This is a genomic window from Mucilaginibacter sp. KACC 22063, assembly GCF_028736115.1.
GTDB lineage: Bacteria > Bacteroidota > Bacteroidia > Sphingobacteriales > Sphingobacteriaceae > Mucilaginibacter.
This window is the reverse complement of the sequence record NZ_CP117877.1, coordinates 3,516,306-3,573,976: the sequence shown is the minus strand read 5'-3', so window position 1 is coordinate 3,573,976 and position 57,671 is coordinate 3,516,306. Positions and strand designations below refer to the sequence as shown.

At 41.7% G+C, this 57,671-nt stretch carries 51 protein-coding genes, 1 other RNA gene and 1 riboswitch (2 of these 53 cut by a window edge); of the genes, 15 read left to right on the top strand and 37 right to left on the bottom strand.

Going from position 1 to position 57,671, the window contains the following annotated elements; genetic code table 11:
* From PQ461_RS15450 to PQ461_RS15425, 6 genes are all read right to left on the bottom strand, one after another.
* Positions 1–241: the beginning of a hypothetical protein gene (locus PQ461_RS15450; protein ID WP_274206433.1), read on the bottom strand. 956 nt of this gene lie to the left of the window's left edge; only the first 241 of its 1,197 coding nucleotides appear in the window; its start codon is at positions 239–241; the stop codon falls past the left edge of the window.
* Positions 242–288: 47 nt separating this feature from the next.
* Positions 289–1,041, bottom strand: a complete 753-nt coding sequence (locus PQ461_RS15445) for an ImmA/IrrE family metallo-endopeptidase (protein ID WP_274206432.1) — start codon at positions 1,039–1,041, stop codon at positions 289–291.
* A 4-nt stretch (positions 1,042–1,045) separates the two neighbouring features.
* Positions 1,046–1,393 carry a hypothetical protein gene (locus PQ461_RS15440; protein WP_274206431.1) on the bottom strand — a complete coding sequence of 116 codons (348 nt, stop codon included), beginning with the start codon at positions 1,391–1,393 and terminating at the stop codon, positions 1,046–1,048.
* Entirely contained in the window at positions 1,390–2,028 is a 639-nt protein-coding gene (locus tag PQ461_RS15435) for an RNA polymerase sigma factor (protein ID WP_274206430.1), read from the bottom strand. Before PQ461_RS15435 ends, PQ461_RS15440 begins: the two co-directional genes overlap by 4 nt.
* Positions 2,029–3,213, bottom strand: a complete 1,185-nt coding sequence (locus PQ461_RS15430) for a hypothetical protein (protein ID WP_274206429.1) — start codon at positions 3,211–3,213, stop codon at positions 2,029–2,031. It abuts the gene before it with no gap.
* A 621-nt stretch (positions 3,214–3,834) separates the two neighbouring features.
* Complete coding sequence (locus tag PQ461_RS15425; RefSeq protein ID WP_274206428.1) at positions 3,835–4,485, bottom strand: carbon-nitrogen hydrolase family protein; 651 nt, start codon at positions 4,483–4,485, stop codon at positions 3,835–3,837.
* A 44-nt stretch (positions 4,486–4,529) separates the two neighbouring features.
* On the opposite strand from PQ461_RS15425, the gene PQ461_RS15420 reads away from it, so the two are divergent.
* The gene (locus tag PQ461_RS15420; protein WP_274206427.1) at positions 4,530–4,919 is read left to right on the top strand and encodes a hypothetical protein; all 390 of its coding nucleotides are present in this window, start codon (positions 4,530–4,532) and stop codon (positions 4,917–4,919) included.
* Positions 4,920–5,331: 412 nt separating this feature from the next.
* Here PQ461_RS15420 and PQ461_RS15415 read toward each other — a convergent pair whose 3' ends face one another.
* Complete coding sequence (locus PQ461_RS15415; RefSeq protein WP_274206426.1) at positions 5,332–5,769, bottom strand: helix-turn-helix transcriptional regulator; 438 nt, start codon at positions 5,767–5,769, stop codon at positions 5,332–5,334.
* A gap of 179 nt (positions 5,770–5,948) precedes the next feature.
* Between PQ461_RS15415 and PQ461_RS15410 the strand changes: the two genes are divergently transcribed.
* A complete protein-coding gene (locus PQ461_RS15410; protein ID WP_274206425.1) occupies positions 5,949–7,415 on the top strand; it encodes a HEPN domain-containing protein in 1,467 nt (488 codons plus the stop codon).
* 476 nt (positions 7,416–7,891) lie between these two features.
* On the opposite strand, the gene PQ461_RS15405 is transcribed toward PQ461_RS15410, so the two are convergent.
* The 5 genes from PQ461_RS15405 to PQ461_RS15385 all read right to left on the bottom strand — a co-directional run bounded on the left by PQ461_RS15405 (position 7,892) and on the right by PQ461_RS15385 (position 12,048).
* Positions 7,892–8,413 (bottom strand): ORF6N domain-containing protein, encoded by a 522-nt coding sequence (locus PQ461_RS15405; protein ID WP_274206424.1) that lies wholly within the window; start codon positions 8,411–8,413, stop codon positions 7,892–7,894.
* Between the two features lie 31 nt (positions 8,414–8,444).
* On the bottom strand, positions 8,445–9,662 hold the full coding sequence (locus PQ461_RS15400; protein WP_274206423.1) for a site-specific integrase: 1,218 nt from the start codon (positions 9,660–9,662) through the stop codon (positions 8,445–8,447).
* Positions 9,663–9,908: 246 nt separating this feature from the next.
* Positions 9,909–10,276: a transfer-messenger RNA gene (ssrA, locus tag PQ461_RS15395) on the bottom strand.
* Positions 10,277–10,335: 59 nt separating this feature from the next.
* On the bottom strand, positions 10,336–11,565 hold the full coding sequence (locus PQ461_RS15390; protein ID WP_274206422.1) for a pyridoxal phosphate-dependent aminotransferase: 1,230 nt from the start codon (positions 11,563–11,565) through the stop codon (positions 10,336–10,338).
* A gap of 81 nt (positions 11,566–11,646) precedes the next feature.
* Positions 11,647–12,048, bottom strand: coding sequence for a DUF1573 domain-containing protein (locus PQ461_RS15385; protein ID WP_274206421.1), 402 nt, complete (start codon positions 12,046–12,048; stop codon positions 11,647–11,649).
* Positions 12,049–12,186: 138 nt separating this feature from the next.
* Between PQ461_RS15385 and PQ461_RS15380 the strand changes: the two genes are divergently transcribed.
* From PQ461_RS15380 to PQ461_RS15365, 4 genes are all read left to right on the top strand, one after another.
* Positions 12,187–14,619, top strand: a complete 2,433-nt coding sequence (locus PQ461_RS15380) for a thiamine pyrophosphate-dependent enzyme (RefSeq protein ID WP_274206420.1) — start codon at positions 12,187–12,189, stop codon at positions 14,617–14,619.
* A 300-nt stretch (positions 14,620–14,919) separates the two neighbouring features.
* Positions 14,920–16,089 (top strand): hypothetical protein, encoded by a 1,170-nt coding sequence (locus PQ461_RS15375; protein ID WP_274206419.1) that lies wholly within the window; start codon positions 14,920–14,922, stop codon positions 16,087–16,089.
* Positions 16,090–16,142: 53 nt separating this feature from the next.
* The gene (locus tag PQ461_RS15370; RefSeq protein ID WP_274206418.1) at positions 16,143–16,721 is read left to right on the top strand and encodes a nitroreductase family protein; all 579 of its coding nucleotides are present in this window, start codon (positions 16,143–16,145) and stop codon (positions 16,719–16,721) included.
* Between the two features lie 179 nt (positions 16,722–16,900).
* Positions 16,901–17,713 (top strand): murein L,D-transpeptidase catalytic domain family protein, encoded by an 813-nt coding sequence (locus PQ461_RS15365; RefSeq protein WP_274206417.1) that lies wholly within the window; start codon positions 16,901–16,903, stop codon positions 17,711–17,713.
* Between the two features lie 71 nt (positions 17,714–17,784).
* Here PQ461_RS15365 and PQ461_RS15360 read toward each other — a convergent pair whose 3' ends face one another.
* Positions 17,785–19,314, bottom strand: coding sequence for a L,D-transpeptidase scaffold domain-containing protein (locus tag PQ461_RS15360; protein ID WP_274206416.1), 1,530 nt, complete (start codon positions 19,312–19,314; stop codon positions 17,785–17,787).
* A gap of 95 nt (positions 19,315–19,409) precedes the next feature.
* On the opposite strand from PQ461_RS15360, the gene PQ461_RS15355 reads away from it, so the two are divergent.
* The gene (locus PQ461_RS15355; RefSeq protein ID WP_274206415.1) at positions 19,410–19,937 is read left to right on the top strand and encodes a DinB family protein; all 528 of its coding nucleotides are present in this window, start codon (positions 19,410–19,412) and stop codon (positions 19,935–19,937) included.
* Here the strand turns inward: PQ461_RS15355 and PQ461_RS15350 are convergent.
* From PQ461_RS15350 to PQ461_RS15330, 5 genes are read right to left on the bottom strand one after another with little or no spacing between them, the layout of a single operon-like run.
* Positions 19,924–20,430 (bottom strand): chemotaxis protein CheB, encoded by a 507-nt coding sequence (locus PQ461_RS15350; RefSeq protein WP_274206414.1) that lies wholly within the window; start codon positions 20,428–20,430, stop codon positions 19,924–19,926. The genes PQ461_RS15355 and PQ461_RS15350 overlap by 14 nt on opposite strands.
* Positions 20,431–20,483: 53 nt before the next feature.
* Positions 20,484–21,302 carry a CheR family methyltransferase gene (locus tag PQ461_RS15345; protein ID WP_274206413.1) on the bottom strand — a complete coding sequence of 273 codons (819 nt, stop codon included), beginning with the start codon at positions 21,300–21,302 and terminating at the stop codon, positions 20,484–20,486.
* Between the two features lie 12 nt (positions 21,303–21,314).
* A complete protein-coding gene (locus tag PQ461_RS15340) occupies positions 21,315–21,689 on the bottom strand; it encodes a response regulator (RefSeq protein WP_274206412.1) in 375 nt (124 codons plus the stop codon).
* A gap of 5 nt (positions 21,690–21,694) precedes the next feature.
* Positions 21,695–25,264 carry a response regulator gene (locus tag PQ461_RS15335; RefSeq protein ID WP_274206411.1) on the bottom strand — a complete coding sequence of 1,190 codons (3,570 nt, stop codon included), beginning with the start codon at positions 25,262–25,264 and terminating at the stop codon, positions 21,695–21,697.
* Positions 25,265–25,294: 30 nt separating this feature from the next.
* Complete coding sequence (locus tag PQ461_RS15330) at positions 25,295–26,413, bottom strand: ATP-binding response regulator (RefSeq protein ID WP_274206410.1); 1,119 nt, start codon at positions 26,411–26,413, stop codon at positions 25,295–25,297.
* Between the two features lie 232 nt (positions 26,414–26,645).
* On the opposite strand from PQ461_RS15330, the gene moaC reads away from it, so the two are divergent.
* Entirely contained in the window at positions 26,646–27,128 is a 483-nt protein-coding gene (gene moaC, locus PQ461_RS15325; protein WP_274206409.1) for a cyclic pyranopterin monophosphate synthase MoaC, read from the top strand.
* Entirely contained in the window at positions 27,109–28,221 is a 1,113-nt protein-coding gene (locus PQ461_RS15320; protein ID WP_274206408.1) for an NTP transferase domain-containing protein, read from the top strand. The genes moaC and PQ461_RS15320 overlap by 20 nt, the downstream gene beginning before the upstream one ends.
* Before the next feature lie 108 nt (positions 28,222–28,329).
* Here PQ461_RS15320 and PQ461_RS15315 read toward each other — a convergent pair whose 3' ends face one another.
* The 9 genes from PQ461_RS15315 to PQ461_RS15275 all read right to left on the bottom strand — a co-directional run bounded on the left by PQ461_RS15315 (position 28,330) and on the right by PQ461_RS15275 (position 38,413).
* Positions 28,330–28,962, bottom strand: coding sequence for an HAD family hydrolase (locus PQ461_RS15315; RefSeq protein WP_274206407.1), 633 nt, complete (start codon positions 28,960–28,962; stop codon positions 28,330–28,332).
* A 54-nt stretch (positions 28,963–29,016) separates the two neighbouring features.
* Complete coding sequence (locus PQ461_RS15310) at positions 29,017–30,228, bottom strand: MDR family MFS transporter (protein ID WP_274206406.1); 1,212 nt, start codon at positions 30,226–30,228, stop codon at positions 29,017–29,019.
* A 135-nt stretch (positions 30,229–30,363) separates the two neighbouring features.
* A complete protein-coding gene (gene aroC, locus PQ461_RS15305) occupies positions 30,364–31,458 on the bottom strand; it encodes a chorismate synthase (protein WP_274206405.1) in 1,095 nt (364 codons plus the stop codon).
* A gap of 370 nt (positions 31,459–31,828) precedes the next feature.
* Positions 31,829–33,112, bottom strand: a complete 1,284-nt coding sequence (gene aroA, locus PQ461_RS15300; protein ID WP_274304013.1) for a 3-phosphoshikimate 1-carboxyvinyltransferase — start codon at positions 33,110–33,112, stop codon at positions 31,829–31,831.
* A 6-nt stretch (positions 33,113–33,118) separates the two neighbouring features.
* Positions 33,119–34,246, bottom strand: a complete 1,128-nt coding sequence (locus PQ461_RS15295) for a chorismate mutase (RefSeq protein WP_274206404.1) — start codon at positions 34,244–34,246, stop codon at positions 33,119–33,121.
* A gap of 74 nt (positions 34,247–34,320) precedes the next feature.
* Positions 34,321–35,202, bottom strand: a complete 882-nt coding sequence (locus PQ461_RS15290; RefSeq protein WP_274206403.1) for a prephenate dehydratase — start codon at positions 35,200–35,202, stop codon at positions 34,321–34,323.
* Positions 35,203–35,871: 669 nt separating this feature from the next.
* Entirely contained in the window at positions 35,872–36,780 is a 909-nt protein-coding gene (locus tag PQ461_RS15285) for a sterol desaturase family protein (protein WP_274206402.1), read from the bottom strand.
* A gap of 368 nt (positions 36,781–37,148) precedes the next feature.
* Positions 37,149–38,204 (bottom strand): 3-dehydroquinate synthase, encoded by a 1,056-nt coding sequence (gene aroB / locus PQ461_RS15280; protein WP_274206401.1) that lies wholly within the window; start codon positions 38,202–38,204, stop codon positions 37,149–37,151.
* 2 nt (positions 38,205–38,206) lie between these two features.
* A complete protein-coding gene (locus PQ461_RS15275; protein WP_274206400.1) occupies positions 38,207–38,413 on the bottom strand; it encodes an RNA-binding S4 domain-containing protein in 207 nt (68 codons plus the stop codon).
* Between the two features lie 65 nt (positions 38,414–38,478).
* Here PQ461_RS15275 and PQ461_RS15270 point away from each other — a divergent pair, with 65 nt between their 5' ends.
* On the top strand, positions 38,479–39,681 hold the full coding sequence (locus PQ461_RS15270; protein WP_274206399.1) for a proline dehydrogenase family protein: 1,203 nt from the start codon (positions 38,479–38,481) through the stop codon (positions 39,679–39,681).
* 55 nt (positions 39,682–39,736) lie between these two features.
* On the opposite strand, the gene metE is transcribed toward PQ461_RS15270, so the two are convergent.
* Both metE and PQ461_RS15260 read right to left on the bottom strand, forming a co-directional pair.
* A complete protein-coding gene (gene metE / locus PQ461_RS15265) occupies positions 39,737–42,043 on the bottom strand; it encodes a 5-methyltetrahydropteroyltriglutamate--homocysteine S-methyltransferase (RefSeq protein WP_274206398.1) in 2,307 nt (768 codons plus the stop codon).
* A 147-nt stretch (positions 42,044–42,190) separates the two neighbouring features.
* Positions 42,191–42,384: riboswitch (cobalamin riboswitch) on the bottom strand.
* Positions 42,385–42,826: 442 nt separating this feature from the next.
* Positions 42,827–43,054 (bottom strand): hypothetical protein, encoded by a 228-nt coding sequence (locus PQ461_RS15260; RefSeq protein WP_274206397.1) that lies wholly within the window; start codon positions 43,052–43,054, stop codon positions 42,827–42,829.
* Positions 43,055–43,080: 26 nt separating this feature from the next.
* Between PQ461_RS15260 and PQ461_RS15255 the strand changes: the two genes are divergently transcribed.
* Complete coding sequence (locus tag PQ461_RS15255; protein WP_274206396.1) at positions 43,081–44,424, top strand: MFS transporter; 1,344 nt, start codon at positions 43,081–43,083, stop codon at positions 44,422–44,424.
* A gap of 8 nt (positions 44,425–44,432) precedes the next feature.
* Here the strand turns inward: PQ461_RS15255 and arsB are convergent, their stop codons facing one another.
* From arsB to PQ461_RS15220, 7 genes are all read right to left on the bottom strand, one after another.
* Positions 44,433–45,494: an ACR3 family arsenite efflux transporter gene (gene arsB, locus PQ461_RS15250; protein ID WP_274206395.1), complete on the bottom strand. Its 1,062-nt coding sequence runs from the start codon at positions 45,492–45,494 to the stop codon at positions 44,433–44,435.
* Positions 45,491–45,907 (bottom strand): arsenate reductase ArsC, encoded by a 417-nt coding sequence (locus PQ461_RS15245; RefSeq protein ID WP_274206394.1) that lies wholly within the window; start codon positions 45,905–45,907, stop codon positions 45,491–45,493. The genes arsB and PQ461_RS15245 overlap by 4 nt, the downstream gene beginning before the upstream one ends.
* A 9-nt stretch (positions 45,908–45,916) precedes the next feature.
* Positions 45,917–46,438, bottom strand: coding sequence for a DUF6428 family protein (locus PQ461_RS15240; RefSeq protein WP_274206393.1), 522 nt, complete (start codon positions 46,436–46,438; stop codon positions 45,917–45,919).
* 33 nt (positions 46,439–46,471) lie between these two features.
* Positions 46,472–46,801 carry an ArsR/SmtB family transcription factor gene (locus tag PQ461_RS15235; protein ID WP_274206392.1) on the bottom strand — a complete coding sequence of 110 codons (330 nt, stop codon included), beginning with the start codon at positions 46,799–46,801 and terminating at the stop codon, positions 46,472–46,474.
* Positions 46,802–46,889: 88 nt separating this feature from the next.
* Complete coding sequence (locus PQ461_RS15230) at positions 46,890–48,905, bottom strand: tetratricopeptide repeat-containing sensor histidine kinase (RefSeq protein ID WP_274206391.1); 2,016 nt, start codon at positions 48,903–48,905, stop codon at positions 46,890–46,892.
* Between the two features lie 201 nt (positions 48,906–49,106).
* Positions 49,107–49,469, bottom strand: a complete 363-nt coding sequence (locus PQ461_RS15225; protein WP_274206390.1) for a hypothetical protein — start codon at positions 49,467–49,469, stop codon at positions 49,107–49,109.
* A 271-nt stretch (positions 49,470–49,740) separates the two neighbouring features.
* Positions 49,741–51,078, bottom strand: coding sequence for a sensor histidine kinase (locus PQ461_RS15220; RefSeq protein ID WP_274206389.1), 1,338 nt, complete (start codon positions 51,076–51,078; stop codon positions 49,741–49,743).
* Positions 51,079–51,150: 72 nt separating this feature from the next.
* Between PQ461_RS15220 and PQ461_RS15215 the strand changes: the two genes are divergently transcribed.
* Positions 51,151–52,392, top strand: coding sequence for a Na+/H+ antiporter (locus tag PQ461_RS15215; protein WP_274206388.1), 1,242 nt, complete (start codon positions 51,151–51,153; stop codon positions 52,390–52,392).
* 3 nt (positions 52,393–52,395) lie between these two features.
* Here PQ461_RS15215 and PQ461_RS15210 read toward each other — a convergent pair whose 3' ends face one another.
* The gene (locus tag PQ461_RS15210; protein WP_274206387.1) at positions 52,396–54,450 is read right to left on the bottom strand and encodes an ATP-binding protein; all 2,055 of its coding nucleotides are present in this window, start codon (positions 54,448–54,450) and stop codon (positions 52,396–52,398) included.
* A gap of 366 nt (positions 54,451–54,816) precedes the next feature.
* On the opposite strand from PQ461_RS15210, the gene tkt reads away from it, so the two are divergent.
* The 3 genes in view from tkt to tal are tightly spaced (at most 10 nt apart) and all read left to right on the top strand, a layout consistent with a single transcriptional unit that may run on beyond the window.
* Positions 54,817–56,832 (top strand): transketolase, encoded by a 2,016-nt coding sequence (tkt, locus tag PQ461_RS15205; protein WP_274206386.1) that lies wholly within the window; start codon positions 54,817–54,819, stop codon positions 56,830–56,832.
* Between the two features lie 10 nt (positions 56,833–56,842).
* Positions 56,843–57,298: an RpiB/LacA/LacB family sugar-phosphate isomerase gene (locus tag PQ461_RS15200; RefSeq protein ID WP_274206385.1), complete on the top strand. Its 456-nt coding sequence runs from the start codon at positions 56,843–56,845 to the stop codon at positions 57,296–57,298.
* A protein-coding gene (gene tal, locus PQ461_RS15195; RefSeq protein ID WP_274206384.1) for a transaldolase crosses the window boundary here: on the top strand, positions 57,295–57,671 show its 5' portion. The gene runs 751 nt beyond the window's last position; the window shows 377 of its 1,128 coding nt (coding positions 1–377); its start codon is at positions 57,295–57,297; its stop codon lies off the right edge, out of view. The genes PQ461_RS15200 and tal overlap by 4 nt, the downstream gene beginning before the upstream one ends.

The window sequence follows — 57,671 nt, the reverse complement described above, 5'->3', positions numbered from 1 at the left end:
TCGGGAAAATGGTCTCCCTGAAGGTTTCCTGTGTTTTCAGTTCATCTTGCCGTGCCTGGATGAGTTCCTTTTCGATCAATGGGTAAAGATGGGCGAGGTTTTCTCCTATTCGCCAAGTGTCGATATCAATTGCTTGTGTAAAATCCTCTCCATAGGCGCGTTTAAAGTCGTCCACAGACGCATTTGTAGTGACGCTATGTTCAGCTAACTTATGATCTGATACTTCTTCTTTATCATCCATACGTTTCGGTTTAGGTTCTATTCCGGGCTATTTTTTTAAGTTCGACATCAAAATCCAAGTTTATCCATAATTGACGGCCCTCCCGTTGCTCTATAGGCTAGGACTTTAGCATAATCCGTAGCGATTTGTGTAGGAAGTTTGTAACGGTGCACCAACAGTTCGTTGCAGATTTTGCAGAAGTCAGTATGGGAGAGTTTCTTTTTCTCTTTGAGTGTTTCTGCTTTTATTCGGCTAGCTGGTGCTAGTAGTTCCAGAGCAAGTGTATCAGCATTATTTTCTGCGTAATACACTTGCAAGTTTTCAAAGGAACCGTCACCTTCTTTTTCTAAGAGATGTGTGAATGGTTTTACCGCAACATGCTTAATAATTCCCTCGACCATTTCTTTACTTGAAGGTTCTCTAATACCGTCCAAAACCTCTTCGACTTCGGCCCCCAATTTCTTTATGATCTTGTCACGAGGTATTTTGTAATCCAATAAGAAATGGCTGACCTCGTGGGCTATCGTATAACGACGTTCCTGCTCATCATCCGTTCCATTAATGAACATGAAGCCAACGCCACGACTGAAAACAACAAACCCATGTAAGGGCCTATCCTGTACATGGGTTTGAATATTCACATTTCGAGCAGAAAACCAGTGGTCTATTTTAGCGGTACTAAGTTCTGAAAGTTGAACAATATCAATCGGAAAGAGTAAACTAACGGCTCCTGCGATATCGAATGGGGGCTCGGTACTTAATCCCGTTGCTGACCAAAATTCCTTGGCCACTGAAACCGCGTAATTATTGACCATGCCCATAGATTTATTTTCCTTTATCCCTCGCCGCCAACAACGCAGATTGTGTCGTTGTTCCGCTAAGTTTCACAATCGCAACTGCCCTTTTTAGTATTTGATTTAGGGAAATCGCTGAAATACCGATATATCCGGAGATCTTATTCAACTCACTTAGATAGTTTGACGCACCAACATCTGGAACGGTACAAAGACCCAATCGATAATAAGCTTCCATTTCACATTGAAGTAATGTTGCAACCGCTGCCGCATTTATACTTTCAGCTTCTTGATATTTCGTAATAAAAAAAGCGAGAAAGGCGCTGTCTGTAGCAGCATTCTCAAAAGCCGTTTCCAGTAATCTTAACTTGCCGCTCATTTTAAAAACTGTTTAATTTTATCTTCCACGTCTTTTCTTTCTAAAACCTTTTTGATCCTATCTTTGACACGTTTCACCTCATCCTGCTGCTCTGCTGCCGTTAGTTCGCTTATTTGCAATACCGCTGCGTAGGCTCGTGTTTCACGTTCGCCAGCAATAATCATTGATGCCAATACGCGATCTGTGGTCGAGTCAAAATGATTAGCCAGTTCTAAATCAATCAAATTGATCGTTTCTTTCTTGATCAGTAGATTTTCCGGCTGCTGTTGCTCCTTCACAATACTATTCCAGAATTTTTCTTCAAGTTCGACATCATCTGGAAGGTTTTTCTTTTTACCGTGCCTGGCTTCTTTTTCCAAAATGTTTTTTAAATCACGCTCCGCCGCAATTTCTAGAAAACGCTGAAGCGTGCTTTTCTCCGGATCAAAAGTGCCGGGATTGCGATGATAACCAAAGAAAGCTTGGTTGACAGCATCATAGAGCTGTGCGTCATCCTGTTTTGCAACTCCGGGATACCGAGCACTGAGCAAATTAATGATATGATCGCCACATAGATCATAAAGTTTAGTGAGTGCTAAGCTATCGCCATTGGAAACTAAAATATGTAAGTCGAGCTCAATCTTGCTTGCCTTCATCTACATTATTTTTTTGAAGGTCATTACCGCTTCAGTCCGCATACGGGCATTAAAACTCGAAGTGGTAGTATCTTTTGGTGGAGGTAAATACCGCTTGTTGGGAGGTATTTCCCGCTCCCTACTGTGGATCAGCTTCAGTCCGCAAAGTTCTGCGGCTTGTTCCGTGATCAATGTGTTTTCAATATATACGCCTTGCAAGCTTGAGTTTCCAACGACAAAAGTGGCGTTTCTGTTTTTTTTGAGTACCCGCGCAGATTCTCGCAAAATATTCTCCATATCCAGGGCGTAACGGTAGATCATATTAATTTTACGCTGCGGAAGTGTGTAAAGGCCATTCATATTGCGTGTTATTTGCTTAGCCTGTAAAATATTATCAAAATTGTCAGGCGCTTTTTCCGCTCCTACACTGTTGCCCCTAATTGATTTCAGTTCACCAATCTTATACCCAAGCCAAACCAATGATAATTTATGACCACGCATGTAGTCTAACGCATTCAGATAAGGCGGCGATGTAATGATCGAATCGATCGAATTACTCTTGACCTGCGATAACTGACGAGCATCGCCACGATTCACTTGTACACTGCCGTGTAATTTTTCAGGAGTAATTGACCGGGCCAGTTTATTACAAGAAAGTTTAAACCCATCGAAAACATCAAAATCATTTACTTCACGTACTTTATGAGGTCTGCTGTGAGAAACATCCGCAGCAAGAGAGGCCCCTGACGTCTTAGTAATTATTAACCGACTTAGCGCAATTTTAAAAAGATCAGTAAATTCGTTCAGATTTTGATGAATAATAAATGTAAGTCTCCTTAAATCAGCGATTTGCTCCGCGCCGAACCAAAAAGCAATAAAATCCTGTGTTTCTTGATCGTCATCAATCCATGGTAAGAAAATATGATCAGAATTCAATTGCAATGCTGTATCGGTTAAATTTTTCGCCTGAGCCAAAAAAGATTTCGGGGCAATTTTTGAAGTCCAGGCTTTTGCCATTAATACAGCAAGTGGATCAACATCAAATCCAAGTCCTTTGAAACCCAATTCAGAAATCGTCCTTAATACCGTTCCCGACCCTGACATTGGATCAAGTACCAATGATTTTGGACGAAGCCCATCTAACACCTCAAAGGCAATTTCAGGAGCCATCCGGGCGGCAAAAGGGTGAACAGGCTTTATTTTCATATTTAAGGTTTTAGGTTACCAACACAAGCGCAGATAACAAACAAATATATTATTAAAATTGATTGTTGATGACAAGTCTTAGCTTGTGTAAATATTTGAATATTGGCTGATAATCAAGACCTTTACAAGGTACATATTTGCAAGGAATGTTTATCGAATTTCAATTTAAGAGTTTAGGATAATATCGTTCGTAAGAAACAGACACTCTTTCGAATTTGCCTGGTAATGTTGGTAGCGTTCTAAATAAATGACTGCCTATTCCGCATTTAAACCTTAGCCCTGCTCTTTTATCTCCCGATCGGTAAATATTCACTCAAAGCTCTGTCAAGTAAATTTAGCTGAGGAAATACGCCCTAGTGTCTTGGCTCAACCATTATAGGTTTCCCAAAAGTTGGATGCTTGACATATCCAGGCGGCCATGCTTTGAATAGAATATGCTTATTGTCAGTAATAATGAAATCGAAGTTTTGAGCCTCCTCCAATTTCAATAAGGGAATCTTCACAATCTGTGTATTGAACATCTGCTGTCCAATATACTTATAAATGGTTCTCAGGTTGGCATCTTTATAAGGCGAAACTGCCAGTGATCCGCCGTAAAATCCCGTATTACAAACTATAACATTACAATAGTCTGGTAAGGGACTCAGCCATGGCGAAGTAAGTATTTAAATCTTTATTCAATGCGATGATGAATAAATGATGTATACGGCCTTGATAAAGCATGATTCGTTCAACATCGAATATGTCAGAACAGATGATCACTCCAAAGTTGCCTAGTTCAGCTGACTCAAAAATATACATGTTTTGCTCAGGATCCGGCTCACAAGGCCCTAAGCCGATTATTCCGGCTTTGAACATACTCCGTTCCATATAAGTAAAATAGGTCTTGCCGAACTGCATCGCTGACATCCGTAGCGATTTCGACAACGTTCCCATAGCGCTTGGGAAACATATAATTGCCCGGTTACGAATTTTCGTCTTGACTCTGGCATTAGGTTGAAAATCAATGCCGCTTATGATTACAACATTATTGTCCTTACTCATCCGCTTGATGGTTTTAATGTAAGAAACCGGTAAATGAAGTTCCGGAATTACAATGATGTCTGGTTTCTGCTCTACCCGAAACATCTCAATCAAGCCAACCCGAATTTCCTCCCAAATCCGCTCCGCTGATAGGGGATCGACGTTAAGGCTGTATTGAGGTAACAGTCCCCAGGCCGTGTCTGGGTCAATTACCGGTTGTATAATTCCTACGGAGATAAATTCCTTCATATAAGCGTTACGATGAGAGTAAGATACAGGCGAACATAGATGAATTGAAAAAGGTAGTTATCGATATGCCTAAGGTCATTACCGTCAGGAATACCCACCATTTCGGTGTCTGGTCTAAAAGTTTGATCATAGGTGTCGTGATTGCCTTTGTTTTGACTGCCGGTTCTGTAGGAACAGCGCTTTACTTCATTCATCAGAATAACCGGCTAAATAGTGAGGCTTATAACTTTTGGTTGGTTAGGGCATTGTATCCCGACGTGTCGAAAACTATTGAAGGAAAGTTGGCTGAAGATCCAAACGCCTTTATACAGCAAGCAGAAAAAGCTATGGTTAAACAACAAGCTATTATCGCAGCGGAGGCTGAAGCTAAGCAGGCCGAACAGCAACAAAGAGCAGCTAAACAAAGGCAGGAGAAGATAAAGTCAGAGAAGTAGAAGTTTACGATTGCTCCTAATGTGGCTGCGGCAGATTATTGCATTGCACCACGCGCGTCGCGCCGGGTTCCATTTCGCAATCAGCCTTGCCCACTCCACGCAATCAGCCTTGCCCACTCCACGCAGGCAGGTATTCGTACCTCATACACGCCTGCCTCTCCTATAATGTTAGAAAAATGGTCACAGCATCGCCTTCACAAAGATAGCTACGCAGGAAAACAGTCAAGGGTGTATAAACAACGGCTATCGCCGTTGCCCTTCACAGTTTTCCTGCTTATAGCTTCGGCTGTTTAAGCGCTGCAATGACCTGATGTGTAATGATGAATCGGTAAGTCATTATGAGGTTACAGAAGTAGTTAGATTTATCCGGGAACGTAAAGCGGGAACCAAACTTATAACAGCTTAACTTCAATTACTTACTATTTTTTAGTAGGTTGATTATCTCAGATTCTCTTGAAAGCAAACGCTCATAAAGCTTTTTATTCTCCTCATGCAATTGCTTAATTTCGTCCAACGATTCCATCCATTTTTCCATTGGGTTGATCGTGCATTTATAATATTGACTATAGGCAACAGCCTCATCATTAAACGTGTTGGCAATTATATTAACCGCTTTGTCCTCATCTAAATTCTTAATGGCCTCAACAGGTACTTTAAGTATAGTAGCGACTTGAGTTAGGATATCTTCTTCAATAGTTTCTTTTCCTTCCAACAGAGATACTCGTTTTTGGCTCCAATCATCACCTAAAGCTAAAGCAAGCGCCTCCTGCTTCAATCCCAGCATTTCGCGAAAACGTTTCACATTGCGGCCTTGGTGAATATTTTTTGGAGTGTCGGTAGCTGTACTCATGACAAAAACGGTTGGTTAGGCAAATGTATGAAAATTTAAAGTTTCAAGTTAGCTGTTTTATAGAGCCTGCACAAGCATAAATTATGCTAATGCCACACTTCGTTAGAAAGCTACAGAATAGGTTAGAAATGTGCGCATGCGGTCATTTGTCTTGTTAGCAACAATGCGGCAAAAAGACCATGAGTATGTATCTAGGCACCATTGCACCATGGGAGCAGTATCCCAAACATTTGCGATTCAGCGAGATCGTAAATCCCTTAAAAGTCATCACCGATTTCTTCAGTTCCGGCTGGCCAAACGACCATCGTCAGGATTTAAAGGTATGGCGGTATTATGTATTAAATGACAAGTTCTTCAAAGACCGGCACGGCCCTGGCCATGTGTTATTCATCTATGATCAAACCGTGCAATTAATTGAAGCCATGCACTTGTTATTGCTTAAAAATAGTGATAGGTGGCCGAAATTGCCGGATGTTTCTGAAGAGCAGATTGAAGAGGAAAAGAAGGATTGGATCTATTTCCCAAAAAATCTTTCTGCAAAGGAGATCGCCAATCCATACAAGGCAATCAAAAAGTGTTTTAAAAAGATCAGCCCACAGGAGTATCGTGATTATTTGAAAGAATGGTTGCACGCTGCATTAGATAACAGTGCTGCTGACGAAACTATGATGGCGGGTGAGATCATCGATGTGTATGATAATATCCGTAAACTTTATTCGGCAGCCTGGCTCATTAACCAGCGCAAAACGGGTGATACTATAACACACAAATCTTGGGGGAAAAGCAAAGTTGATAAAGATTTGGCAACTACAACTACTCCCGGAGAGCTTTCACCCTTAAAAGATCTTAACCCTGAATTGACGAAAGCCGAAAAGTTAGGTGTTGAGGAAGTGAAGAATCTCATAATAGAACGTGTGCCTTCGGTATCCATGATATACCTGATTGGCACACATCCTGATCCCTTTACTTATTATTTACTGGTACTGATTGATGACAAGGAGAAAACGCCGGAACACGAGATTGCCAATAAAATAGAAGACAATTGTCGATACTTAGCATCGGTTTTTGCGATAGTCCATAAGCTTGCCAGTGCCAAAGAGGCATTAACTAAGGATAGACGCTTCTGGCATAATACGCTTTACAAAAGCATTAATATTTACAGAGCAGCCGATGTGGAACTTACAGACGTACATGCCATAGACAACACCGTATGGATAGAGCGGGCACAGCTTAATTGGAACAGATGGGGTAATCAGGGTAAAGATTTTATAAAAGGCGCGGTAAGATATATTGAGGATGCAAATTACAATTTAGCTCTCTTTTGTTTACATCAGGCAGCTGAGAGCAGTCTCATTGGAATTATAACGGCCGTTCTTGGCTACCGTACTAACGGACATAGCCTTGCAAGAAAAATTAAGATGACCTTACTTTTTACAGATGAAATTAAAAATGTGCTTAAACTTGATACACTCGAAGGAGTAAGATTATTTACACTACTGCAATCAGGTTATGCCGAAGCAAGGTATAAGAGCGATTTTAAAGCGGATGTAGAGTCAGTGAAAGTATTGAAAGAAATGGTGGATTTTCTGTTAGAGAAGATTGAGCGGGTATATCAAGAATTCATAAAAGACAAGACCGCTCCCTAAGTACCGCCAACTAGCAGCGGCAGGCGACATGAGTTTCTCAGGCCGCCTCGCTTGCTGCTATAATAGTGTATAGAATATCCTTGCTTGGTCAACTTTATTTTGAAACTTTCTATGTTTATGAAAGCAATAGTTGAGACTATCGCCATTTGTTCTATAATTATTATTGGAGTAATTATGAATTTTGGTAGTCTATCAGTTTGAAGACTGCATTGGATAATGCACTGACTCATATTCTTCGATTAGTGAACTTAGTGACTCAAGTTCAGTCAACACTGTTGAGCCTTCTTCATTATCAACTTGCATAAGCTCATACACGCGAGCTAAAGCATCATTATATTGTTCCTCGGTACTTATTACTCTTGACATAATACTCAAATATAATAAACTGGTTTACTTAATAAGGTTGAATGGTTAATTATATAATACCAAGGGGTCGCAAAATGCGACCCCTTGGTATTATCACAAAATGTGATGCCTTACTTTTTAAATTTGAATCCTATAGGCTCACGCGGCTCATTTTTTTGTATTATCAACTGCTTTAAAGCCTGAAATATGGCAGTGATATCATTATCATGCTGAACAACTAATTTTTCAAGCTGTTCGAACTTGAGTAGTAAGTCTTTTTGAGAAATAAGCATCTCTCTGAATTTCACAAAGACTTCAATGATTTTTATACTCATTGCTATTGCTCGCTGACTTTTGATTACATTGGCAAGCATCAAAATTCCATGTTCAGTAAAAGCATAAGGCAAGCTACCACCTAAATGCTTTCGAGAAGGTATCGCATTTTGCGATACCATAAAATCTACCTCCTCGTCTAATAACTGGAACATAAAATGGTCAGGAAAACGTTCCGAATTGCGTTTAACTTGTTCACGCAGTCGAATGGGCTTTACATCGTACATCTCTGCGAGATCTCTATCTATCATTACTTTAATTCCTCTAATAAGATAGATTTTTTCTGCTATCTGTTGATCATTACTATTTAGCTCTTTCATTACTTAAATGTTATGGGCAGTTTTAATTGAATTAATTAGACTGTAATTTTCTTCGTAGCGCTCCCATATCCTCCCCAACTTTGAGGTCTAAAATCCGCGCGTAGTGCTGAGTTGTTTTAATATTGGTATGTCCAAGCATTTTCGAGACACTTTCTATTGGCACACCATTTAATAAGGTAACGGTGGTTGCAAAGGTATGTCTGGCAATATGAAAGGTTAAATCTTTATTGATACCGCACAGATCTGCTATTTCTTTGAGATAAGCGTTCATTTTTTGATTGCTTAGTATCGGCAAGAGCCGGTCCTCATTTTCGCATTGTGGATGATCCCGATATTTCTCAATGACGGATAGTGCATAAGGTAATAAAGGAATTCGTGATGGGGTGTCAGTTTTTTGACGGCTGGTAAAGATCCATTGCTCGCCATCGAAACCCCGAACAATCTCTGAACGCTTTAGCTTTTGTACGTCCACATATGCCAAGCCAGTATAGCAGCTGAACAAGAAGATGTCCCTAACCTGATCCAACCTAGTACCTACAAATTTCTTAGACGCCATTACGTCAAGCTCGTCTTTAGAAAGGAAAGGACGATCGACTTTTTTGATCCGGATCTTGTAATTTAAAAATGGGTTGATAGTTATCCAGCCGTTAGCAAGGCAGATACGTACAATCTTTCCGAAGTTCTTGATATACTTAAACGCCGAGTTATTGTTGCACTTTCTTACCGACCGGAGGTAAAACTCAAATTCCGTAATAAAATGGTGATCTATTTGTTTAACCCGGATGTCTTTCTTATTGTACTTCCATTGCATAAAGTCAATGGTATGTTTTAAGGTGGTTTCATATCGGGTTGCCGTTGCGGGGGCAAACTCACGATTGACCAGAGCCATCACTTTTCGGTTATGCTCTTGAAATACTTCCACCAACATCATCGGTTTTTCAATTTTACCTAAATATCGGTTTTTGATTTTCTCAGCCGTAATTTCTTCATCGTAATCCTTGAGATAGCGGGCCGTGTCGTTAATCTTCATCTCCAATCTGTTTAGAGTAGAATTAATTTCCTCGATCTCAGGAGTCCTTCCTTTGGCTCGTCCTTCACTTGGATCCCATGACCTGGGTTCAATTCTTTCACCGGTTGCAATTTCCACACGTTGTCCGTCCACAGTTATCCTCATGTAAACCGGAACTTTCTGCTCTTTGGCATTTGCTCTCTTTTTTAAATAAAAGAGAATAGCGACGTTTTTAGTCATAAAAAAGCTGTTAAAAGTTAAACAAAATTAACTTCGCAGCATAATTCAAACAAGATGTTCACTCGCTGAACATGTTGATAATCAATTAGTTTGGCACCCTCTGGTGAGCAGCTTAGTGTTAAGTGACCTGCTCACCAGAAAGGTCACCAAAAAGGTGATTTCAAATGAACAAATTGACCTTCTTTGACAATAAAAAACCCCTCAAACGTAGCGTTTGAGGGGTTTTAGTGGTTTTTGATACCGTTTTAGTGGAGCCGGAGGGATTCGAACCCTCGTCCAAACATGGTATAAGGTAAGCTTTCTACATGCTTAGCTCTGTTAAATTGTCGGGAAGGGGAAGGTCAGTAGCTCACCTGTACCTTCTTCCGTAGGTGCTTTATCTTACCCGCTTATCACACCCTAAGCAGGCCAGTTTCATCTTTCGATGCCCCATATACCGATCCGATGAAACGGAAAACCGGCGGGACAAAAGCTATGCTAATTCTAAATTAGGCAGCTAAGGCGTAAGTATTTTCGCCATTTGAAAGTTTGAGCGTTCAGATTAAAGCGCTAATTCACCCAACGCGCTGCATGCTTACTTATTTATCTCCATCCTGTCAATTCCGGTCGACCCCATTATTATTAAGAAGTCAAAAGTATAAAGTTTTTAGTTAAAAGTGACTCTCGTACGAAATTATAAACTTTCAACCTTTAACTTATCACTTTCAACTGTCCTTCCCGAATATTCCACCAGGGCTTTTTCCAGGCAGATCATTGCGTTCTGCAAGTCATTACCATTCAAAACGTATGCCATTCTTACTTCATTGCTTCCGGCGCCATTTGTGCTGTAAAAACCAGTTGCAGGTGCCATCATCACTGTCTGATTGTCATGGCTAAATTCTTCCAGCATCCATTGGCAAAACTTATCGGCATTATCAATCGGGAAACGTGCCACTACATAAAATGCACCACCAGGGTTAGGGCAGTAAACGCCTTCCATTTTGTTCAGTGCATTTACCAAAACATCACGGCGGTAGGTATATTCTTTATTTACGGCTTCAAAATAGCTATCTGGGGTATCAACTGCGGCTTCGCCTGCTATTTGTTCAAGCATACCCGGACTTAACCTTGCCTGTGCAAATTTCAAGGCTGTTTTAAGTACCGCTTCATTTTTGGTGATCAGGCAGCCTAAGCGTGCACCGCAGGCACTGTAGCGCTTGCTTACCGTATCCATCACAATTACATTTTCATCTAACCCTTCCAGGTGCATCGGTGATACAAACTCCCGGCCATCATAGCAAAACTCGCGGTACGCCTCGTCAGAGAATAAATAAAGATCATGCTTAAGGCATAGTTTCTTTAATTCTTCTAATTCTTCTTTCGAATATAAGTAACCGGTGGGGTTATTAGGGTTACAGATGATGATGGCCTTTGTCTTTTCTGTGATCAGCTTTTCAAAGTCAGCTATGGCAGGTAACGCAAAACCATTTTCAATGTATGATAAAATGGGCTTTACAACAATATCGCTCTGGCAGGCAAAACCATTATAGTTTGCATAAAATGGTTCAGGAATAATCACCTCGTCACCAGGATTAAGGCAGGTCATCATGGCAATAGTAATAGCCTCAGAACCACCTGTGGTTACAATAATATTTTGCGGGGTGATGTTGTAGCCAAGCTTGTTGTAATATTCGCTCAGTTTCTGGCGGTAAGATAACGTCCCTTCCGAAGCCGTATAAGCCCATACCTTAAAATTACTTTTATGTATGGCATCAAGCATGCCTTGCGGCGTTTCAATATCAGGCTGGCCGATATTTAAATGGTACACTTTTTTGCCCTCAAGTTTTGCTTTGTCGGCAAAAGGGGTAAGCTTGCGGATAGGAGAGGCGGGCATCTGCTCGCCTTTGAGCGATATTTTTGGCATAAGGCAAAGTTAACAGATATAGCCCAAAACAAAAAGAGGCGCAAAAACTTGCACCTCTTTTCAAAATCTTTTAAATTAAAATTATTTGCTACTTGCAGCAGGTGCCGCAACTACCTCACCCACAATGTTTAAATATTTTTGTGGCGTTTTAGCGTTTGATGTAACTACAATGGTTTTGTTAAACGGTGCAACCACCGCAGCGTTGTAAGTAATTTTAATCTGGCCTGATTCGCCTTTTTTAACAGGCGTTTTAGTATAGTCGGCAATAGTACAACCGCAGGTAGGTTTCACTTCTGTAAGTATCAAAGGCTCTTGACCAACATTGGTAAATGTAAATACTGTTGTAACTGGTTTACCCTGAGGTATTTTGCCGAAATCGTGCTTTTCCTCATTAAATTTAAATTCAGCTTTGTTGTCTGTTTGGGCAGATGCATTTAGGGCAAATCCTAAAACAACTGCGCATAATATCATTAACTTTTTCATATCCTTGTAAATCTTAATCACAAATATAGAACAATTTATATTATGCAAAAGTTTAATCAGTTACAGCATTATTACATTGTTGTTACATGTGATTACAAAATTCAATTTTATAACTTTGCCTTCTAAACAAAATAAAATATGCCTCAGACCAAGCTAAATACTACCAGCAGGTTTGATACTGCTGAACTGAATTTTGAGGATTTTAAAAAAATCGTCATTAACGATTACCGTATAGGTTTCGAAAGCCGCCAGGCTGCTTTGCTTGGCCGCCGGGAGGTACTTACCGGTAAGGCTAAGTTCGGCATATTTGGTGATGGTAAAGAAGTAGCGCAACTGGCTATGGCTAAGGCCTTTAAGCCGGGCGACTGGCGCGCAGGTTATTATCGCGATCAAACCTTTATGTTTGCTACAGGCATGAGCACGCTTAAAGAGTTTTTTGCGCAACTATACGCTCATCCTGATATTGATAAAGACCCGGCATCCGCAGGCAGGCAAATGAACTGTCACTATGCCACAAGGTACGTAGATGCCGACGGCAATTGGATCAACCAGGCCGAAACCATGAACTGCTCGGCAGATATTTCTACCACCGGTGGGCATATGCCGCGTTTACTGGGTTTGGCTTATGCCTCAAAATTGTACCGTGAAAATCCTGAATTGCACCAGCAAACACAGTTTTCAAAAAAAGGGAATGAGGTGGCTTTCGGTTCAATTGGCAATGGATCTACATCTGAGGGCTTATTCTGGGAAAGCTTTAATGCAGCGGGCGTTTTACAGGTACCCATGGCCATTTCGGTTTGGGATGACGCTTATGCTATTTCTGTACCCGCCAAACTGCAAACTACCAAAGAAGACATATCAGAAATATTAAAAGGTTTCCAGCGCGAAGATGGTACCAACGGCTACGAAATATTTAAAGTTCGAGGTTGGGATTATGTTGCCCTGTGCGAAACTTACAGCCGTGCCATAGAAGTATGTCGTACCGAGCAGGTGCCGGTGTTAATCCACGTTACGGAGATGACACAGCCGCAGGGCCATTCTACGTCAGGTTCTCATGAGCGTTATAAGTCTAAAGAGCGCCTGGCTTGGGAAGCAGAGCACGATTGCCTTTTGCAAATGCGTAAGTGGATGATCTCTTCAGCCATTGCAACCGAGCAGGAAATTGATAAACTGGAAGCCGAAGCAAAACAAACCGTGCGTAACAGCCAGAAAGAGGCATGGAACGAACTTGCTGCTGAAATTAAGGCCGAACTTGATGAAGCTGCCAACTTGATAGATGATCTGGCGCGCCAATCTGCCGAGCACGAAGAATTACAACAAATTACTGCTGAACTGCGCTCATGCCTTGATCCAGGCCGACGCGATGTTATTGCTGCTGTTCGCAAAGCGCTGCGTTTGGTAGCACGCGAAAACCTGAATGTCAAACAGGAGCTAATCAGCTGGCTCAACTATCAGAAAGAAGTAAACGACGAACGCTATAATTCAAAGTTATTTACCGGTACGCCGCATTCGCCTTTGAATGTGCCCGAAGTACCAGCGCATTATACACCTGATAACAAAATGGTTGACGGTCGCGAGGTTTTAAACGCTTGCTTTGATGCCAACTTTAGTCGTGATAAAAGCATTGTTGCCTTTGGTGAAGATGTGGGTAACATTGGCGATGTTAATCAGGGATTTGCCGGTTTACAAAATAAATACGGTGATTTAAGAATTACGGATACCGGTATCCGCGAGGCTACCATTATAGGGCAGGGGATGGGTTTGGCCATGCGTGGTTTAAAGCCTATTGCTGAGATCCAGTATCTCGATTATCTCATTTACGCCATGACGGTTTTAAGTGATGATATTGCCAGCCTTAGCTATCGTACACGTGGCGGCCAGAAAGCGCCTGTTATTGTACGTACACGAGGCCACAGGTTGGAAGGTATATGGCACTCCGGTTCGCCGATGGGCACTATCCTTAACTCTATGCGTGGCTTGCATTTGTGTGTTCCGCGGGATATGACACAAGCCGCAGGTATGTATAATACCCTGCTGCGTGGTGACGAGCCTGCTATTGTTGTGGAAAGCCTGAATGGTTATCGACTTAAAGAGAAATTACCTGCCAACCCGGGTGAGTTTACCGTGCCGCTGGGTAAAGCGGAGATATTACGAGAAGGTGCTGACATCACGGTTATTTCTTACGGTTCAACTTTACGTATTGTACAGGAAGCAGCCGCTGAACTTGAAAAGTTAGGTGTGGATATTGAGATCATAGATCCGCAAACCTTGTATCCTTTCGATAAAGATGGCATCTGTATCAAATCGCTGCAAAAAACAAGTAAGCTGCTTATAATAGATGAGGATGTACCCGGTGGCGCATCTGCATATATCCTTCAAAAGATATTAGAAGCACAAGGTGGTTATTACCTGATGGACAGCCAGCCACGTACGCTTTGTGCTAAGGAGCACCGCCCGCCTTATGGTTCGGATGGTGATTATTTCAGTAAACCATCTCTTGATGATGTTATTGAAACCGCTTACCAAATGATGAACGAGACCAATCCGGACAAGTTCCCGCCGATATACTAAGGAACTACTTATTTATTCTTCATGCTGTATTGTTAAAATCAGCTTGAAAAATAAATATTTCTGCATTCCACATGCTTTAATATTTATAAATTTGGCATGTACTGTAAGCTTCTGAATTGCAATCTTCGGATGTCATAATTCTTTATCAAGATTTATTATTTAATTAAAGTTAAGTTCATCTCTTATTGGGTGAAATTATTTATCTTTATAGTGTTTCTTTATTAAGAAATAAGATATTTCTGTAGTGTGTAGCCAGGGTTTATAACAGTTTTGCTTACAATTTATTTCCACAGATAATTAATGAAATTAAACTATTGCACCAGCGAGGTGGCACAAGCGGTTAACGACCGCTTTGAGAGGGAGGTGTATAAGTTTTTAAAAAAGTGGCTGAAAAAACATGAAGGCGAAACGCTGCTTTGGTTTGATCAAACATTGGACGAATATCTGTCAAATGACGCCTTACGAGATTTTTTTCTGAATACCGAGTACCCACTTCAGGAACTGCTGAAAAAGCGTTATATATTTCGCCATTTGAGTCGCAGTACCAAACGTGTTTACTTTGATGAGATAACCGGTGATCCGTTACTATCAAAAACAGAACAACGTATTTATAACCTGGCGCGGCGTATGGAAAGTGAGCGCATGCACGTTCCATTTCGTTCTATACACCCCGATAAGCAAACAGCAGCCGGTGATGTAGCCGATATCAGCACTTATCCGGAAGGTTCAGAAGAGTTGCGTTATAACAGCGGTAATCACTTTTCCAGCCGCCCTGCTAATAACAATGTTTTTGATGAAAACAGCAGGCGGTGTGTTTCAAAGGCTAATGGCAGGTTGCAGGTAATGTTCAGGCGTGGTTTTTTAGAAAACCGCTTGCAGGATGTTAAAGTATTTACCGCAGCTATGCAGCAAGCAGGTCAAATGCGGGATACGGTTTTTGTGATTTATAGCAGGCATTCGCCTAAAGAGGGGCATTATGGTGTTTCTTTGGTAGTGATGGATCCGGCCAATCCGGATTTTCCTAAACGGGTGCTGGTGTGTGACACACTGCTTAAAGACCTGCCACATCACCCGCGTTGGTGGCCTCATTTCGTCGAAGAGTTTTCGAATGTATTTGGCGTAGCCATTGCAGAGATCATAGAAGATATTTCTCACCCGCTACAGAAAGTAAATATTAAAGGAGATGATCCTTACAGGCATGATTGGGATTGCCCTTATTATGCAGCAGCCATGGCCGATGCTTTAGCAGACCTGACATTGAATAACTTACCCCTGATCTTAAACGGAACGTTTACTGAAATACACAGTGCTATGAAAACCCTGATGTCAGATTATTATCATCCGGGCGGGCGGATTAAGGACAGGCAGTCGATCCAGATAGTTAACAAGCTAAAACGCTGGAACAGCGGGCGCGAGCTAATAAAGGACCTTGCCATAGAAGTAAAGCCTAAATCTGCTTATGAATATTAATTTTTTGCCGAAACTTACCTACTATACTTACATTTGCCGCAAAATTAATATCAATGGATAATCAGGATTTTATAAGTATAGCTTCTGTTATTAAGAAACGCCGCACCGTTAAACCAGCAATGTTGAACGGTAACAAAATACCAAACGGGCATATTGCTGCCATTTTAGAACTGGCTGATTGGGCGCCTACACATGGTTTAACAGAGCCCTGGCGCTTTGTAGTGTATGAAAACCCTGCAGACTTTTGTAAGGAACATGCCGAATTGTACAAGCAGTTTACCCCGGCAGAAAACTTTGTTGAAACTACGTACAACAACCTTACCCACATGGGTGATAAGGCTTCGCATATTATCATTCCGATCATGAAACGTGGTGATCTGCCTAAGATCCCTGTTTTTGAAGAGATTATCGCTGCTTCTTGTGCTATACAAAACCTGCTTTTAGGTGCAACTGGTTTAAATATTTATACTTACTGGGGTACCGGCGGCATGACTTTGAAACCAGCCATGAAAGATTTCCTTAAATTAGGTGATGAAGACCATGTGCTGGGTATCCTGTACTTAGGATATGCAGACGAAATTCCGGAAGGAAGAAGAAAAACCCCGCTCGAAGAAAAAATTAGCTGGAGATAAGAATTTGCACCGGTAGGCGTTATTAACCTTACCGGTGCTTAAGTTGCTTTATGATTAATGATATTTTAATGATGATTAAAATTAAGTTAATTATTATATTTGTATAACAATCACAACAATTATATCCCTAACTTAAGCCTGCTTACTTTTTAAACTATTAGATTAAAAAATAACAGCGTATGAAAAAAGTATTTTGGTTGATTACAAGCGTTTTATTAATGCTTGCCGTTGTAACTACAAGCTTTTCGATTTCTAATTTTTCTAAAAAGAATACTCTAAATTCAGGTAGCGAAACAGCTGCTAACTCTACTTTAAACCGTTTTGGCCAGTTTGTTACTAATATCTACCAGTCTGCCGGTTTACAGGCTGCAGGCCTTGACGAAAGCGTGTTTCAAAAAGCACTTACCGGCTATTACAATCTTAAATTAGCTCATAAATTGCCTGAGAACAGCAATACGCTAACTGTAGTTGACTTTAGTAAACCAAGCCACACCAAACGTATGTGGATCATTGACCTTGCTTCTAAAAGCTTATTGCTTAATACATGGGTTGCCCACGGGCAAGGCAGTGGTGATGACATGGCAAACCAGTTTTCTAATAATAATGAATCGCATCAAAGCAGTTTAGGCTTTTATGTAACTGATGATATTTACTTTGGTAAACATGGCCGTTCTTTGAGGCTTGATGGTATGGATGCTGGTTTTAATGATAAGGCCCGTCAGCGTTCAATTGTGGTTCACGCAGCTGATTACGTTTGTCAGAACACCATTAACCAATTAGGCCGCATCGGTCGTAGTTTTGGCTGCCCTGCTGTATCGCCTGAGGTAATTGACCAGGTAATTACCAATTTAAAAGGCAAAACATTGCTTTTCATTAATGGCAGCGACAGCCATTATACTTCAAAATATTTAAATGAAAACCTGGCTGCTTCATTAGCATTACCGGATAGTGCCATTAACAACGCACAAACGTTAAGAGCAGCTGCATTATAAGATAACTAATAAGTAAAAAAAGAAAGCCATCTGCGTTTGCAAGATGGCTTTCTTTTTTGGTAACCTGCTGATTAAGCAGTTGCATATTTCTGTAAATGTCCGTATAGTACAATGTCTAAGCCGTATACATCAGGCCTGAACTGCAAAGCACCATTCTGATCTGCCCAGCAGGTAACATAAGTGATATATACAGGTACCTTTTTATTTAAAGCTATGTCTGTAGGATTGGGAGCATCTTCAGAAGTAAGCTTCTGGATCATGCTAAACTTAGGTCCGTCGCCAAATATAGCATGGGCAAAATCAACAGGTTTTTCCAGACGCACACAGCCATGACTAACGGCACGCATAGTTTGGTTAAACGCGGCCTTTGCAGGAGTATCATGCAGGTAAACGCTGCTTTTATTAGGGAATAGGAACTTTATTTTACCTAATGAATTATCATCTCCCGGCTTTTGTTTAAAGCTGTAGTTTGAAAGATTTTCATTCGACCAGTCAATCCCCTCCGTATCTTCTATTTTCTTATCGCCACGGTATACTTCTATATTATTATTAGCTAAATAGTAAGGGTCATCTTCGGCATGTTTAACTATCTCTTTGCTTACTATGCTTTGCGGTATGTTCCAGATCGGATTAACCTGCGCCTCATAGATCATGCTATTTAATTGCGGTGTTTCGCGGGAAAAAGGGCGATCCACTTTATCGCTTTCGTCATATTCGGTAAGGTTGTTCTGGTTGTCCTTGTTACGGCCTTCGCCTACACATACCTTCATGTTAATAACAGAGTTGCCATTGTCCATTACATCTAAACGATAATCTGGAATGTTAACAATCACATATTTGGTTTCTGATGGCTTATTTTTCCAGCGTAAGCGTTCCAGGTTAACAATCAGTTCGCGTTGGGTTTCTTCCTTGCTCATACCCGGTGCTTGTACACCTTGTGCCAAAGCCTTTTGAAGGGCCAGGTATTGGGGATTTTTAGGTTGTATGCTATCTAAAAATGTTTTAATGTTACCTACCTTTAGTACCCTTTTCATAGTACTGCTATCGGGGCGAATGGTTTTTGTATAGTAACGTGCATAAATACGGCGCGGACTGATGAGGCCATATTGCAGGGCGTTTGCATAGTTTAAGTAGGCATTGGCGGTCATCACCTCTAAACGGGCCATATCCTGGTATGCTTCATCGGTAGTTTTAATTGCTTTTTTATCGTAAAACTTATTTAACAAGCTGTTATAAGCTTCAGCATTAAAAATCTTAGGATCAAGACCATGTTCGCCTGAACGCGAAAGGTAAGCGCCAAGCGCCTTCAGATCGCCGTTTTTAAGGTGATCCATTACAAATACGGGATCATTGTCATGCTCCTGGTAAAAGTCTGCAATTACCTGCGGATTATTCATCTTTGCTTTTTCATCGGTAAGTACTTTTTGAAAAACCGGGTCAAAATCATCGGGGGTAATATTTTTAAATATCTTATTCTTGGTTACGTCATACATTTGCTTGCCCATATCAGACCGGGCCTTTTTTTTACAGGCACCAAGTGTTAATAAAAAAGCAGAAAACAGTATCAGTAAGCCATACGTATTTCTTTTGTAGTTCCTCATTGTAAAATGTTGTTTCATGGATGTTTCAAGTATGTGCCAAGTAAAGCAATACCTATACCATGATTGTATTATATAGAAAAGTAAGCAAGTAAAGCATGACTGATAAAAATTTACCAGAAGTTTGGATGCGTGGACCGATTGATGCTGTACCTGATTTGGTACAACCTGTAGCACACGCCTTGTTACAAGCCAGTGAAGAAATTGAAAAAATGATGGATAATTTTCCGGATAAAATGCTTTGGGTAAAAGTAGCAGGCATGGCTTCGCCGGGTTTTCATTTACAACACATGAAGGGTGTTTTAGACAGGCTTTTTACTTATGCCGAAGGTAAGCCCTTAACAGAGGAGCAGCTCGCTTTTTTAAGTAATGAAGGGAAGTACACCGAACACCTTAATGCCGCTGATTTGGTTACTGCTTTAAAAGATCAGATCAACATATCACTTGAAAGATTAAAGCAGGTTGACGAGGCTAAGCTGAAAGCATACAGAGGCGTTGGACGCAGACAGTTGCCATCAACCGTAATTGGTTTGCTGGTGCATGCTGCCGAACATACCATGCGCCACATTGGGCAGTTGCTGGTAACTGTAAATGTATTAAGAAACTGGAATATCACAATTGATTAATGTACTCGATCATTTGGTCTACATCGAATATATGATCAACTTTAAGGCTTTGTATAGCAGATTTAGGCATGAATGGCACTTGGGCGGTAGACGGGTCCTGGGCTATGGTAGTGCCATTAACGCCTTGTATAGCAATTAAGCCTTCAACGCCATCGGCATTTGCACCCGAAAGCAATATGCCTGTTGTACCTGCGCCATAAGCCTCTGCGGCGGTTTGAAACGTAAAATCTATACTTGGGCGCGAGAAGTTTATTTTTTCGGAACTATCGAGCGAAAAGTGTTTTTCATTCTCTATCAATAAATGATAATCAGCTGGTGCTATATAAGCTTTACCTGCTTCTATAGGATCTTTGTCATCAGCTTCTTTTACCGGGATGCGCGATTTATAAGCCATTAATTCGGCGAGGCTGGATTCTGAATCATTTTTACGGTGAAGCACAATAACCACAGGCATACCAAAATCAGGGCGAATGTTTCCTAAAATTCTCAACATGATATGGAGGCTACCTGCAGATCCGCCGATAACTAATATTCTTTGAGTATTGCTTAGTACACTTTTCGCCATATTTTTTCTTTTCCTTCCTGCCTGTATTTGCTGATAATAGGCGCGAGCTTCAATGTTTCCTTACTACCAAGCGCCAGGTACCCCAGTTTATCAAGACTGTCGTCAAACAGTGCAAAAACCCTGCCTTGCAGTTCCTTTTCAAAGTAGATTAGCACATTTCTGCATACGATGAGCTGAAACTGGTTAAAAGAGCTTTCGGACACCAGGTTGTGTGTGGAAAAAACCATGCGCTGGCTAAGTTCCTCATTAAACTTAGCCATATTATAGCTTGCCGTATAATAAGTTGAAAAATCTTCCTTGCCGTCTGATGCAATATAGTTTTCAGAATATTGCTTCATGTGGCTTATGGGAAATATACCCGAGGCCGCTTTTTGCAGTACCTGCGGGTTAATATCAGTAGCGTAAAGCAGCGATTTATGTAATAGTTTAGCTTCTTTCAATAAAATCGCCATGGAGTACACTTCTTCGCCGGTTGAGCAGCCTGCATGCCATATACGTATAAAAGGGTAAGTAGCCAGTACCGGCAGTACATGTTCTCTTAGCTCTTTATAAAACACCGGGTCACGGAACATTTCGGTAACATTAACTGTAACCTGTTCTATAAAGCGTTTCATGTAATCGGCGTCTGAACGTATCTTGTACCTGAATTCGGCAAAGCTTGGAAAGCGGTCGAGCGTAAATAACCTGTTGATACGCCTTTTTAAAGATGCTTTGGCATAATTAGTAAAATCGTATCCGTAACGTTCAATAAGATCATTTAAAAGCAATTCTAAATCCTGCTCGCTAACCGGGCCTTCCATCTAATGTATCTGCTATAAATATGTTTTCAATATATCTGCCAACGCATCAACGTTAACAGGTTTTGAGATATAGGCTGTTGCTCCGGCTACCATGCATTTCTCACGATCGCCCGGCATGGCCTGAGCAGTAACGGCAACTATGGGTATACCTGCCAGTTGCTCGTCGGCCCTGATGCGGCCCATTGCTTCATATCCGTCCATCTCCGGCATCATCATGTCCAGCAGTACAATACCTATGCCATCGTCTTGTTTAAGCATGGCTATGCCCTTTGCAGCCTCATTAGCCGATACAACTGTATACCCTTTTGAACGCAGCGTAAGGCTTAACGCAAAAATGTTCCGGCTGTCATCGTCTACAATTAAAATTTTCTTCTGGTTTGTTGTCATAAGGTTTAAATTGCTTTATCATACAACCATACACGCAGGAGTGATATCAGCTGATCAATGTCTACCGGCTTTGAAATATAATCAGAAGCACCGGCCTGTATACATTTCTCTCTATCGCCCATCATGGCTTTTGCGGTAACGGCTATCACCGGCAGGTTTTTGAATTTAGGGTTCTGACGGATTTTTTTAGTGCTTTCATAACCGTCCATCTCCGGCATCATCATGTCCATTAAAACAATGGCAGTGTCCGGGTTTTCTTCCAGTTGTTTTAATGCTTCGCGGCCATCCGTAGCCGAAATAACATTCATTTTATGTTTTTCAAGCGATTTGGTGAGCGAGAAAATATTACGGACATCATCGTCGGCAATTAATACAGTTTTGTCATGCAATACTTCATTCAGATGTACAGTGGTAAGATTTTTAGGCTTAAAATCTTCCTGTTTGTTTTCCTCGATCAGGTGCAGAAATAAGGCCACTTCATCAAGTATACGCTGATAAGAATGTGCGGTTTTGATCACAATAGAATCGGCATACTGTTTAATGCGGGTTTCTTCAGAAGATGACAGGTTTTTGCCGGTAAATACAATGATCGGTAAATGCTCAAGCCCTTTATTCTGCTTTACCAGGTCTAATGTTTCATAAGCGCTTTTATCAGGAATGCCCATATCCAGAATTACGCAATCTACCTGTTTGTTCTGCAAAATGCTTACGCCGTCGCTTACGCTGCTTGATACTGCCGCAGAAACATTAAAGGTTTCCAGGAAATAGGCCAGTGCCTGGGCATGTTTAGGATTTTCCTCAACAATCAATACCTTTTTAGGGCTGCGGCTCAAGGCATCTTCCAGCCTGGAAAAAATTAGTTTCATCTGCTCAATGGCTACCGGCTTGTTGATAAAGTCTACCGCACCACGCAGGCGGCTTTCTTTTTTAGCTTCCATTGAAGACATGATATGTACAGGGATAGGTTTGGTAACAGGGTTACTTTTCAGCTCTTCCATTACTTCCCAACCATCTTTTACCGGTAACTGTAAATCGAGCAGGATGGCAAGCGGACGATATTTAATGGCATATTCTATACCTAAGTCGCCCCTTACGGAGATAACACCCTTATAACCGCGCTGACGTGTAAAGCCTAACAAGGCTTTAGCAAATGGGGTATCATCCTCAATGATCAGGATTACCTTATCATCATCACCTATGGTATTGCGGTCATCTTCAACATCGCCGGGTATAACAGGCGCTATGTGGCGTACACGGTCATCCTCTTTCTTTTCTTCGGTTTTTGCAGGGATTACTATAGGCTGGGGCGGAACAGGCAGTGGCACTGTTGCCGGCTTATGCCGTGGTATAATCACTATAAAATTACTGCCCTTGCCCGGTTCGCTTTCCAACCTTATCTCGCCTCCTAAAAGTCGGGCAAGCTCGCGGCTGATGGACAGGCCCAGCCCGGTGCCGCCAAACTTGCGTTTAGTTGAACCATCGGCCTGTTTAAAGGCTTCAAATACCAGCTCCTGTTTTTCCTGCGGTATACCAACACCGGTATCCTTAACCGAAAACTCAATAAACGAATTATCAATAGTTGAAGGGCGTATGCTTAATTGTACCGAACCTTGTGTTGTAAATTTAAGCGCGTTGCTCATCAGGTTTTTAATCACCTGCTCCAACCGCATCTTATCGGTTTCAAGTGTTTCGTTGCCCTTAAAGTGATTGTCTAAGATCAATTGCAGATTTCTATCGCGCGCAATTGGCATAAACAACGAGCGCATATCAGCCTCAATTTCTGCAAGCGGAACCTGCTCATATTCCAGGTCCATTTTGCCGGCCTCAATCTTAGAAAGATCCAGCAGTTCGTCTATGAGGTCGAGTAACCCGTTACCCGAATTGAGGATAACCCTTGCAGATTCAACCTGTTCTTCAGAAAGATTATGCTCAGTGTTCTCGGATAAATATCGCGATAAAAGCAAAATAGAATTTAAAGGCGTGCGCAACTCGTGCGACATGTTTGCCATAAATTCTGATTTGTATTTAGTGGTTTGTTCCAGTTCTTCGGCTTTGCGCTGTATTTCGGCATTACGGTCGTTAATAATGCGGTTGCGCTCTTCCAGTTCCTGATTGGTTTGTTGTAGTTCTTCCTGCTGTACGCGCAGTTCTTCTTCTGAAGTTTGCAGGCGCTGGGTATGCTCTTCCAGTTCGTTGTTCAGGTTCTCCAGTTCGCTGTGCTGTGCCTGTAGCTCTTCAGATTGTGCTTGTGTTTCTTCAAGCAGCTCCTGCATGCGCCTGCGGTTTTGCGAGCTTACCAGCGCAATGCCGATGTTGCCGGATACTGCCTTTAAAAACTCGAGCTTGCGTGCCGGATACTCATTTAAAGTGCCAAGCTCGAGCACGCCGTGTACCTTGGTATCTTCAAACAGCGGAACAATGATCAGGTTTTTAGGCTTGATACTGCCCGACGCATAATTTACCGAGATATAATCCGGGTCAATATCTGACAGGAAAATAGGTTTGCCACTCTCTGCAACCTGCCCTAACAGGCCTTCGCCGGCCTTAATGATTTTAGGCGCAGTTGATGATAAGGCATAACCACTTTCTAAATGAAGGGTCTTGTTCTCAAATGTATAAAGTGCACCAACCTGGCTTTTGGTGTAATCAGCAATAAAGTCTAAAATATCTTTTGAAAGTTCTTTCAGGTCTTTTTCGCCTACCATACGATCATTAAGCTGCGCTATACCGGTTTGCAGCCATTCGTTATCAGATATCTTATTGAAAGAATATTGCAGCGACTCGGCCATTTTATTAAGCGATACGGCAAGGCTGCCCAGTGTATCTTTTTCGCTGGCATCTACACGTGTGCTGTAATCGCCATTTGATACCTTGTCTGCAATACCCTGAATAACATTGATGCGATGCTGTGTTTCCTGGTCTTTCTCTTCAAGGATACGTTGCAAACGATTGCGCTCGGCAAGGTCTGAGGTTACCTTTAAATAGAAAAAGCCGGATATTACCAAAGAAAGTATAGCCGCAAATACGATGACGATAGGGGTGAAGGATGAAAACTGGTTTAAGCGCTCAATACGCCCTTTCAATATTTTATTTTCAATTTTTTCCGTTTCATCAACAGCTTTACGCAACGAGTCCATATATAATTTACCCGTACGCAATTCATCAACTGTGATCACCCCGCCCGCACGCTTTTTATCAATCATCTTTTGCAGGATAGACATACGCTGAAGCAGGATATCTTTAATCTCCTTAATGTTCTTTTGCTGCTGAGGATTATCTTTAGTAAGGTTTTGTGCTTTATTAGCTTCGAGCAAAGCCCTGTTATAAGAGCCATTGTAGGGTTCTAAAAACTCGTTCTGACTGGTTAGTAAAAAGCCACGCTGTCCGGTTTCGGCATCCTTCATGGTAGAGATCACATTCTCGAGCGAGCTTACTACTGTGTTACTATGATCAACTCTTTCCGAACTTTGCAGCAGGTTGCTGATACTTACATATGAAACCACAGAGCTGATGATGAGCAACAGCAATGAGAGTCCGAATCCTATTTGCAGGTTACGGGTTATGGTTGTTTTCATTTAGGGAGTAATATTTTGAATAAGTTTATATTAGTTTTCAGACTTTACCGGTATGGTAAAATAAAATGTTGAACCTTTACCTGGTTCGCTCTCCACACCATAGGTGCCGCTATGCCTGCGGATAATCTCTGCACAGATGTAAAGGCCCATCCCCAGCCCTTGAAAACGATTTGACGATTCCTCAACACGATAAAATTTATCAAAAAGTTGATCCTGTTTTTCAAGCGGAATACCTATACCCTGGTCGCGCACTTTAATATTTACCTTGTTGTGCGGCATCAGCGCTACATCTACAAATATCTCGTCGTTATCGGGCGAATACTTTATGGCATTGGTGAGGTAATTTAATATAACCTGTTCCAGCCTTAGCGGGTCGCCATGAATTCTAACATCTGCAGTGCCATTTTTAGTGATGTTTTTATGAGGGAACGACTGTTTGATAATATCAATCGCACTATCTAAAAAAGGCTCGAAGTCAAACTCCCTGAAAGAATACTCAAGCTTGCCGGATACGATCTTTGATGTATTAAGAAGGTCTGCAACTAATTGGTTTAACTTATTCAGCTGCGTTTTGGTTCTGTCCAGGTACATGCGTGTACCGTCTTTATTGTCTTTTTCAAAGGACTTTTCGGCCAGTTGCAAATAGCCTTTCACAGAAGTGAGCGGCGTATTCAGTTCGTGGCTTGCAATGCTGATGAATTCGTCTTTTTTGCTTTCCGCTTCCTTACGATATTCAATTTCCTCCATCAGGGCATGCTGTACGCGGTTTAATTCGTCGGTTTGTTCGTAAAGCTTAATAAACGTGCGCATTTTTAGCACCAGTATGTCCGGGTCAATTGGCTTGATCAGGTAATCGCGGCCACCTGATGCGTAACCTTTACTAATAAATTGTTTATTTATCTTAACAGCAGAAAGGAAGATGATAGGAATGTCTTTGGTTTTGCTATATCCCGAAATGGCCTCTGCAACTTCAAAGCCATCCATGCCGGGCATCTGTACATCCAGTATAATCAGCTTGTAATTATATTTTAATACTTTTCGTAAAGCTTCTTCGCCAGACAAGGCAGTATCCACACTAAAGTTGTGCGTTTCAAGGATTTTTTTCAGTGCAATAAGATTCTCAGACTTATCGTCAACAATTAATATCATGGAATCGGCGGTAGATAGAAGATGTAAATATAATGTACTGTAGTCTGTTAATCAAAAATTAATTTCCAATACCATAAAAGTTCTAAGCATATAGTCAATTTTTTATTTAAGTATTAGCTTACAACCCTAATGAGTATAACAATGTGTGTTGCATTTGTTTTAGGTTTTTGAAATGATGTTAAATTGATAAAAAGCAGTTGTTAAATATATAGATTTGTTAATCTCATTTATTATGGCATCAGACTTTTCGCATATCGACTCCGAAACTCATCAGCCAGCAATGGTTGATGTTGGTAATAAGGTAATTACCAACCGCGTAGCTGTTGCACAAAGCATAGTTGTTTTAGGTAAAGCTATTTTGAGCCATTTGCAGGAGAACGATATACGTACCAAAAAGGGGCCGGTGTTTCAGACCGCAATAATTGCAGGTACAATGGCAGTAAAAAGAACTGCTGATCTGATACCGTTATGCCACCCCTTGCCGTTAGACGGGATTAAGATAAACGTAGAGGTCATTAGTGAAAAAGAAGTAGCTATACAATGCCGTGTTGCTGTTACTGCAAAAACCGGTGTTGAAATGGAAGCCCTTACCGGGGCAAGTATAGCGGCCTTAACCATTTATGATATGTGCAAGGCCCTATCTCATGATATTGTGATTAAAGAAACCAGGCTGATTAGCAAAACAGGGGGGAAGAGTGACTACCAAAGCAAATGATAAGCATCAAAAACATGCGGCGCTTGCACGGCCTCAATCGGGCGAATTTGCCCGTAATGAATTAGGAATACTTGGTGCACCTTGCAATATCATAAATGCTTGTGCTGAAAAATGGATCAGCTTACTGCATGAATATCACATTGCCTATGTAGATGCCGACCATAAAGCAGGGGAAGATGCTCCCGGTGCAAGTATTCGTTTTACTGATAAAATCAGCTACAGGCGGATAGATACCCAGCAGAATTTTAATTCTTTCACAAATAGGGTATTATTTAATAATCAGGACATTGTGCTGGTAAATAGCAATCATTTTAAGGCTGATAAGCAGGTGGTTATAGTGCACCCGGATAAAACGCTTGAACATAAACTGGAAAAGCTAACGGATGTGGTTTTGATATTGCTAAGCGAAGGGCAATCCGTTCCCTTGTATCTTTCGGCTCATTTGGGCATTGATATGCCGGTAATGGAATTAAGCGATGATAGTGGTATTGCTGCTTTTATCAAAGATTTACTGGTTAAAAGTATTTCCCCTTTAAACGGGCTGGTATTGGCCGGTGGTAAAAGTTTGCGTATGGGTACAGATAAGGCAGAGATCAGTTATCATGGCATTCCACAGCGTGATTATATGCAGCAATTGTTATCGCCCTTATGCAAGGACGTATTTATTTCTGTTGCAGAAGGTGAGGGGCAAAATGTAATTGCAGACAGGTTTATAGGATTAGGGCCTTTCGGTGGGATTTTATCTGCCATGCAATATAATCCTAACACGGCATGGCTTACTATTGCCTGCGATTTGCCCTATCTTTCATCAGCTACGTTGGCATATCTGATTGAACATCGTAACCCTTCAAAAATTGCTACTTCATTTTTAGATAGTGATGGCCGTTTCCCTGAACCTTTAATTACGATATGGGAGCCGCGTGCTTACCCTGTAATGCTGAATTTTCTGGCGCAAGGATACTCGTGCCCTCGCAAGGTATTAATTAATAGCGAAATCGAACTTTTACAAGCGCCTGATGTAAGTGAGTTCAGAAACATCAACAACCCTGATGAAAGGGAAGAAGCCCTGCGTTATTTTGGGATGAAGGCTTAATGATATCCGCTCACGTCATTGCGATCCGCTTATGGCGGAAAAGCAATCCCCGTCGTAAAAAGATTGCTTCTTCGTTGTCACTCATCGCAAAGACAAGATTGATTAGTATTATTTCTTTTCCACCAGCTTCAGCAACAGTTTATAATTCTGTTCATGGTAATCAGCGGTGCCGGTTTTAAAGCGGCTTTCAGGGTCATATAAGTATGTTTTGATCTTTAGTTCTTTTGCAGCCTTTATTTCAGATTCAGGATCATCGCCAATTACCAGCAGGTCTTCCTTACTGTAACCGTGCTCATCCATAATCTGCTGAAAGATATCTTTCTTGGTAATTGGCCTTAGTTCGGGATCAACAATATGTACTTCTTTAAAATCGCCTCTGATACCCAATGCATCAACTTTACTGTTCTGTAATTTGACGAAACCAAAAGTAACCAGATATTTTTCAAGTGGGATGGATTGTATCAGTTCATAATCTTTATAAGGAGTGGCAGTGCCATTGTAGACGGTTTCTTTCAGTATTTCAATACCTTTTTCTTTAAACCCCTCTTTAAACGGATAATTGTCGGCTATTTTCTGAAATGGCGTACGCGAAAGCTGGTCCCATATTTCATCCAGTTGTTCGTTGCTGATGTTGCCGCGGTACTCATGCATCAAGGTTTTAATTTCGGCGAATACATCATCAGAGATGGTCTTACTTTTAAAAATGGTATTGTCGAGGTCTAAGATCAGTGCTTTATACATGCTATGTTGTTTGGTAATATAACGTGTATAAGCTTATAAGTGTTTTTGCGGTAATTACGCTAACTGCTGTACTGCTTTGCTTTGAAAATAGTATTTATACAAAATGTAATAACCTAAACAAGCTAAAGCGCATACGATTCCTAATGTCCACCACAGGGCATTAAAACCCGAAAATGCAATGATCTGACTGCCAATTGACGGTGCCAGTATCTGTGCGGCAGACCAGGCCATAGTATACAAAGCGGCATACTGCCCCCGGTTTTTATCGTTTGTACGCTGTACCCAAAAAGCATTCATGAATGGCATGCTAAACATTTCGCCAAAGGTAATGGTGATAATTACCATCAACGCCGATAACGCGGAGGCAGGCAACCAGTTTACAAAGGTTAAACCAAGGCCTACCATAGCTACGCCACTTACAATAAAAAGCAAAGGATGCCTCCTGCCTTCGAGCCTATGGATCAGGATCATTTCTACAAAGGTGATGAGCAAGCCGTTTAATGCCATTAATGCACCAATGAGTTCCTCGTTAAGGTGCCATTTTATTTTATAAAATACCGGCTGCATGGTAAACAGTTGGAAGAAGCAGAAGCCATACATGCAGGTAAACAGAATGAACAGCATGTAAACGGTATCTTTATAGGGCGAAGCTTTTGTATCCTCTGCATGGTGTGATGCAGGCTTTTCCTTTTTTACTCTCGGTAATAGCTTCAATAACATCATGCCCGATAGCAGGTTGGTGCAACCATCAACCCAGAACAGTAAGTGATAGTTGTGAGCTGCTAAGAAGCCTCCCAATGCACCACCAAATGCCCAACCCAGGTTTACGGCAAGCCGGTTGAGCGAGTAGGACCGGGTTTTATTATCGGCATCACTGTAATGTGCAATAGCTGACGAATTTGCCGGGCGGAAAGCATCATTGCAGGCGCTTAAAATAAATACCACAATGCAAATGGGGTAGAACGATGTTTGGTAACCCAATAAAATGAACAACAGCCCTGCACTAAGCAAAGAGCCTACCTGCACATCGTAAAAGCCGAAGCGGTCTGTTATTTTACCGCCGATGAATGCACCGGTAATTGATCCTGCACCGAATAGCGCCATGATAGTACCTGCCTGCACAATACTAAAATGCAAACGCTGGGTGCAATAAATGGTCATGAAAGGTAAAACCATGGTACCGCTGCGGTTGATAAGCACCACAAGCGAAAGCAGCCAGCTTTTTTTAGATAGCCCCGAATATGCTTTGCGGTAAAGTTGGATCATGGTTTAATTTGACGATTTGAAAATACGCCGATTTGAGCAATTTGTAAAAGCTTCGTTTAAGAATAAGATCGCTATCCGGTCAGGATGTTACAGCGTTCGTTTATTTCCTCAATAAGCTAACTATAAAATCAACCTTTAAACAACAGCTGTTTTATTTCTGAGCCAGTGGTCGGCAATTACCAAAGCCGCCATTGCTTCAACAATTGGAACGGCACGGGGTACAACACAAGGGTCGTGGCGGCCTTTGCCTTGTATTTCGGCAGCATTACCATCCGCGTCAACAGTTGCCTGATTTTGCATAATGGTGGCCACGGGTTTAAATGCCACTTTAAATTCGATAGGCATGCCGTTACTGATACCTCCCTGTATACCACCCGAGTAATTGGTCAGTGTTTTAATTTTGCCGGTACCGGGTTCGTTTACAAAGCGGTCGTTATGTTCAGATCCCTGCATTTCGCTGCCAGTGAAACCTGAACCATATTCGAAACCGTGAACCGCATTAATACTTAACATTGCCTTGCCTAAATCGGCATGTAATTTATCAAAAACCGGTTCGCCCAAACCAACAGGGCAGTTGGTGATGTAGCAACTGATCTTACCGCCGATGGTATCACCCTGTTTACGAATGCGATCAATTTTTTCGATCATTTCTTCGGCGGTAGCCGGGTCAGCACAACGTACTATATTCAGTTCTCGTTGTTCAATAAATTCCTGCGGATTAGTAATATCAACATTAGGAGCATCAATTTTACCTACGCTGCTTACGTGCGCAATTACATTAATACCGGCTTTTAGAAGTAACAATTTGGCAACAGCACCTGCTGCTACGCGTGCCGCAGTTTCGCGTGCAGATGAACGGCCACCTCCACGATGGTCGCGGATGCCGTATTTAGCATGGTAAGTATAATCGGCATGCGATGGGCGGAAAACATCGGTATTATGGCTGTAATCCTTTGAACGTTGATCTTCGTTAGGAATAATCATGGCAATAGGTGTGCCTGTGGTTTTTCCTTCAAACACACCCGATAAGATTTTTACCGTATCACTCTCTTTGCGTTGGGTAGTGATTTTAGACTGGCCAGGTTTACGCTTATCCAGTTCTGCCTGTATAAAATCAATATCTATTTCCAGCTGTGCCGGGCAACCATCGATAATTACGCCTATAGCTTCGCCATGCGATTCGCCGAATGTTGTTATTTTAAAAAGCTGCCCAAAGGTATTGCCTGCCATTTTATTTGATGTATTGAGTAATTAGTATCGAGTATCAGGTATCAAGATACCCTTCGTCATTGCGAGGTACGAAGCAATCCCAAATTGTGCAGTTCCATATGCAGGGTTGCCTTGTAAGTCGGTGATTGCTTCTCCGTTTGTTTATTATCCTTTATGTCATTGCGAGCGTTAGCGTGGCAATCTCCTTTTTAGCATAGTAAAGCATATCCAGAGATTGCTTTCGTCGTACCTCCTCGCAATGACAAATATCATATTGTCATGCTGTCCCGATAACCATCGGGATTGTTTCGGCATCTCACACAAATGTTTTACTTAGCATATGAGATCCTGAAACAAGTTCTCCGAAGGAGTCCTTTGGACAGGATGACACTTATTCTGTTTCAAATCCTGCCTTTTCCAGATCTTTCCAGAAATCAGGATAAGATTTTTCTACCACTTTTTCTTCTTCAATTTCCAGTTCAGGAATAACTAATGCCAGCGGGGCAAAAGCCATAGCCATGCGGTGGTCTTCGTAAGTAGCAATGGTCATTTTTTCTGGGATAAACTTTTCGCTGCAGTCCAGTTTGTAAACCTGTCCTTTTTCAACCAGTTTAACACCCATTTTGCCAAGTTCATTCTGTAAGGCAGCTACACGGTCAGTTTCTTTGATCTTCAAAGTTTCCAATCCGGTAAATGTAGCTTCGTGCCCTAAAGCCGCGCATACCACAATAACAGTTTGTGCAAGGTCAGGGCATTTAATCATGTCAAATATCTTGCGCTGAATTGGCTTTGGCTCTTTTTTCAGGTAAACACCGCCATCCTTAAACTGCGATGTAATACCAAAATTAGCCATTATCTCTGTTATTGCGCTATCTCCTTGTAAGCTGTAAGCTGTTAAGCCTGGCAAAAATAACTCCGCTTCTTCGGCAAGCGCTGCAATAGCATACCAGTAAGATGCTGCGCTCCAGTCAGGCTCAACCCAGATACTGGTTTCTTTAAATTCCTGGTTAGCTATGCTGATGGTATTGTCTTCCCATTGGTGCTGAATGCCTGCCTGTTGCAGCATGCTCAAGGTCATTTCCACATAAGGGCGTGAGGTAAGCTCGCCTTCAATCTGTAGTTTTAAACCTTGTGGCAAACGTGCAGCAATAAGTAACAGTGCGGTAATATACTGACTGCTGATATCGCCTTTAATGGTGATCAGATCTGTTTTTTGTTCAAACCCAGCCTTGATATGCAATGGGGGATAACCATCGTTTTCTACATAATCAATATCAGCACCTAACTGGCGTAAAGCATTAACCAATATACCAATAGGGCGTTGTTTCATACGCTCGCTACCGGTAAGAATAACATCCTCATTGCCAATAGCAAAGTAAGCCGTTAAAAAACGCATGGCAGTGCCTGCAGGGCCAATATCTACAGTTGCGAGTGATTGAGTTTCGAGTTGCGAGTCACTTTCCTGATTCTTGGCTCTTGACTCTTGGCTCTGGTTTCTTAATATCCCTGCCAGGGTTACCGTATCAGCAGCATCAGAAACGTTAGTTACCTTAACGCGGCCATTGCTCAGGGCCTCGATAACGAGTGCACGGTTGCACTCGCTTTTCGAGCCTGTAAGTTGTATAGTGGTATTAATATGTTTACTGCCGCTGCGCAGTATGATGTTTTTTGCCATCATTAATTATGCGTGTGTCAGGTTTTCTTTGATACCTGAGTCAGAATTCATGATTTCAGTTTGCTTGCGGATTGATTCGCTGTGGATCAACTCTAATAACTTTTCGGTAAAGTTTTCATCCAGTTTTAATGCTTTGCCATAACGGGTACGTTTTTGCAGGATCTCGTCCCAACGGTTAACCTGAAGAATGGTAATGCCGTTATCTTTTTTGTAGTTACCGATCTTTTCAACAATCTGCATACGCTCAGCCAGTTTTTGGATTACCAGGTCGTCGATTTTGTCAATTTGGTTACGCAGGTCAGCCAATGCATCTTTTACTTCTGCGCTTTTGATCTCTGGTTTACGCAGGGTAAGGTTGCCAACCAGTTCGTCAAGTGCCGATGGAGTTACTTGCTGTTTAGCATCAGTCCATGCAACGCTTGGGTCAATGTGCGATTCAATCATTAAGCCCTGCATGTCCATATCCAATGCTTTTTGAGCAACGTAAGGGATCAGGTCGCGGCTACCGGTAATGTGGCTTGGATCATTGATGATCGGTAACTCAGGTGCATGTGTTTTCAGGTTAATAGCCAGATCCCACATCGGCTCGTTACGGAACGCCGATTTTTCATGAGATGAGAAACCACGGTGGATACCTGCCAATTTTGTGATACCTGCATTGTTGATGCGTTCAAGTGCGCCAATCCATAAACTAAGGTCAGGGTTAACCGGGTTTTTAACCATTACCGGTACATCAACACCACGCAAAGCGTCAGCAATCTCCTGTACTGTGAAAGGGTTAGCGGTTGAACGCGCACCTACCCAAAGGATATCTACGCCTGCTGCTAAAGCTTCTTCAACGTGTTTGGCGGTAGCAACCTCAACAGCGGTTGGTAAGCCGGTTTCTTCTTTAGCGCGTTTTAACCATTGCAGGCCAATGCTGCCAATACCTTCAAATTCTCCCGGACGGGTACGTGGTTTCCAGATACCGGCACGCAATGCGCTTAAACGGCCTGTTTTAGCTAATAAATGAGCAGTTGCAACTAACTGTTCTTCAGTTTCAGCACTGCAAGGGCCTGCAATTAATAATGGCTGATTTTCCTGAGCCGGTTTAATCCAGGTGTTTAACGGTTGTATTTTAAGATCAAGTTTCATACTGTTTTGGTGTTTGTCCGGAAGTCGGTTGTCCGAAAGTCCGGAAGATTTGTTAATATCTTGTTTGTTTAATGTTAGTTTACTTTCGGACTTGCTGACACCGGACTACCCGACTCAGATGATTCTTCCACATACCTTTTATATTCGCCCAATATGTTGAAGTTATGTGTGTATTTTAATACCTGGCGAATGGCTTTATCGTAATTGGCCTGTGTTTCCCATTCAACGTCTACATAAAAATTGTACTCGTTACGTTTACCCAATACCGGCATCGATTGTATTTTGCTCATGTTCACGTTTTCTTCGGCCAGTATGTTAAGCACTTTGGCCAGCGAGCCAACCTCGTTACTTACCTGGAAACATAGCGAAGCTTTATTGGTGGTCGTATTTTTAGCGTTTTCATGATGGGTTAAGATCAGGAAACGGGTGAAATTCTTTTTGTTGGATTCGATACGGCGCTCTAAAATTTCCAGATCATACAGTTTGGCTGCAAGGCTATTGGCAATGGCAACAGTATCAGTTAATTCCTCTTCACGGATGCGTTTGGCGCAGGCCGCAGTATCTACGCTTTCAACCACATTCAGGTGCGGGTATTCGTTAAAGAAATCATCACACTGGCGAATAGCTATAGGGTGAGAGGTAACTGTTTTAATGTCCTCGAATTTTACACCCGGTAAAGCCATTAAGTGTAGCTGAATTGGCAGGTAAACCTCGCCTACAACCGGAAAATTATAGCTAAGCAACAAAGAATAGTTAGGCAAAATGCTGCCGGCAATGCTGTTTTCAATAGCCATTACCACGTAGTCGGCTTCGCGGGCCTGCAACTTCTGAAAAGTTTGTTTAAACGAGTTGCATTCAACGGTAACGATGTCTTCGCCGAAGAATCTGAATGCTGCCTCTTCGTGAAATGAGGCGCGGATGCCCTGAATTGCTACTCTTGGTTTTTGCGTATCCATAATGTTATTAAAGCAAAAAGTCCCGGCTGTTGGGCCGGGACTTTGCTTGTTTTATGTATGTCTTTTAGGCATATCAGTCCCGGCTCTTACCGCTAAAGTAAAAGAAGAAACCAAAATAATATGCGCCTGTGTATTTCATTGTTTTATTACGCTGGTAAATGTACAAGGAAAAATTATATTGTCAATACAAAATTTTATTTTTCTTAAAATTATAAGGGTAAACCAAATAATATTTGTTGATGAGAAATAAGTTAGGGCTATTTGTCATTCTTTCAATTTGCCTTTAACTGCATTAGCAGATCAGGAAGAGGTACTTATTCCGATCTTTATTACTATAATATCGGTCATTGTTTTTTAGCCTTTATGTTATTTGTAAAATTACAGGCGGCATACAAGTGGGTATTAAGCTTTATTTACTTCGGTTCAATGACTTTGATTTATTGCTTTATATGTGATCTTCCTTTCATAGAAAATATGAAAGGATAAACTATTCAGTTGGAATAATACCACCTCTTTTTACCTTGGTTTCTTATCTGTATGTGAAATTCTTAAGAAAAGAGAATGATTAACAAATAAGGGCGTTCCCTTTGGTCGGGCTATCCGTTGCAAGTCCTCATTGCGCTTCGCTGCATTCCGGGCTTTCCACTACTATCCCTAACGCATTAAACCTCACTTAATCAACTGCTCACTATTCACCATCTGATACCCCCTCTGCAACATTCTCGCCGTTTGTGTGCTGCCATCATGGCTCCAGCCCGGTGGGTTAAATATATAGCCTAATTTATTTCGTAGTCCGGGGGCGTTTTTTACATCGCAGGCAAGCGCTTTCCATTCGTGGAAAATGGTGTTAATGGTGCCTGTATCTTCTAATGGTTTGGTGATGCCATAGCGTATCGGTTCAGGCAAATTCTCCTCACGGAAAGTGCCGAACATACGGTCCCAGATAATGAACATCATGCCCATGTTTTTGTCAAGATAGGGGATGTTTGATGCATGGTGTACCCTATGGTGCGATGGGGTTACAAAAATGCGCCCGTACCATATTGGCAGCTTAATATCATATTGTGTATGTACCAGGTTGCCGTAAAGCTGGGTAAGCAAATAGGCATATAATATATCAACAGCACTAAAACCCATTAATGCCAGCGGCAAATAAAAGAAGACACGGTAAAGTGGTTCAAACACGGTAGACCGGAAACCGGTTGTAAAATTAAAATGCTCTGACGAGTGATGTGTTACATGCATGGCCCAAAACAGGCGGCAATAGTGCCCGGTATAGTGGAGTACCCAGTATAGAAAGTCTTGCGTTACAACCAGCACAAGCCAGTATATTACTGCATTCTTAATGGTAAAAAGCCTGTAATGCCAGGTATAATCGAGTACAAAAAAGGTAAAGCCTTTAACGCCAAGATTCAAAAAAAAGGTGATGGTGGTAAGATGGATGTTAGTCAGCGTATCATGCTTTTCATAGTAGTGGCGGTTTTCGCGGTAGCTTAACCACATTTCAACCAAAGTAAGCGTGATCAGCAACAAAACCAGTACGACAACAGCATCGTTTTTTGGGGTAAGGGGAATCATAAGCAAAGTAACTGTAAAGTTAACTACATGTTTGCTTTGTTGTCAATACTATTTAACAAGCTTAACAATAGGATGATAAAGCAGTGGGAAATTAGTTTCATGTCATTGCGATCCGTCGGCTGACGGAGAAGCAATCCCAGGCTATGCGGAAGCATTGATAAGGTAGTGAGTCAATGTCTGCAGGTTTGAGCACGATGGGGCAATCCCTTTATTCGGTCATGCCGAACTAGTTTCGGCATCTCATAGCAATCGGCATGTACCTGTCCTGTGAGATCCTGAAACAAGTTCAGGATGACAAGTGCGAGAATTATTAGATACTTCGACAAGTTCTCCGAAGGAGTCCTTTAGACATGATGAGAAGTAGGAGATTACAAGCCCTTATAAAATCTTAAACTGTCAAAAAGCTCTTCTACGGTACAGATTTGATTAATTACGCAGGTGCCAATATCACTTAATAAAGTACAATTGATCTCGTCGCCTTCGTTCTTTTTATCTTTCTTCATCAGTGCAGCAAGCTCATCAAAAGAGGCATCATTAACCTCATATTTCGGATACATGCGGGTAATTACGCTCACAATCTCATTCAATACGTCCTGACTTAAGCCTGCTTTTTTATAGGATAACCAGCTTTCGCAAATCATACCTATGGCTATGGCTTCGCCATGTGTAAGGTGGTTTTCGTCATTATCCAGCGAATAGGTTTCTACCGCATGGCCAACGGTGTGGCCAAAGTTCAGGCTTTTGCGCAGGCCCTTTTCATGCGGGTCTTCAAGTACCACGTTGTTTTTAATGCCAACAGAGTGGTAAACTAACTCCTGATTAGGGATAGCTACAATATTGTTTTTGAGGCGTTCCCAATACGATTTATCTGCAATAAGCCCGTGTTTCAGCATTTCTGCCATACCCGAAAGGATCTCGCGCTGCGGTAATGTATTTAAAAACTCATGATCGATAAATACCGCTTTTGGCTGGGTAAAGGTGCCTATAATGTTTTTGATGCTATCCATATCCACGCCGGTTTTACCGCCTACAGAGGCATCCACCTGCGATAATAGGGTAGTAGGGATATTTACAAAATCGATACCTCTTTTAAAGGTAGAGGCTACAAAGCCACCAAGATCGGTTACTACACCACCCCCCAGGTTAATAAGCAGGCTGCGGCGATCGGCGCCAAAGTCGATCAGCATTTTCCAAACGCCGATACAAAAATCTATATTCTTGTTTTCTTCGCCTGCGGTAATTTCAATCAGATCGTAAGACCTGTTTTCCAACTTTGAAACAACAAGCGGCAGGCAGTACTTGCCCGTGTTATCGTCTGTAAGGATGAAAATTTTTGAGTAGTTGCCTTGTTCAATATAGCTGACAAGTTGGGTAAGGCTATCTTCAAAAAAAACCGAGTAGCCAAGGCTTTGTATTGCGTCCATAATTAAATAACCCTGATCGATGTTCCGCGAAACTCAACCACATCGCCGCGTTTTACTTTTAAACGCTTGCGTGTGTCAATATTGCCATTGTAAGTAACTTCGCCTTCTGATACTACAATTTGCGCTTCGCCGCCGGTTTGCACCAGGTTAGTAGCTTTAAGTAATTGTATCAGCGGGATAAACTCTCCCTGTAATTCAAACTCAATCATGAGAAGCAAAAATAAACTATTCAAATCATATTGAGTTATCCTTATTCATTTTCTAATTTTGTAGCATGTTAAATCGTGATGTTCCTGCTTCACCCTCAAGGGGTAAACTATCTTTTGATAACACCGAAATCGCTTTCAGGCACCTTTCCAACGCAGACTTAAACCGGGCTTACTGGTTGTTTAAAGCCATTAATAATAACACACTTGTTAAAGTTGGCCCACCAATGACCAACTTTGCCATGAAAATAGGTCTGCCGATCAAAGGCATTATCAAGTCGACCATATTTAAACAGTTTTGCGGCGGCGAAACCATTGCCGAGTGCGACACGGTAATTAAGAACCTTGCCGAAGGCGGTGTAGGTACCATACTTGATTATTCTGTAGAAGGGGAAGATGATGAGCAGGTATTCGATCATACACGCGATGAGATCATCCGCACTATAGTGCGCGCAACCGGCGATAAAGCGGTGCCTATCACCGTATTTAAAGTTACCGGTGTTGCCCGCTTTGGCTTACTGGAAAAACTGGATACAGGCGCAACCCTGACCGTCGAAGAAGAAAAGGAATGGCAAAAGGTACAGGCACGTGTATTAGCTATTTGTGAAAAAGCATTTACAGCAGGTATACCTGTTATGGTAGATGCTGAAGAAAGCTGGATACAAAAAACCATCGATAAGCTTGCGCTGGATATGATGCGTAAGTTTAACCAGTATAAAGCTATCGTTTATAATACTTACCAGATCTATCGCCACGATAAGCTGCAATCATTAATTGACGATGTGGTAACTGCTAAAAGTGCTGGCTTTATTTTGGGTGCGAAATTGGTACGTGGTGCTTACATGGAAAAGGAGCGTAAACGTGCTGCGGAAATGGGCTACCCATCACCGATACAACCGGATAAAGCAGCTACAGATAAAGATTATGACCAGGCACTACGTTTTTGCACAGATCATATTAATAAAGTAGCGTTTGTTGCCGGTACGCATAACGAAAACAGTTCGCGTTTACTGACCGAACTGATGGAGCAGAAAAATATACCGCATAACCACCCGCATGTGTACTTTTCGCAACTGTTGGGTATGAGTGACAACTTAAGCTTTAACCTTGCCGATGCTGATTACAATATTGCCAAGTATGTGCCTTATGGTCCGGTAAAGGCAGTACTGCCATACTTGTTTCGCCGGGCGCAGGAAAACACAGCCATTGCCGGACAAATGAGTCGCGAGTTAAGCCTCATTGTTAAAGAAAAGCAGCGCAGGAAGTTGTAATTGATTTATGATCATATATTGAAGCCGCCTTATATTTATAAGGCGGCTTCTTCTTTTAAAGGGTAACAGGTTCTGTGATTTTTTCCCGTGCCTGTTTGGCGGCACTCACCATATTGATAAGTGCGGCTTTGGTCTCCGGCCATTTACGGGTTTTTAATCCGCAATCGGGGTTTACCCAAATATTACGTGCAGGTAGTAAGATTGCTGCCTTTTCAAGAAGGCTTAACATTTCCTCAACGGTTGGTACACGCGGCGAGTGAATATCATATACACCCGGGCCAATCTCGTTCGGGTATTCAAAATCTGAAAATGCTTCCAGCAGTTCCATTTGCGAGCGCGATGTTTCAATCGTGATCACATCGGCATCCATAGCGGCTATATGTTCAATGATATCATTAAACTCGCTATAACACATGTGCGTATGTATCTGCGTTTCGTCGTTCACGCCACTTGCTGAAATACGGAATGCCTTAACCGCCCAGGTAAGGTAAGCAGGCCAGTTGGCGCGCCTTAATGGTAAACCTTCGCGAATGGCAGGTTCATCTATTTGTATAATACCGATCCCTGCCTTTTCTAACGCGACCACTTCTTCGCGGATAGCCAATGCGATCTGGTTAGCGGTGGTTTCGCGCGGTTGATCGTCGCGCACAAACGACCATTGTAAGATAGTGATAGGGCCTGTAAGCATACCTTTCATCGGTCGGTCGGTTTGCTGCTGAGCGAAACTGCTCCAGCGCACGGTCATATCTTTCGGACGGCTGATGTCGCCGTAAATCACAGGGGGTTTAACACAACGGCTGCCATAGCTTTGCACCCAACCGTTTTGAGTAAACAGATAACCATCCAGCTGTTCGCCAAAATATTCCACCATGTCGTTACGCTCAAATTCGCCATGTACTAATACATCAATGCCAATTTCTTCCTGCAAGCGTATAGTTTCAATGGTAGCTTTTTCTAACGCTTGTTCATATTCCTGAAGACGAAGTTCGCCTTTTTTATACTTTGCCCTTAGCTGGCGTATATCATCCGTTTGAGGGAAAGATCCAATGGTAGTTGTAGGGAAGTGCGGTAGTTTAAAGCGTTGTTGCTGTAACTGCTGCCTCACCGGAAATGCGCTGTTACGGGTAGCATCAGCATCGGTTATAGCCGCAATCTTTTGCTTAACGGTGTCTTTGTGTATCACCGTTGAGGTGCGGCGGCTTTCAATTGCTTGCTGATTGTTGCGCATCAGGTCGGTATTACCCTGGATGATCTGGTGTAATTCGCTTACCTCGTTCAGTTTTTGCTTAGCAAAAGCCATCCAGTTTTTAACGCCATAGTCGATAGCTGTTTCCAGGTCAAGATCATAAGGGGTATGCAGTAAAGAGCTGGAAGGGGAAATCATGATACGTTCGCTGCCTAATGCACCAATGGCTTTGGTAATATGGGCAAGCGATTTTTTGTAATCATTCTTCCAAACGTTACGGCCATCGATAACACCTAATGATAATTGCAGATTTGCAGGCATCAACGCTAATACTTCATCTAACTGTTCTGGTGCGCGTGCCAGGTCAATGTGTAATGCCTGTACTGGCAGGTTAACTGCTAAAGGCGCATTATCAAGCAGGGCATCAAAGTAGGTTGCTACCAATAGCTTTACGCCACTTACGCGATTGGCTATTGCACGGTAGGCGTACTCAAAGGCCTCTTTCTCTTTTTTGCTGAGGTCCATTGCCAGGTAAGGCTCATCAAGCTGTACCCACTCGGCGCCATAATTTTTTAGCCTGTTAATTATGTCGACATAAACCGGAACCAGCTTCTTGATTAAATCTATCTTGTCGAAGCCGGCCTCCTTTTCTTTACCTAATAACAGGTAGGATACAGGGCCAATGATTACAGGCTTTGCTGCACCGCCAACATATTGTTTGGCGTGGTTAAACTCGGCGAACAGCTTTTCTGAAAACAGATTAAATTGCTGATCGGCAGTAAACTCAGGAACGATGTAATGATAGTTGGTATCGAACCATTTTGTCATTTCCATGGCCTTAATGTCGAGGCCATCTTTCTGATAACCACGTGCCATGGCAAAGTACATGTCGATCTCCTCATTACCTTTTACAGAAGCAACTACCGGAGAGTAACGTGCAGGGATTGCGCCAAGCAGCAGGCTCATGTCCAGCACATGGTCATAATAGCTGAAATCATTGCAGGGGATAAGATCGATACCTGCATCGAGCTGCAACTGCCAGTTGGCCTCCTTAATTTTGCGGGCGGCAGCATAAAGATCTTGCCTGGTGATTTTGCCCTGCCAGTACTGTTCGCTGGCTTTTTTGAGTTGACGGTGGCTGCCCATGCGTGGGAAACCAAGATTGTTTTTTAGCATACGCGTAAAACTTAGTTAAACATTAATTGAATTGATTAATGCTCCTTACGTTTCGGTATGCTTTCGGAAATGGGTAGAAATAAACACAACAGTGCAGCATAATACCGCCTGCTTGTCCATCGACTACTGCTTCAATCGCGAAAGCATTGGTCTTTTAACAGTACGGCAAGTATCCTGGCTTGTCCTTTTACCGTTACCTTCCCAACGCTTTGTGAGCGATAGTGGCTATTTACGGCGGCCTTTGTTAAGGCGGACTTACAGTTGCGCGACAGCCCATGATTTACACATGGTTCCTTCTTAGTCCCGGCGTTAACCGGAAACCTGTACTGCTGGAAGATTTTTTCTTATTGTAAAGAACGTTTAACAAATGTAAGTGATTTGCAGATGAAAAGATAATGTTTAGTTTGCGTATGTACTTTATGGTTTGAATAAGACTTTCTTTTTCTCCCCAAAAGAAAGTCACCAAAGAAAAAGTCGTGACTTTGGCCTTGTTGCTTTGTGCCAAAAGTAAGTTAGCAATACCTGTGCTTGCCGCAACAAGCCCGAGGTCACATTTAAAACGGTTATGTAAAGACAGTAATGAAATAAATTAAGGGTACAACCGATATATATAACAGCAAGCAGCTTCTGGCTGAAAGCCGGTAGATCTGGAGCGAATGCCGTTGTGGCGATTCCGGGATCGGACGGCTTTGCAGGAATAGCCCTGTGCGACAAAGAAGCCTTTTGCTGTTTTGGCCTTTTGGTTACTTTGTGGCTAAGACAAAGTAACAAGGTTTGATTTTCTTATTCATCAAACACGATATACCACTTGCTGTCATCATCTTTTGCATAGATCAGTCCGTCGCTCATTTCAAAAACGTCGCGGCCCTGCTTTTCACTAAACCATTGTTTCTTTTCATAAATGCGGATGCCGCCGTTTTCGCGTTGCAGGTATACCTGTAAGGCATGCATGGTTGGCGCAATTTCGTGCAACTGCTGGCTGTCGCCCTCTCTTACAAATGCTGAACTCATATTAAGCTAACACAGGCTATTTACAAATGTTGCCGATTGTTATTGAATTTGTATTTTTAGCAATGCAGCAACAAACAGCCGAAAGATCACAACTGGTTAGGCAACGTATTAAGTTAGTTATTGGTGGATCTGTCGGCAATTTGGTGGAGTGGTATGACTGGTATACCTACTCGGTGTTTGCGCTGTATTTTTCGGGTGCATTTTTTCCTGATGATAACGAGACTGTACGCTTGCTGAATACAGCAGGCATATTTGCCATCGGATTTTTAATGCGGCCTATCGGGGGGTGGATAATGGGTGCCTATGCCGACCGTAAAGGGCGTAAGGCAGCTTTAACTTTGTCTGTTGTGTTGATGAGTATAGGCTCGCTGATTATAACAGGCATACCCGGATACAGAACCATTGGCATTGCCGCACCTATCGTTTTGGTACTGGCGCGTATGTTACAGGGCTTAAGCATAGGCGGCGAATATGGTACCGCAGCCACTTATCTGAGTGAGATTGCTCCTAAAAAACATCGTGGCTTTTATTCAAGTTTCCAGTATGTAACTACTACAATGGGGCAGCTGATTGCGCTGCTGATACTATTAATCATGCAGCGGTATTGGTTAACAAGTAAACAGATAACCGACTGGGGATGGCGCATCCCATTTGGGTTAGGTGCTGTACTGGCGGTGTCGGCCTTGTATTTACGCCGAAGCCTTGCCGAAACTGATTCCTTTAAAAAAGAGCGTGTGGTTGAAAGTAAACGCGGCGCGTTTAAAGAACTGTTAAAGTACCCGAAAGAATTGTGGATCATTATCGGCTTTACCATTGGTACTACCGTGGCGTTTTATACTTTTACGACTTATATTCAAAAGTACCTGGTTAATACAGCAGGGTTCAGTAAAGACCAATCAACTATCATCACCATAATTGTTCTTCTGGTATTTATGCTTGTTCATCCGCTCTCCGGGTTAATCAGTGATAAAATTGGCCGTAAGCGGGTAATGATTATTTATGGCATAGTAAGTTCAATTACCACAGTGCCCATTATGATGGCGCTTGGAAAGACGCATAATGTATGGATTGCCACATTGCTGATTATTGCTGCGCTTGTGATTTTAAGCCTGTGCACATCTATATCAGCCATTATTAAAGCCGAACTTTTTCCGGTTAATATCAGGTCCTTAGGTGTTAGTTTACCTTATGCACTTACGGTAGCCATATTTGGCGGCACTGCCGAAACATTGGCCTTAAAATTTAAATTGATGGGGCATGCCAATTGGTTTTACTGGTATGTAGCGGCTTGTTCGGTAATCTCCCTGGTTACCAGTTTATGTATTGGAGATATCGACAATAATTCTAAGCTGGATAAAGATTTGAAATAGCTTGCGTTTCAGTTATAATATCTTTTCTTAAACCACAAAGCAAGGTTTACAAGCGCAATTAAGGCGGGTACTTCTACAAGCGGACCAATCACACCTGCAAAGGCTTCGCCCGAATTAATGCCGAATACGCCGATTGCAACAGCAATAGCCAACTCGAAATTATTACCGGCTGCTGTAAAAGCTATGGAAGCGTTTTGAGTATAGTCTGCACCCAGTTTTTTGCCAATTAAAAAACTTACCACAAACATAATGGCAAAATAAATAACCAACGGCAAGGCTATGCGCAGCACATCAAATGGTATCTGTACTATTAATTGTCCTTTAAGGCTAAACATTAACACTATAGTAAATAATAACGCGATAAGTGTTAAGGGTGAAATCAGCGGAATAAACTTTTGTTGAAGCCAGTCGGTACCTTTGAATTTAATAATTGCATACCTGCTGATCAATCCGGCTGCAAAGGGTAAGCCCAGATATATAGCTACAGATTTGGCAATTTCGCCGATGGTTATATGAACAGCAATTGCCTTAAAGCCGAAAACTGGTGGTAAAACAGAGATGAATAGCCAGGCATAAAAGCTGTAAAGTAACACCTGGAAGATACTGTTTAAAGCTACCAGGCCGGCAGCATATTCGCGGCTGCCGCCAGCCAGTTCATTCCATACAATAACCATGGCAATACACCTTGCCAAACCGATTAAAATCAGACCGGTCATGTAAGATGGCTTGTCATGCAAAAAGACCAGTGCCAGCACGAACATCAGGATAGGGCCAATAATCCAATTTAAAAATAATGAAACGCTGAGTATTCTTGAGTTTTTAAAAACTTCGCCCAAACTTTCGTATCGTACCTTAACAAAAGGCGGGTACATCATTAGGATAAGGCCGATAGCCAGTGGAATATTGGTAGTGCCGTTAGAGAAGTTGTTGATGATTTTCGCGGTAGAAGGCACAAAATAACCTAAGCTAATGCCTACAGCCATTGCCATGAATATCCATAAGGTTAAATAACGGTCGAGAAAGCTAAGCCGTTTTCGTTCGGCGGCAGGTGCACAGTTATTAACGCTCATGATAAATACTGGTCGATAAAATTTTTACTGTAAGTTTTGATCATATCACGTGTGGTACGGAATGATTGTATGATTTCATCTTCTGTGCCGGTTGCCTTTGCCGGATCAGGAAAATTATGATGGAAGCGTTGTACATTACCCGGAAAGTATGGGCATGCCTCGTTGGCATTATCGCAAACTGTTATGACGTAATCAAAAGGAACACTCATGTATTCGTCAACGTGGTTAGAGGTATGCCTCGATATGTCTACACCATCTTCTGCCATAATTTGTATCGCTTTTGGGTTTACACCATGTGTTTCAATTCCGGCACTGTAAATATTGGCTTTCCCGTTAGCAAATAATCTTAAATAGCCCTCGGCCATCTGGCTGCGGCAACTGTTGCCTGTGCACAAAACAAGTATGTTTTTCATAATCATTAATTAGCAACATCCGCTGCCGGGTGTGCAGCTGTTACCACCGGCGGCTAAATTTTTTAATTGAATTTTGGGTTTAGGGCCGCAGCTTTCGCCTCTGTCATTTGCTTTGCATTGTACAGTATCGGGCCTCAGGTCAACTATCAGGTTATCGCCATCTGCATAAATTTTCTGAGGCAACATCTGCCTTGTATCAAAATTGCTGTTGCCAAACTCAATTTTTACTATTGCATCTGCATCAAGTACTAATGATTTCTCTACAAGTTCAATGATTGACAGTGCTTTGCGCGCTTTCATGGCACGTTCTTGCTGTTTAACCTCCGGTTCCCAAAGCTGAACGACCACTTCTGTCCATTTGTTAACCACGCCGCCGCAATCTACAGAGGTAATGGGTGCTTGTTTTATTTCAGTAATGTGGTATGAGGGCGACACCCACTTATTCTCCGCATATTGAAATTGCAGGTCGAGCGTCTGATTTTGTTCAATTGTCTGCTTAAACGTTTGCCAGTTCATTGTTTCCATATTCATTGTAATATTGCGATTGATAAATGCAAATTTTTTTTAACAGCAGGTATTAACAGGTTTATAAGCGCCAAAGAAGAGGCTTAATTCATTTTGTAACAGCTTCCAGGCATTGGGTTCAATACAATAACAGGTGCTGACGCCTTCAATTGTACCCTGTATAATTCCGGCATTTTTTAACTCTTTTAAATGCTGTGAAATGGTGGCTTGTGCAAGTCCCAGTTCATCCACCAGATCGCCGCAAATACAAGCATTAGCTTTGATGATCTGTTGCAGAATGGCAATGCGTGCCGGATGTGCCAGCGCTTTCAGCATGATAGCCAATCTGTTTTGTTCATCGGTGAATATTTCTGACTTGGTAGTTCCCATTTATATCGCAATATTACGATTGATATTTTGAATTTACAAATGATATTTAATGTGATAAAAATAGGATGTAGTGATTTAATAAAATGGATTATACCTGATGTTTACTTTGCAGTTTTTTTACTTCTTCAATATTCGGCGGACTAACTACACCTTTAAGCGTAAAAGAAAATGCAGAACCCACACCTAAAGTGCTGCGCACACTGATGGAGCCGCCGTTAGCTTCTATAAATTCTTTACAGATCATCAGGCCAAGACTTGTGCCTTTTTCGTTATAAGTACCGTTACTACTGATATTGCTTAAGCTGAAAATGCTGTTTACACGGTCGGGCGCAATGCCTACACCTGTATCTTCAACAGTTATGGTTACCTCGTTATTACGATTGTTAAAAAAGCATTTGATGAAGATACTACCACCAACTCCGGTAAACTTAATTGCGTTTGACAACAGGTTTCGTATTACAAATTCAACATGGTCAGGGTCTGCAATCAATTCTACGTCTTCATCTACCAGGTTACTGATTTCAATATGCTTAAAATTTGCAGTGCCATTAAGTAACAGCATCACGCGGTCTAAAACCGGTTTAACCGCAAATTGCAGGGTATTTAAACGAAGACCCTTGATTTGCATTTCACCCCATTTCAGTAAGCCGGTAAGTGTTTCAAGGGCAGCCTTACTGGTAATGCCCAGTTCATTGATCATGGCCTGGCGGGTGCTGGCAGGCAGGTCTTCATCATCAATCAGTTCCAGCATATTAATGACAGACACAAATGGTGAACGCAGGTCATGACCCAGAATAGAGAACAACTTATCTTTTACCTGGTTAGATTCGTCGAGGTTTTTATTCGCATTAACAAGTTTCTTATTCAGTATACGGTTGCGATAATCAGAGTAAGCAATAAATGCCAATACCAATAATGCCCCTACGGCAACCGCCAATATAATACGGCGTTCCAATACCTGGCGGTTGTTCATAAATCTAAGCTCTTGTACCTTAGCACGCGATTTGCTCAATTCATAGTCGGCCTGCAGGTTATTAACCTGCTTTGACATTTCCTTATAGAAATATTTATCCGCCAGCTGGTATGCTTCTTTCTGTGCTTCAAGAGCCGCTTTGTAGTCGCCTTTTTTGTTATGCAGTTCTGATATACCTTGCAATGACTCTATGACCTGTTTGTATGCCTGGCGACCTTCTGCCAGATCTTTGGCCCTGTACAGATAGTTAAGGCTGGTATCAATATTAATGTTCTGGTAGCTTTGCGCAAGGCCGTTAAGGGTTTGCAGCTCCCTGATGTAATTATGAATTTTTATAGCCTTTTTTAAAGCTGCTTTCTGTAATTTGATAGAATAAGCCGCGTTACCATCTTTGGCGTAAACCGTTGCCAGATTATTGGTAAGGGTAATATTAAGCCCCTGGTATTGCGTTACGTTGCTTTTTTCAATGCCTTTTTCAAAATAACTTTTAGCTTCTTCAAGCATACCAAGTTCGCGGTAAGCAATGCCAAAGTCATTGCACAGGTTTAATGACAGGTTTGATAGCGGCAGCTTTGCATTGATGTCTTCGGCTATTTTAAGATATTTTAAAGCAATATCATATTTGCGCTGTCCCGTGTAAGCTTCTCCCAAAGTGATATTAGCCTCCATAATACCGAAACTATCCTTTATGCTTTCGCTGTACTTTAATGCTTCAAGGAAATAGCCTACTGATTTATCATAGTTACCTTTTCGCATTTCAACCACACCAAGCCTTATGGTTTCGCTGGCCATGCCCTTTACCTGGTTAAGGGATTTGTAAAGGTTAAAAGCTTCGAGATAGTTTACGCGTGATACCTCAAATTTGCCGCGGTTATCATTGATCATGCCAAGCTGATTAAGCATAAGCGCATGTGCAGCCATATCTTTATGAGCAGAGGCATAAGCAAGGCCGCTATCAACATACATTAACGCCGAGTCGGGATTTTCGTAACGGTAATAACCTATTAATTTATTATACCGCTCAATGGGAGTTGCTGTTTTTCCGGAAGGCAGTATGGTATTTTTCTGTGCATTTGCAATGTACACAGTAAGTAAAATCAGGGAGGTAAATACTACTTTACAATATGGCATATTTGGCCTAACACTATAAATTATAAGGTAGACTACACAAATATGAAAACAATTATGGGGAAATCAAAAGTTAGGCATGAATATATTTCTTAATAAGAAAAAAATAATTGCAATTGTTGATTGCGTGAAGTAACTGCATTAGTACAAAAAAAGAAAAGCTCCAGCAAATAACCGGAGCTTTTTATAACGGGGTAAAACAAACTAAGATTTTTTGTAGAAGAAAACAGTTACTGCAAAAAGCACAAGTGCTGATAGCAGGAAGCCATCAGCAGGCCAATACATGTGGCTGTTAAACAGCAGCGAACTGATAGTAAGACATACGCCCATGCTACCAATCATGGAGAGGCCGCCTTTACGCGTAATGTTTTCCAGAAAATCAGTTTTAGCATAACGATCAAAAGAGTAGCCCTCGTCGTTTCGCGTTTCTATAACCTGAATATTCCTTTTTACCAGTTTAGTTTGCGGCGCAGGGTAAGCTGCAATTTTTTTCAAAAAAGATGACTTCATTAAATAGCCATCACGGGGCGAATAAACGTCCCTTTTTAAGCGGGGGATAGTCAACATAGTTTAATTTAATTAGGTGTTACCAAATTAATAAATCCAACTCATTATTGCAACATTTACGTTACAAAAATTCATCAAAACTTCATGAAAAAAATAGCAATAATTTAGTGTTGTGCAGGTGCCTTTTATTCCTGTCATGTGGCACTAATAAGCTAAGAAAGCTTACCTGAACAGCGTTGATAATAATACGAAAAATATTTCTTAAGAATTGCAATTTTTTTTAATGTATTGTTAGTATTTTATTTCTAACGAAATACATTAAAAGCGGGTTTTATGAGGCTTTAGCGGTAATGCTCTGGCCAAAAATTTTTCGGTGATTTAATTGCGCACTCAACGGCATTTCTACAAAAAAGCATGTGCCGCTTTTGGGGGCGTTTTCAAACCAGATACGTCCATGCTGTACTTCAGTAAATTCTTTGCACAGTACTAACCCAAGCCCTATTCCTTTTTCATTTGCTGTACCGTTTGATGATTCTGAATTAAGCTGGAAAACTTTTTCCGTTAATATAACTGGTTTTCCGTTACCGCTATCCTTAACCATTATTATACACCTGCCTTTATCTATTGATGCGGTTATAATGATGAGGCCGCCATTTGCGGTAAATTTTATTGCATTGTTAACCAGGTTGCGTATGACCAGCTGAAACATCGCCTCATTTCCTTCAATTTCAAGTTCAGGGTCTATAGATATATGTATACCAATGTTCTTATTGTCTGCAATGTTTTTAAAAAGTGTAAGCGGTAATTGCAGCTGGCTGTTTAATTTAATAGGTCCAAGCTTCACACCGGCACCAACCATCTGGTTCCTCGACCACAGCAATATATTGTTCAGCATGTCTAAAGTGCTCCGTGTAGATTCAAGCAACTTAGCCTGTATTTCTTGCTGTTCATAATGACCCATTTCTACATCAATCAGCAGTTCCAGATAATTCTGTATGTTTGAAAGCGGTGCGCGCAAGTCATGCGCTATAATAGAAAATAACTTGTTTTTCTCGTCATTGAGTACCCGCATCTGTGCTGCCTTTTGTTCTGATGATGCCCGCTCCATATCATAATTTTTACGGATGGCATAATAGGTAAATAATGTAAGCACCATTACAACCACATAAGCAGATGAAAGATCGAAGAACTTATCACCCAGGTTTGCATAAGTATAAGGCACTTTTTCCGGGTAAAAGTATTGCAGGTAATGTAAGCCTAAAACAAACACAAGGTTTACGAGTACCCATATCCAGTAGTGCCGTACTTCAACAATGGCTACCAGTAAGGTAACCGTCATTAAAAAAAACAGATCGGTTGGCCCATCTATCCCAGAGTTTAAAAAATAGTTAGTGGCAAACAGCAGGTTGCCCAAAATGCAGAAGATGAGTTTGGCAATTGTTTTTTTTCGCTTGAATCTCGAATAGTAATAAAGTACTCCAAATATCAAAAGGCTTATACCGCTCAAAAGGGCAATAAAAGGTAATTTAACAACAAGATTTAAAGGGACGTTGTATGCCAAAGCTACAAGGGAAACCAGGCAAACAGAGTGGAAAATGCGATCTGGTAAAGTAAATTCTTCAGACGAACCTACAAGCCAATGCCAGATACGCATAACATTGGGTTTCATTATTTAAATTATTAGTACTCAAACGTACAAAATTGATTTGAGTGTTTCAGGATAACGTTAAATTTATCCCGCATGGAAAATTATAGCGTGATCATATTTATAATGATGGTAATGATCGGCTTATCGGCCATAGCCGATAAGATCAAAATTCCATATCCGGTTCTGCTGATCATTGCGGGGATAGCAATTGGTTTTATGCCTGCTGTACCCGATATTGAGCTTAACCCTGAAATTGTTTTCCTGATATTTTTGCCGCCTTTACTTTATGATGCCGCCTTTAATATTTCTTTCAGCGAGTTTAAAACCAACATAAATACAATCAGTACACTGGCTATTACGCTGGTGTTCATTACCGCATCGGGTATTGCCATAACTGCGCATTATATGATTCCTGGCATGACCTGGCCTTTATCTTTTGTGCTTGGCGCCATATTGTCTGCAACAGATGCTGTTGCTGCCATGAGCATTACAAAAGGATTGGGCCTGTCTCATAAAACCAATACCATACTCGAAGGCGAAAGCCTGGTTAATGATGCATCGGCTTTGGTAGCCTACCGTTTTGCGGTAGCTGCGGTTACCGGCAGTGCATTTATATTCTGGAAAGCCGGGTTACAGTTTTTGTTATTAATGGCAGGCGGTTTTGTGGTGGGATTTATCGCAGGCCATATACTTGCATTTGTTCTTAAACGCGTAAAAAATGATGCATTAATTACTATCAGCTTTATGATGATCATGCCATTTGTAACCTACCTGCTTGCCGAAGAATTACATGTATCAGGTGTTATAGCAGTAGTAGTATTGGGATTAGGCATTTCAAGATTCAGTAGTGCAGTTTTTCCTCAAAGTTTGAAAAAACAATCCAAAACGATCTGGGAGATTATTATTTTCCTGTTAAATGGTTTGATCTTCGTTCTGATCGGTTTACCATTTCCTTCAATTGTTAAACGGCTTTCAGGCGCAGAATTGGTTACTTATATAGGTTATGGCTTTATCATTACCATTGTAGCGTTGGCATTGCGCACGGCCAGGGTGTTTTTGCAGCAGCTTAATCTGCAGAATGCCTTTAAAAAAGGCAGAAGGCGAATTACAGAAAACGCTTTACTGGATTTTAAGACCAGCTTAATTATCAGTTGGTCTGGCATGCGGGGTATTGTATCCTTAGCTATCGCTATTGGTTTACCCGCAACATTGCAAAGCGGTCAGGCGTTTCCGCAGCGCGATACCATAATTTTTGTAACTGTAATAGTAGTATTGTTTACGCTGATAGGGCAGGGGCTTACGCTGCCTCTGGTTGTGAAAAAGCTAAATAAATAACGCTTAGGCAGATAAATTCTGATGAATGATTGGTAAGGAAATATAAAATACAGAGCCCTTCCCTTCAGCTGCTTCCAGCCATATTTTGCCGCCATGTTCTTCAATAATTTGCTTTGACGTATAAAGGCCTATCCCGAATGATTCTTCACCCATTGTGCCTTTCCGTTTTGCATTGCTGAATAAGTTGAAAATCTTTTCCCTATCTTTTTCGGGTACCCCGATACCCTGGTCGCGCACAAATATAATGGCGTTTGAAGCTTCTGTTTTCCAGCCGGTTTTTATAGTCGTATTTTGGGGACTAAACTTAATGGCATTAACAATAAGATTATTGATAACCCGCCAAACCCGTTCACGGTTCACATTAATCAAAACGCTGCGGCCGGCTATCAGTTCAATTACCTGCTGTTTTTCCTTAGCCCTGAATTGAAGTAATGTTGTACTTTCTTCCAAAAGTTCGCCTAAATCTACGTTTTGCCTTGCTGTATCATCTACAATGGTTTTTGAAAAAAGCAAGTCGTTGATAATGGTATTTAAATTAACACTGCTTATGCAAATCAGATCCAGCATTTCTATGTCTTCTGTGCTGCGGCCTTTATCGGTTTTCATTAAGGTACTGATGCCGTTTATTGCATTGATCGGGTTTTTAAGATCATGTGCCACCACGCGCATCAAATGTGCATATTCGTGGTTACTATGCTCCAGAGCATCAAGAGTTAACTCCAGTTGCCTATTATGTTCAATTGATAAAGTGGCTGCTAATGCTGCCTGTTTTCGGCTTTTGAAGGTGAGATAGGCAATAACGCCCAGCATAATACAGGCAATTGCAACACAAATCAGATAAAATGTTTTTGCATCATCCTGCCGTTGCAGTGATTGTAAATTATACCGGTTTCGCAGCAAAGTAAATTCCCTGTCGAAGTCGGTAGTAAGCAGAACACGGTTAACCTTATTAAGGCTGTCTACTTGTTGATCATATAAACGTAAATAATGGTATGCCTCGGTGGTATTTTCGTTTAGTGCGGCATAATCAGAGCGCAGCTTGGTCACCATCATTTTATATTGTGGCAATGTCAGTTTTTGCTCGGCCTTTCCAATATTATTTATCCATTGTTTGGCATCATTAATTTTTTTCTCTTTAACGTAAAGATGCGCCAGCTTCACTTTGGTAATTAAAGCATCCTCATTAGCGAAGCCCGGTTTTGAGTTGATGGCTATACTTTCCTTAAATTTTTGCTCTGCCTGGGTAAGGCTGTCTAATTGCGAATAGGCTGTGCCAATATTGCCATATATTACACCAAGGTAGGTTAATGCCTTTACACTATCATGCTTATTTTTAGGCTTTAATTTCTTAATTAATAACAGTGCTTTTTTGTAATAAAAAAGGGCGCTGTCTGCAATGCCTGCTCTGCTAAAATTCAGGGCCAGATTATTCGTAGTGCCTATACGGTCGAAATTTATTTTAGCTTCACTAATGGTGCTTAATGCCTCAACAGCATTCTTATTTAAAGTTACGCCTTCCAGATAGCGGCCTTGTTTGTAACAGATATCTGCCAGGCGCATATTAAACTTATACAAAAATAATTTGTAGCTGCGTGATTGCGGATCAGGGATGGCCAGGCTTTTACCTACATAGTATTGCAGATAGGTGTCGTTATATTGCTTCATCCTGAAAAGGACATCGCCTTTATAAAGGTGTGCTTCGGCAAAGGATAAATTATATTGCTTTTTATTGGCAAACGGCTTCAGCACGTTAATCATGCTGTCTGTATATTTCAATGCATGCGTATACATTCCAGAATTTGAATATATCGTACATAGTAATACATATTTGATATACAGGTCACCCGGGCCAGGTTGGGATATTTTGCTAAAAGATTCTACAACGTAGTTTTTTGCGCGGGCCGGATCTTTTTCTGCCAAAAGCAACGCGTTTTGGTTAATCTGATCAGTAATATCCGGATGGTCTTGCGTGGAAGTATGAAAACGCGTGCACCCCAAACAATACATCAGCACAGCCGCAAGGAGAAATGCAGGCCATTTTAGTAATGATTTGGTCATGCGTTTAGTAGTCGGTTTAATTCCTAAACTTACACAATTAAAGGCGCATATAAAATGTTTTTTCTTTAGGATTATATTTCAGAGGCTAAAATTTTCTTTAAATCAATATATTATTCAGTCATTTAAGTGGATTATTGAAATCGACAATATGCTGCCTGAGTTGTCTTTTGTTATGTTATTGTTAATAAATATATTTTTTATCAAAAGCATGTCAATATGTTTTAATATAGATACGTTTATTTAAAATAGCTATACATTTGAATTGAAAGACAGTGCTATCATTGTTTTGTCAACTTTACCTTAAATAAAACAAAAATACTTCTGCAGCCTTCTTTTATAGAGAAAAACAACATAACATCTGGTAATATGAGCGATACAACATTCAATTCTTTAGATCAACTCTCAGTCGACACCCTTCGTTTCTTATCTGTCGATATGGTGCAACAAGCTAATTCTGGCCACCCTGGTCTTCCGCTGGGTGCTGCGCCAATGGCTTATGTACTTTGGAGCCGCTTTTTAAAGTTTAATCCTAAAGATCCGTTTTGGCCAAACCGCGATAAATTTATTTTATCAGCAGGCCATGGTTCGGCATTGCTATACAGCTTGTTACATATGTCGGGTTATGATCTTTCGCTGGATGATCTGAAACAATTCAGGCAGATAGGTTCAAAAACACCAGGCCATCCCGAGTCTATGATGACACCGGGCGTTGAGTTTACCACCGGCCCGCTTGGCCAGGGATTTGGTAACGGCGTTGGGGTTGCTATGACAGAAGCCCACCTTGGAGCAATATTTAATAAAGACGATAATAAAATAATAGATCACTACACTTATGGTATTGTGAGCGACGGCGACCTGATGGAGGGCGTTGCATCTGAAGCTGCTTCACTGGCAGGCCACCTTAAATTAGGTAAGCTGATCTATTTATATGATGATAATAAGATATCGTTAGACGGTTCAACCAGCCTGGCATTTACTGAAGACGTACTTAAGCGTTTTGAGGCTTACGACTGGCATACCCTAACCGTTGAAGACGGTAATGATCTACAGGCTATTAACGATGCCATCATCGCAGCGCAGCAGGTAAAAGATAAACCATCAATTATCGCAGTAAAAACGATAATTGGTTATGGTAGCCCAATGCAAGGCACCAACAAAGTGCATGGTGCGGCTCTGGGCGTTGATAACGTTAAAAAAACCAAAGAAGCATACGGCTGGGATCCTGAAAAAACATTCTTTGTTCCTGATGGCGTTTACGATCACTTCCAGACGCCCGGTAAACATGGTGGTGAACTACAGGCCGCTTGGGAAGAGCAGCTTAATCAATACGAGCAGGCTTACCCTGAAGAAGGTAAAAACTTCCGTTTAAGCTTCGATGGCAAATTACCTGAAGGATGGGAAAAAAGCCTGCCTGTTTTCAAACCGGAAGAACAATTAGCCACACGCCAGGCATCTGGTAAAGCATTGGATGCATTAAAAGGCGTTATCCCATGGATATTTGGTGGTTCGGCAGATTTGGCAAGCTCAAACGAAACCCCGCTTAAACCGGATGTAAGTTTCCAGCCCGACCATTATGATCAAACCAATGTTTGGTTTGGTGTACGTGAACATGGCATGGGTGCCATACTGAACGGTATCTCGTCATACAAATCAGTACGTACCTATGGTGCTACATTCCTTACCTTCTCTGATTACATGCGCGGTTCTATCCGCTTAGCCTCATTAACACAGGCAGCAGTAACTTATATATTCACACACGATAGTATTGCACTTGGTGAGGACGGCCCAACGCACCAGCCTGTTGAACAGGTAACTGCTTTACGCGCTATTCCTAACTTAATTGTATTGCGCCCGGCTGATGCCAACGAAACAGTTGAAGCCTGGAAGATTGCGATTTCAAGGCCAAAAGGTCCGTTTGCGCTGATCCTTTCTCGTCAAAAACTGCCGGTATTTGACCGTACTAAATTTGCACCCTCAGAAAATGCACAAAAAGGTGCTTATGTATTAAGCGAAGCAAAAGGTAGTATAGATATTATTCTGATTGCAACCGGATCGGAAGTTAAACTTGCCGTAGGTGCGCAAGAGGAACTGGCTAAAGAAGGTATTGCTGCACGTGTAGTAAGTATGCCATCATGGGAGTTGTTCGAAGAACAGGATCAGGAATATAAAGACAAAGTATTACCTCCGCATATTCATCAGCGCCTGTCTATCGAAGCAGGTGTAACCTTCGGCTGGTGGAAATATGTTACCGCAGAGGGTGACGTATTAGGTATCGACCGTTACGGTGAATCAGGCGAAGGTGAAGCAGTGCTTAAACATTTCGGCTTTACAGTTGAAAACGTAGTAAGCAAAGCCAAAGCCGTAGTTGCTAAAAAGAAATAATCCGTTTGCCATGAAAATAGGTGTTGCAGCAGACCATGCCGGTTTCGAGCAAAAAAACCAATTGGTTAAAGAGTTAACCGATGCCGGTTATGATGTAAAGGATTACGGTGCATACAGCTACGATCCGCTTGATGATTACCCTGATTGCGTGCTACCGCTTGCAAATGCTGTAGCAGCCCAAGAGGTTGATAAGGCCATTGCAGTTTGTGGCAGCGGGGTAGGTGTATCAGTAGCGGCAAACAAAGTGCCGGGTGTAAGGGCGGCATTGGTTACTGAAAGTTATTCAGCGCATCAGGGTGTTGAACACGATGATATGAACATGCTTTGCATAGGTGCAAGGGTTATTGGCCCGGCGCTTATCAAAGAAATTGTTGATGCTTACCTGAAAGCCGAATATAAAGGCGAAGAGCGCTTTGCGCGCCGTTTAAATAAAGTACTTGCAATTGAAAAACAGCATATACAATGAAAAATCCATTAGAAAGAATAGGTGACTACGGCCAAAGTGTTTGGCTTGATTATATCCGCCGCAAGTTTATTGCTTCTGGCGAACTTAAAAAACTGATTGATGAAGATGGCCTGAAAGGTGTTACTTCAAACCCGGCTATTTTTGAAGAGGCTATTGCCCGCAGCGATGATTACGCCGAATCAATTTCTGAATCTGCAAAGCAGGGCAAATCGGCACAGGATATATTTTTAGACCTGGCTATTGCCGACGTGCAAAGTGCAGCAGATGTATTTAAAGATGTTTACGAGCAAACCAACGGACTTGATGGCTATGTGAGCCTGGAAGTATCGCCAAGCTTAGCGCTTGACCCGGAAGGCTCAATGACCGAAGCTCG

Coding starts and splice junctions, on each gene's coding strand:
- PQ461_RS15445 (WP_274206432.1), bottom strand. CDS start 1,041: ATGGGCATGGTCAATAATTACGCGGTTTCAGTGGCCAAGGAATTTTGG.
- PQ461_RS15440 (WP_274206431.1), bottom strand. CDS start 1,393: ATGAGCGGCAAGTTAAGATTACTGGAAACGGCTTTTGAGAATGCTGCT.
- PQ461_RS15435 (WP_274206430.1), bottom strand. CDS start 2,028: ATGAAGGCAAGCAAGATTGAGCTCGACTTACATATTTTAGTTTCCAAT.
- PQ461_RS15430 (WP_274206429.1), bottom strand. CDS start 3,213: ATGAAAATAAAGCCTGTTCACCCTTTTGCCGCCCGGATGGCTCCTGAA.
- PQ461_RS15425 (WP_274206428.1), bottom strand. CDS start 4,485: ATGAAGGAATTTATCTCCGTAGGAATTATACAACCGGTAATTGACCCA.
- PQ461_RS15415 (WP_274206426.1), bottom strand. CDS start 5,769: ATGAGTACAGCTACCGACACTCCAAAAAATATTCACCAAGGCCGCAAT.
- PQ461_RS15410 (WP_274206425.1), top strand. CDS start 5,949: ATGAGTATGTATCTAGGCACCATTGCACCATGGGAGCAGTATCCCAAA.
- PQ461_RS15405 (WP_274206424.1), bottom strand. CDS start 8,413: ATGAAAGAGCTAAATAGTAATGATCAACAGATAGCAGAAAAAATCTAT.
- PQ461_RS15400 (WP_274206423.1), bottom strand. CDS start 9,662: ATGACTAAAAACGTCGCTATTCTCTTTTATTTAAAAAAGAGAGCAAAT.
- PQ461_RS15390 (WP_274206422.1), bottom strand. CDS start 11,565: ATGCCAAAAATATCGCTCAAAGGCGAGCAGATGCCCGCCTCTCCTATC.
- PQ461_RS15385 (WP_274206421.1), bottom strand. CDS start 12,048: ATGAAAAAGTTAATGATATTATGCGCAGTTGTTTTAGGATTTGCCCTA.
- PQ461_RS15380 (WP_274206420.1), top strand. CDS start 12,187: ATGCCTCAGACCAAGCTAAATACTACCAGCAGGTTTGATACTGCTGAA.
- PQ461_RS15375 (WP_274206419.1), top strand. CDS start 14,920: ATGAAATTAAACTATTGCACCAGCGAGGTGGCACAAGCGGTTAACGAC.
- PQ461_RS15370 (WP_274206418.1), top strand. CDS start 16,143: ATGGATAATCAGGATTTTATAAGTATAGCTTCTGTTATTAAGAAACGC.
- PQ461_RS15365 (WP_274206417.1), top strand. CDS start 16,901: ATGAAAAAAGTATTTTGGTTGATTACAAGCGTTTTATTAATGCTTGCC.
- PQ461_RS15360 (WP_274206416.1), bottom strand. CDS start 19,314: ATGAGGAACTACAAAAGAAATACGTATGGCTTACTGATACTGTTTTCT.
- PQ461_RS15355 (WP_274206415.1), top strand. CDS start 19,410: ATGACTGATAAAAATTTACCAGAAGTTTGGATGCGTGGACCGATTGAT.
- PQ461_RS15350 (WP_274206414.1), bottom strand. CDS start 20,430: ATGTTGAGAATTTTAGGAAACATTCGCCCTGATTTTGGTATGCCTGTG.
- PQ461_RS15345 (WP_274206413.1), bottom strand. CDS start 21,302: ATGGAAGGCCCGGTTAGCGAGCAGGATTTAGAATTGCTTTTAAATGAT.
- PQ461_RS15340 (WP_274206412.1), bottom strand. CDS start 21,689: ATGACAACAAACCAGAAGAAAATTTTAATTGTAGACGATGACAGCCGG.
- PQ461_RS15335 (WP_274206411.1), bottom strand. CDS start 25,264: ATGAAAACAACCATAACCCGTAACCTGCAAATAGGATTCGGACTCTCA.
- PQ461_RS15330 (WP_274206410.1), bottom strand. CDS start 26,413: ATGATATTAATTGTTGACGATAAGTCTGAGAATCTTATTGCACTGAAA.
- moaC (WP_274206409.1), top strand. CDS start 26,646: ATGGCATCAGACTTTTCGCATATCGACTCCGAAACTCATCAGCCAGCA.
- PQ461_RS15315 (WP_274206407.1), bottom strand. CDS start 28,962: ATGTATAAAGCACTGATCTTAGACCTCGACAATACCATTTTTAAAAGT.
- PQ461_RS15310 (WP_274206406.1), bottom strand. CDS start 30,228: ATGATCCAACTTTACCGCAAAGCATATTCGGGGCTATCTAAAAAAAGC.
- aroC (WP_274206405.1), bottom strand. CDS start 31,458: ATGGCAGGCAATACCTTTGGGCAGCTTTTTAAAATAACAACATTCGGC.
- aroA (WP_274304013.1), bottom strand. CDS start 33,112: ATGGCAAAAAACATCATACTGCGCAGCGGCAGTAAACATATTAATACC.
- PQ461_RS15295 (WP_274206404.1), bottom strand. CDS start 34,246: ATGAAACTTGATCTTAAAATACAACCGTTAAACACCTGGATTAAACCG.
- PQ461_RS15290 (WP_274206403.1), bottom strand. CDS start 35,202: ATGGATACGCAAAAACCAAGAGTAGCAATTCAGGGCATCCGCGCCTCA.
- PQ461_RS15285 (WP_274206402.1), bottom strand. CDS start 36,780: ATGATTCCCCTTACCCCAAAAAACGATGCTGTTGTCGTACTGGTTTTG.
- aroB (WP_274206401.1), bottom strand. CDS start 38,204: ATGGACGCAATACAAAGCCTTGGCTACTCGGTTTTTTTTGAAGATAGC.
- PQ461_RS15275 (WP_274206400.1), bottom strand. CDS start 38,413: ATGATTGAGTTTGAATTACAGGGAGAGTTTATCCCGCTGATACAATTA.
- PQ461_RS15270 (WP_274206399.1), top strand. CDS start 38,479: ATGTTAAATCGTGATGTTCCTGCTTCACCCTCAAGGGGTAAACTATCT.
- metE (WP_274206398.1), bottom strand. CDS start 42,043: ATGCTAAAAAACAATCTTGGTTTCCCACGCATGGGCAGCCACCGTCAA.
- PQ461_RS15260 (WP_274206397.1), bottom strand. CDS start 43,054: ATGAGTTCAGCATTTGTAAGAGAGGGCGACAGCCAGCAGTTGCACGAA.
- PQ461_RS15255 (WP_274206396.1), top strand. CDS start 43,081: ATGTTGCCGATTGTTATTGAATTTGTATTTTTAGCAATGCAGCAACAA.
- arsB (WP_274206395.1), bottom strand. CDS start 45,494: ATGAGCGTTAATAACTGTGCACCTGCCGCCGAACGAAAACGGCTTAGC.
- PQ461_RS15245 (WP_274206394.1), bottom strand. CDS start 45,907: ATGAAAAACATACTTGTTTTGTGCACAGGCAACAGTTGCCGCAGCCAG.
- PQ461_RS15240 (WP_274206393.1), bottom strand. CDS start 46,438: ATGAATATGGAAACAATGAACTGGCAAACGTTTAAGCAGACAATTGAA.
- PQ461_RS15235 (WP_274206392.1), bottom strand. CDS start 46,801: ATGGGAACTACCAAGTCAGAAATATTCACCGATGAACAAAACAGATTG.
- PQ461_RS15230 (WP_274206391.1), bottom strand. CDS start 48,905: ATGCCATATTGTAAAGTAGTATTTACCTCCCTGATTTTACTTACTGTG.
- PQ461_RS15225 (WP_274206390.1), bottom strand. CDS start 49,469: ATGTTGACTATCCCCCGCTTAAAAAGGGACGTTTATTCGCCCCGTGAT.
- PQ461_RS15220 (WP_274206389.1), bottom strand. CDS start 51,078: ATGAAACCCAATGTTATGCGTATCTGGCATTGGCTTGTAGGTTCGTCT.
- PQ461_RS15215 (WP_274206388.1), top strand. CDS start 51,151: ATGGAAAATTATAGCGTGATCATATTTATAATGATGGTAATGATCGGC.
- PQ461_RS15210 (WP_274206387.1), bottom strand. CDS start 54,450: ATGACCAAATCATTACTAAAATGGCCTGCATTTCTCCTTGCGGCTGTG.
- tkt (WP_274206386.1), top strand. CDS start 54,817: ATGAGCGATACAACATTCAATTCTTTAGATCAACTCTCAGTCGACACC.
- PQ461_RS15200 (WP_274206385.1), top strand. CDS start 56,843: ATGAAAATAGGTGTTGCAGCAGACCATGCCGGTTTCGAGCAAAAAAAC.